Origin of the sequence: Variovorax defluvii (assembly GCF_039541515.1) — a bacterium.
GTDB classification, from domain to species: Bacteria; Pseudomonadota; Gammaproteobacteria; order Burkholderiales; family Burkholderiaceae_C; genus Variovorax; species Variovorax defluvii.
Map to the genome: position 1 here is coordinate 9,004 of NZ_BAABGJ010000057.1, position 50,041 is coordinate 59,044.

Consider the following 50,041-nt stretch of genomic DNA (forward strand, 5'->3'; position numbering starts at 1 on the left):
GCAGATGGACCAGGTGACGCAGCAGAACGCCGCGCTGGTGGAACAAGCGTCCGCAGCAGCCCAGTCCATGCAGGAGCAGGCCGGCAGCCTGGTGCAGGCCGTCGGCGTGTTCCGCCTGCAGGCGGCATGAACGGGCCGGACGGAGGACACAGTCCATGCGAGTGAATCATCCCGTGACCGACAGGGAGTACGTGCTGGCGGAAGATGCTGCCCTGGTGTCGCGTACCGACCTGAAGGGACGCATCAGCTATGCCAACGCGGCATTCGTGCAAGCCAGCGGCTTCGACGTGGAAGAGCTGATGGGCAAGGCGCACAACATCGTGCGCCACCCCGACATGCCGCCCGAGGCCTTCGCCGACCTGTGGGAGACGCTGGGCCGCGGCCTGCCGTGGACCGGCGTGGTCAAGAACCGGCGCAAGAATGGCGATTTCTACTGGGTGCAGGCGAACGTGACGCCGGTGTACCGCCATGGCCGCGTCGAAGGCTTCATGTCCGTGCGCACCAGGCCCGCGCGCGAGGCGGTGGCGCAGGCCGAGCGGGTCTATCGCCTCCTGCGGGAAGGGCGGGCCGGGCACCTGATGTTCCTCCAGGGCGAACTGGTCGGGCGAGGCTGGTCCCATCCGGCGGCGGCGCTGCGCCGCCTCCCGATCCGCCGCCGCATGCAGGCGGTCTGTCTGGCGGCGAGCGCCGTCTCGCTCGCGCTGGGCGCCGCCGCCGGCTGGGGGCTCGCGGGGCCCGGCCTGGTGGCCGGGGGGGGCGTCGCCCTGGCGCTGGCCTGGGCCGGTCTGGGCCTGTTCCTCGACCGCACCGTCTTCCTGTCGCTGGACCGGGCGACCCGCGTGGCGCGCGCCATCGCCAGCGGCCGCGTCGCCAGCTTCGAGGTGAAGCCGGGCGACGAGACGCGTGAACTGCTGCGTGCGCTCAACCAGATGAGCGCCAACCTGTCGGCGATCGTGGCGGACGTCGATGTCAACGTGGCGGGCGTGATCGATGCCTCGAGCGAGATCGCGCAGGGCAACCAGGACCTGTCCTCGCGCACCGAGCACCAGGCCAGCTCGCTGGAGGAGACGGCGGCCTCGATGGAGCAACTGACGTCCACCGTCAAGCAGAACGCCGACAACGCCCAGCAGGCCAACGAGTTCGCGCGCTCGGCCTCCGAGGTGGCGCGCAGGGGCGGCGAGGTGGTGGGCGAGGTGGTGCGGACCATGGGCTCCATCGATGCGTCCTCGCGGCGCATCGTCGACATCATCGGCGTGATCGACGGCATCGCCTTCCAGACCAACATCCTCGCCCTGAACGCGGCGGTCGAAGCGGCGCGCGCCGGCGAACAGGGTCGCGGCTTCGCGGTCGTGGCGGGCGAGGTACGCAGCCTGGCGCAGCGCTCGGCGGCCGCCGCCAAGGAGATCAAGGGCCTGATCGACGACTCCGTCGGCAAGGTGGGCGCCGGCACGGCGCTGGTGGGCGAGGCCGGCAAGACCATGCAGGAGATCGTCGCCAGCATCCACCGCGTGACCGACATCATGGGCGAGATCACCACCGCCAGCCGCGAACAGACGGCCGGCATCGAGCAGATCAACCAGGCCATCACGCAGATGGACCAGGTGACGCAGCAGAACGCCACCCTCGTCGAGCAGGCCTCCTCCGTCGCGGCCCTGCTCCAGGCGCAGGCCGGGCAACTGGGCGATTCCATCAGCGTGTTCCGGCGTGAATCCGCAGCATCGGCAGCAGCCCCTTCACGGGGCATCCATCCACTCGAAACGGCGACATCATGAAGACTTTCTCGAATCTGCGCATCGGAACACGGCTTGCCCTGGGCTTCGGCCTGGTGCTGCTGCTCACACTTGTCTCTGCCGCCTTCGCGCTGGTGAGCGCGAACCGGAACGCCGAGGCCACGCGCCTCATGATGCAGAGCCCGCTGGCCAAGGAGCGGCTCATCTCCGACTGGTACGTGCTGACCTACTCGGCCATTGCGCGCACCGCGATGATCGCGCGCACCAGCGACGCGACGCTGCCGGTCATCTTCGCCGACGTCATCTCCGACAGCGTGAAGAAGGGCAGCGAGACCATGGCCAAGGTCGAGGCCCTGCTGGTCACCGACGAGGAGAAGGCCACCTTCAAGTCCATCGTCGATCTGCGCGCCAAGTACCAGCTGGCCAAGGACGCGGTCGCGAAAGCCAAGGCCTCCGGCAGCGCACAGGAGACCGACGCCGTGTTCAAGGACGTGTTCCAGCCGGCGGCCAAGGCCTACGAGAGCCAGGTCCTGTCGCTGCTGGCGACCGAGCGCGGCGACATCGACCGCATGAGCCGCGAGATCGACGCGGCGAACGCGAGCGCCTTCAAGCTGCGCATCGGGCTGACCGTGCTGACGCTGCTGGCCGGCGCGCTGTGTTCCGTGCTGATCACCCGCAGCATCACCCGGCCGCTGGCGCGGGCGGTGCAGGTGGCGGAGACGGTGGCGGCTGGCGACCTCAGCACCCGCATCGAGGTCGAGTCGCGCGACGAGACCGGCCAGCTCATGCAGGCGCTGCAGCGCATGAACGAGAGCCTGGCACGCGTGGTGGCCCAGGTGCGCAGTGGCACCGACACGATGGCCACGGCCTCGGGCCAGATCGCCTCGGGCAACCAGGACCTGTCCTCGCGCACCGAGGAGCAGGCCAGCTCGCTGGAACAGACCGCGGCCTCGATGGAAGAACTCACCAGCACCGTCAAGCAGAACGCGGACAACGCACGCCAGGCCAATCAGCTCGCGCTTTCCGCCTCGGAAGTGGCGGTCAAGGGCGGCGGCGTGGTGTCCCAGGTGGTGGACACCATGGGCTCGATCCATGCGTCGTCCAAGAAGATCGTGGACATCATCAGCGTGATCGACGGCATCGCCTTCCAGACCAACATCCTGGCGCTGAACGCGGCGGTGGAAGCGGCGCGGGCCGGCGAGCAGGGCCGCGGCTTCGCGGTGGTGGCCGCCGAAGTGCGCAACCTGGCGCAGCGCTCGGCCGCCGCCGCCAAGGAGATCAAGGGCCTGATCGACGACTCGGTGGGCAAGGTGGACGCCGGCTCCGAGCTGGTGGCCGAGGCCGGCCGCACCATGAACGAGGTGGTGGACAGCGTCAAGCGCGTGACCGACATCATGGGCGAGATCACCGCCGCCAGCCAGGAACAGACCCAGGGCATCGAGCAGGTGAACCAGGCCATCACGCAGATGGACCAGGTGACGCAGCAGAACGCGGCCCTGGTGGAGGAGGCCGCGGCCGCTGCCGCCTCGATGCAGGAGCAGGCCGCCAGCCTGGTGCAGGCCGTGGGCGTGTTCAAGCTGGGCCGCGGCGAGGCGCCGACCGTGCCGGCGAAGGTGAAGGAGGCCAGCCGCGTCGAGCCGTCCCCGCAGCGCAAGCCGGCGGCGTCGAAGGCGCCGGCCCGCGCGGCCGCCTCGCTCGCCTCGTCCGCCGCTGCGCCCAAGCCGGTCACCGCCGCGGCGACCGCATCGCCCTCGGGCGACTGGACGGAGTTCTGACCACGCGCGACGAGATGCCAGGAGCCGCGCCATCAACTTCGGGTGCGGCCTGCCGATAAACCTCGGGTCCGGCCCTGTCCCATGGGCCTCATGATGGAAGAAGAAAAATGCAGCGGTTTCAGAAACTTCGCGTCAGCACCAGGCTGATCCTCGCCTTCCTGGTGGTCGCCGCGCTGGGCGTCGTGATCAGCGTGCTCGGCGTCTTTCACATGGGGCGCATCAGCGCCGGCACGAGCAGGCTCTACCACCACGAGATGCGCACGCTGGAAGCGGCGCAGGCGGCCAACATCCACCTGTTGTATGCCAGCCGGGCCCAGATGGGCCTGCTGTCGGCGTCGACCAAGGGCGAGCGCAATGCCGGCATTGCCGAGCTTCGGAAGGCCGGCGGCGAACTCGGCGAGCGCATCGCCGAGATCAAGCCGGTGCTGCACGAAACCGCGGAGGGCACCAGGCTGTACCAGCAGTACGAGGAACGGGTAGGGCCGCTGCGCAAGCACATGGGCGAATTCGTCGAACTCATCTCGGCCCAGTCGCTGGACAGCTCGCAGTTCGACGGCCGCGTGGCCGAAAACAGCGCGCAGTTGCTGAAGGAGTCGCGCGCCGTGGAGGAGGTGCTGGCGAAGATGGTGGCGCACGCCGACGGTATGGCCAAGGCCGGCATGGACAGCGCCGAAGGCACCTTCAGGACCTCCCGCCTGCTGATGCTGGCCGTGGCCGTGGTGGGCCTGCTGGCCAGCGTGGGCCTGGGCGTGCTGGTGGCCCGGCTGCTGTCGCGCCAGCTCGGCGGCGAGCCGGCCTATGCGGCCGACGTGGTCGGGCGCATCGCCGGGGGCGACCTCACGGTGGGCGTGGAAGCGCGCGCGGCGGGCGAGGGCAGCGTGCTGCATTCGATCAAGCACATGCAGGACCAACTGACCGAGGTGGTGGTGCGCATCAAGCATTCCAGCGATGCCATCGCCACGGCCTCCGGGCAGATCGCCTCGGGCAACCAGGACCTGTCCTCGCGCACCGAGGAGCAGGCCAGCTCGCTGCAGCAGACCGCGGCCTCGATGGAGGAGCTCACCAGCACCGTCAAGCAGAACGCCGACAACGCGCGCCAGGCGAACCAGCTGGCGCAGTCGGCCTCCGAAGTAGCGGTCAAGGGCGGCGACGTGGTGAGCCAGGTGGTGGACACCATGGCGTCGATCCACGCGTCCTCGAAGAAGATCGTCGACATCATCGGCGTGATCGACGGCATCGCCTTCCAGACCAACATCCTGGCGTTGAACGCGGCGGTGGAAGCGGCGCGTGCCGGCGAGCAGGGCCGCGGCTTCGCGGTGGTGGCCGCCGAGGTGCGCAACCTGGCGCAGCGCTCCGCCGGCGCGGCCAAGGAGATCAAGGGCCTGATCGACGACTCGGTCGGCAAGGTGGACGCCGGCACCGCGCTGGTCGGCGAGGCCGGCCGCACCATGGAAGAAATCGTGGGCAGCGTCAGGCGGGTGACGGACATCATCGGCGAGATCACCGCCGCCAGCCACGAGCAGACCCAGGGCATCGAGCAGATCAACCAGGCCATCACACAGATGGACCAGGTGACGCAGCAGAACGCGGCGCTGGTGGAGCAGGCCTCGGCCGCGGCGCAGTCCATGCAGGAGCAGGCCGGCGGCCTGGTGCAGACGGTCAGCGTGTTCCGCCTGGCCTAAAGAAGCCGGGAAGGCGGCCGATATATCAGCAAGGGCAGGGCAGGCCGCCGCGCCGCCCCGCCAGTCGAGAACAACCAACCTTCAACGATCGTCCATGTCGATGTTCTATACCGGCCTGACCGGCCTGAGCGTGGCCCGCAGCGCGCTCATGACGACGGCCCACAACACGGCCAACGTGTACACCGCCGGCTACAGCCGCCAGACGTCGGTGATCGCCACCAACGGCGCGATCGGCCTGGGCTCGGGCTTCGTCGGCACCGGCTCCCGCGTCACCACCGTCGCGCGCAGCTACGACGCCTACCTCACCTCCCAGCTCAACGGCGCCGAGGCCACCGGCGCGGCGCTGGCGAGCTACGAATCGCAGATCAGCCGAATCGACGCCCTGCTCGCCGACAAGACCGCCGGCCTGTCGCCGCTGATGCAGAGCTTCTTCGCCGGCGTGCAGGGCGTGGCCAACACCCCGGCCGACCCGGCGGCGCGCCAGCAGCTCGTCAGCGCGGCCCAGGCGCTGGCCAACAAGTTCCGCGCCACCGATGCCTACCTCAGCGATCTCAACACCTCGGTCAACGAGCAGATCCAGGGCAGCGTCGGCGAGATCAACACCTACGCCACGCAGATCGCCAGGCTCAATCACCAGATCGGCCAGATGAGCGCCCTGGCCGGCGGCCAGCCGCCCAACGACCTGCTGGACCAGCGCGACCAGCTCGTGAACGCGCTGGGCCAGCTGGTGGACGTGAAGGTGCTGGAGCAGGACGGCGGCAAGTACAACGTCTTCATCGGCAACGGCCAGTCGCTGGTGCTGGGCGACCAGGCGATGTCGCTGAAGGCCGGCCCCTCGGCCTCGGACCCGACGCGCATCGCGCTCTCGATGGTGGGCATCAACGGCACCGCCACCGAGCTGGCCGACAGCGTGTTCACCGGCGGCTCCGTCGGCGGGCTGATGAGCTTCCGCAACGAGACGCTCACCACCTCGCAGAACGCCATCGGCCGCCTGGCCATTTCCCTGACCAGCGCCTTCAACGACCAGCACAGGCTGGGCGTGGACCTCAAGGGTGCGCTGGGCGGCGACTTCTTCAACCAGGCCCAGGCCGGCGTGTACTCCAACACGCACAATGCCGGCGACATGGTGCTGGGCGCCAGCATCACCGACCCCTCCGCGCTGGGCATCAGCGACTACTCGGTCGAGGTGAAGGACGTCGCGGGCGTGCTGACCTACAGCGTGACCCGCCTCACCGACAAGCAGGTGGTGGGCAACTACACCGGCTTCCCGATCAGCTTCGACGGCGTGCAGCTCAGCGCCGCCAGCGGCACCGCGCAGGCCGGCGACCGCTTCCTGGTGCAGCCCACCCGCACCGGTGCGCGCGACGTGGACGTGCTGGTGCTCGACCCGTCCAAGGTCGCCGCGGCCTCGCCGCTGGTGGCCGGCAACACCGTCGGCAACCAGGGCAGCGGCGCGCTGGGCGCGCCCACCGTCGATGCCGCCTACCTGGCCGCACCCCTGGCGGCGCCGGTCACGCTGAGCTTCGACGGCGCCACCGGCACGCTGTCGGGTTTTCCGGCCGCCTCCGCCGTGACGGTGACGCTGGCCGACGGCAGCTCGGCCACCTATGCGGCCGGCGCGCCCGTGCCGTACACGGCGGGTGCGTCGATGAGCTTCGGCGGCGTCACCGTCAAGCTGACCGGTGCCCCGGCCAACGGCGACACCTTCACGATCGGCAACAACACCGGCGGCGTCTCCGACGGCAGCAACGCGCTGTTGCTGGGCGCGCTGCAGAAGAAGAACACCATGGACGGCGGCACCACCACCTTCGGTGCCTCCTTCGCGCAGCTGGTGAGTTCGGTGGGCAACCGCACCATGGAAATTCGCACCGCCGAGAAAACGCAGTCCGCCATGACCGAGCAGATCCGCGCCAGCCGCGATGCGATCTCCGGCGTCAACCAGGACGAGGAAACCGCCAACCTGCTGATGTTCCAGCAGATGTACCAGGCCAATGCCCGAGTGATCCAGACCGCCTCGACCATGTTCGACGCCATTCTGGGCATCCGTAGTTAAGGAATCGACGCCATGCGCATCAGCACCCAGGCCTTCTACGGCCAGAGCCTGTACGGCATCGGATCGCAGCAGCAGCAGCTGTTCCGCATCCAGCAGCAACTGTCCGCCGGCACCAAGTTCCTGACCCCCGCCGACGATCCGGTGGGCGCCGCGCGTGCGCTGCGCGTGGGCGATTCGCTGGCCCAGTCCGCGCAGTACACCACCAGCCGCGGGCGCGCCACGCTCGCCCTGTCGCAGGAAGAGGAGGCGCTGAAGTCCGCCACCAACATCCTGCAGAACATGAAAACCATGGTGGTCCAGGCCGGCAACGGCACGCTGTCGGACGCCGACCGCGCCTCGCTCGCCACCGCCATCCAGAGCAGCCTGGAGCAGCTCGTGAACGTGGCCAATGCGGACGACGGCAACGGCCAGTTCCTCTTCGCCGGCTACAAGAGCGCCAACCCGCCCTTCGTCATGTCCGGCGGCGGCGTGCAGTACATGGGCGACCAGGGCCAGCGCCTGATGCAGATCGACGTGGCCCGCCAGATGTCGGTGGCCGACGACGGCCGCAGCGTGTTCCAGTCGGTCCAGGGCGGCGCCGGCTACGTCAGCAGCGCGAGTGCGGCCAATACCGGCTCCGGCGTGTTCGGGGCGGTCGGCGTGACCGATGCGACCGCGCCGCTCTACGGCAAGGACTTCACCATCAGCTTCGCCGGCGGCAACTACACCGTCAGCACGAACGACACGCCGCCCGTGGTCGCGGCCACCGGCCCCTACGTGGAAGGCACGCCCATCAGCTTCGGCGGCGTGCAGCTGAGCATGAGCGGCACACCGGCCGACGGCGACAGCTTCCAGGTCGCCACCGCGAAGAACGCCGGCACGGACATCTTCGCCTCCATCGGCGAACTGGTGAGCGCGCTGCGCCAGCCGGTCGCCGGCGGCGGCGATGCTGCACAGGCCCGCCTGAAGAACGCACTGGCCACCGCCAACGTGAAGATCACCAACGCACACGACAACGTGCTGACCATCCGTTCGTCGGTCGGCTCGCGCATGAACGAGATCGACGCGCTGGACGAGGCGGGTGCCTCGCGCGACCTGATCGACAAGGCCTACCTTTCCGACATCCAGGACCTGGACCCGGCAGCGGCGATTTCGCAGTTCATGCAGCTCAAGACCTCGCTGGAGGCCACGATGGGGACCTTCGCTCAGCTCAACGGCATCGCCTTGATGAACTACGTGCGCTGATCCCCGGGGGGAGGGCGTCCGGCCGGATTCTGGCCGTACAAGGAGACACATGCGCAGGCCGGCGATCCAGGGCGGCGCCTTGCGCTCGCCGATCGTTCTGACGCGTGTGGCCAAGGAGCGCGCATTGCCGGCGGGTTTTGTCGTTGACGCTGCGGCCCCAGACGACTGGTTCCGAGCCAAGGTGCAGGAAGCCTTGGATGATCCGCGCCCCGCCGTCCCGCATGAGAGAGTTGAAGCCCATCATGACCTTGCCTGCCTGCGCGCTATCGAGCCGCCACGATCATGTGCGCCTGGATCTTGCCGGCCACCGGGCCATCCCCGTGGCGGGCGGCAATCGCCTCGGTCGCGCGGTCCGTCGCGAGCTGGAGCAGGCTGGCGTCGCGCGCCTCGATCTCGTTGCGCAGCGGTGTTCCCTGGCAATAGGCGGTGGCGACCTCGCGTGCAGAGGGTGCGCGACTGAGCTTGTCGCGCGTCTCTATCGTGATGGCGGTAAAGCCCGCGCGATCCAGATCCCCGCGGATCAGCGCCGTGTCGTGGTAGCCGTGCGGCGTGCGGGCGAGGAATCGTGGCGGGTCGTTCGGGAACAGGGCGGCGAGGGCGTTCGTGACCTCGTCGGCGAAGGCGTTCTCCTCGACGCGGTCCCAGACATTGAAGACGAAGCGCCCGCCCGGCCTCAGCACGCGGCGCGCCTCGGCGTAGCCGGCGACCCGGTCGGGAAAGAACATCGCGCCGAACTGGCAGCAGACGACGTCGAAGGAGGCATCCTCGAACGGCAGCTGGAGCGCATCCGCCTGCCGCCATTCGATGCGGCTGTCGGGCCCTTGCCGTGATGCGGCGTAGTCGAGCATGGGCTGGTTGAGGTCGGTCACCACGTAGCGTGCGTCGGCGCCGAGCCGGGGCGCCAGTGCCCGCGTGACCGCACCGGTGCCGGCCGCCGTTTCGAGCACCGACGCCGGCGAGAAACCGGCGACGAGCGCCGCCAGGTCGTCTGCGTACCCCTCGAAGATCAAGGGGACCATCAGCGTGTCGTAGAACCGGGGGATCGAGCCCGCGAACACCTTGTCGATCTCGGCCATGGGACCTCCTGGGGCAGCGCCCTGAACGGTCCTCATGGTGGCGGCGCGCGCTCGGCTCGTCAACGCCGTGCGGCATCAGCCCGGAATGTCCGGCTCGACCAACTGGGCGAGTGCGACCAGCGATTCCTGCCAGCCCAGGTAGCACATCTCGGCAGGAATCACTTCGGGAATCCCTTCCTGCACGATCGCCATGTCGGTGCCGCAGGACACGGCGGTCAGCGTCACCGTGGTCTTCATGGTGCCCGGCAGGTTCTGGTCGTCAAAGGCCGCGTCGTATGCAATGCGCCGGCCGGGGACCAGTTCCAGGTACTTCCCGCCAAAGGAGTGGCTGTGGCCGGTACCGAAGTTGGTGAAGGACATGCGCCAGGCGCCGCCGACCACCGGCTCCATGTGATGGACCTTGCCGATGAAGCCGAAAGGCGGCAGCCAGCGCTCGAAGGCGCCGGGTTCGACGAAGGCGCGGTAGAGGCGGTCCGGCGGGGTGCGGAGCACGCGGTGCAGGCGGACGGTGTGGTTGGTAGCCATGTGATGAACTCCTGAATGGGATGTGCAGAGGATGCCCCTCCAAGGACACGTCGAACGAGCCTGCGCAAGATCGACGTCCGCGTGGCCGGGGAAAACCCTGAGCCTGGGCGCGCCTCGGTCGTGTCGGACCCATCATTCGCCGACCAGATGCAGCACCACCTGCCGCCGATGCGCCCGGACGCGGTGTTCCCAAAGATAGATCCCCTGCCATGTCCCCAGCACCATGCGCCCGCCGGTCACGGGAATCGACAGTTGCACCGCCGTGATCGCTGAGCGTACATGGGCCGGCATGTCGTCGGGTCCTTCGTCGCGATGGCGGAACAGCGGATCGCCGTCCGGCACCAGGCGCGCGAGGAAGCGGTCGAGATCCGCTTGCACTTCAGGGTCGGCGTTCTCCTGGATCAGCAGGCTGGCGGAGGTGTGGCGGATGAAGAGCGTGAGCAGGGCCGTCTGCATGCGCTGCGCCGCGACCCATTCGGCCACGGGGCGCGTGATCTCGACCAGGCCACGGCCCGGCGTGGGGATGTCGAGGGTGGTGGTGGACTGGTGGAGCATGGGGGAAGGGTAAGCCTCAAGTCTGGATGGACAAGCGTTGCGGGAGCCGCCCACAATCGCGCCCATGAAAAAACGACACTTCCTCGGCACGGCGGCGCTTGCCGGACTTCTTCCCTCGGTGCATGCGCAGGCGGCGAACGCGGCCTCCAAGGGCCCGGGTCTTCTCACCATCAGCGGCGCGATCGGCAAGTCCAACCGCGGTCCCGTCGATGCCGCGCTCGATCAATTGATGGTGAAGCACGGCGTCAAGTTCGACAAGGCTTTCGTCGTGGACGCCGAGGCGCTGGGCCGGCTGCCGGCCGTCCGCATCAAGCCGACGCTGGAGTACGACGCCAGGCAGCACGCGCTCGCGGGGCCGCTGTTGACCAGCGTGCTGGAGCTGGCGGGCGTGCCCACCTCCGGCGAGGTGATGCTCGCCATGCGCGCGGTCGACGGCTATGTCGTGCCGATCAAGATCGCCGATGCGCGCAACTACAAGATGATCGTGGCCACCGAAATCGACGGCCGTCCGCTCGCACTGGGTGGGCTGGGGCCGCAATGGGCGGTCTACGAGGCGGACACGCTGGCGGCGTTCAAGGACAAGCCGTTGAAGGAGCGGTTTGCGCTGTGTCCGTGGGGGCTTTACAGCATCGAGGTGACGCGGGGGTGAGGGGGCTACGAAGAGGCTGTCATGCCCGACTGCCGGCGCCATCGTTCTCCTGCGGTGCCTGTTCTGAAGCGTGCAGGTAGAGACATCCTCGTTTCACTGCAAGACTCTTCAGACGTTTGGCGATGACCTTCTGCTTTTTGGGATCGTGCGCGGTGTAGTCCGCAAGAGCATGTGCCGGGTTGTCGGGAAGCACAGGGTGTAGGTAGTCTCGTGGCCCGCATGCAAACTGGGGAGATGGACAGTTCATCACCTTCGCTTGTGCTTTTGCGACGCATGGTCTGCGAAGCCTTCCCTGTGGTTCTCACCGCAGATGCCGATATCAAGGCCGTTTGCCCGCTCGTACACGCAGGGTGGGTTGAAGCAGCCATGCAGATCGTGTCGCTTCTTGGGACGGGCGTGCTTGTCACGCGGATCACGCCGCTCGGCTGGGTGCTGATCAGGTCAACGAGTTCGCCTGTTCGCTCAGATCTCACCACGCCCTCCCATCCCCCTCCAACGCCCGCCGCGCCAGCAGAAAAGTCGCCGCATTCCAGCTCTGCCCCGCCATCCCCCGCGGTGCCAGGGTCCGCCCGTGGAACCACTCGGTGAAGCGCCAGTCGTCCAGCGCGTTCACGCGCGCCAGGCGTGCGAGTTCCGACCAGGCCGGCTCGTGCAGGCCCAGGCGCGCGAGCATCATCACCCAGAAGCCGCCCACGAAAGGCCAGATGCCGCCGTTGTGGTACTGGTGCACCAGGTTCTGCTGGTGGCGCCCCATGTAGAGCCGCCACAGCGGGTGCTGCGGCGACAGCGGTTGCAGCACCACGCGCACCGGGTAAGGCACGCTGGCATTCGCCGCGCTGAGCGTCTCGACAATGCGATAGGCCATGGCCTTGTCCGTGAGGCCGCACTGGATGGCCAGCACGTTGCCGAACACGTCGCCTTCGTGGCCGACCACGGAGAGGTTGACGAAGCTCAGGTACAGCCCCGGATCGCGCCGGCCGCGGCGCGCGTAGTGCCGCAGCAGCCGCGCCCGGTGGTACTTGGGCATCTCGGGCTGGAAGGGGTTGAAGAGGTGGTTGAAGTGCTCGTGCGTCGCCTCGGCATGGTCCAGCCCGAAGCGGCGCTTCACCTCGTACCAGAGCGCGTTGGTGTAGAGCACGTAGCCCGAGCGCGGCATGATGTCGGCCCAGTCGCTGGCCTCGTTCTGCTGCAAGAGACGGAAGTGCTGGTGCTCCTGCGCCAGCAGCCAGCCGATCGCGCGCTCCACCTGCATGTTCCAGTGCGAGGGGCCGACGCGGCCATGGCGGCGCACGTGGTCCACGCCGATCAGCCACCACAGGGTGGCGTCGATGCAGCCCAGGTACCAGAAATCGGCATCCAGGCCATCCGGGTCGACGTACTTGGGGATCTGCCCGTTGGCCGCCTGCTGCGCCGCGAGCGAGTCGAGGCTGGCCACCGCGCCGTCTTCCAGCGCGGGGATGCCGCTGCCGCACATGGCCATCACGCAGATCGCTGCATCGCGGCCGAAGATGCGCGTGTAGCGCCGCGCCACCGCGGCGTCGGTGCGACTCGCGGCCAGGATGCCGTGGGGCGTGAGGTTGCGCTGCAGCAGGTCGAGGGAGGCCCGGGTGCAGGCTTCGATGATGTCGAGGCTGGGGGTGTCGAGGGTCGTCGTCATGGCGTGTCCGCCTGCGGCCGCATGGCCGAGCGTTGTCCGGGGGGCGGACCCGTAGTGTGCATGGAGATCGAAGGCCGGCCGTAGGACGATGCCCGGACTGCCGCGCGCGTCGCTCGATGCGCAAATGGGTTCAGCCGTACCGCTGCATGGCTTCGGCCACCACGGCCTCCCTGGACAGGAGCTTGGTGCCGCCCACCCACAGTTCCACCGGGTGGCCCTTGCGGTCCCGCACGAGGCGCACCGGTTGCCCCGGGCTGTTGTAGCCGGAGGTCCGCGCGATGATGCCGCGGTCCGTGCCCGTGAGTTCGATCTCGGTGGGTGCGCCATCGAAGGGCAGGGCCATGGCAGGCGCGACCTGGCACACCACCTTGCCCATCGCCACCAGGTCGCTGGCACCCCAGAGGCTCCACCAGCGGCCGTTCCAGGCGGCCTGCTGGCGTCCCGGCGCGCCGTGCTGCCTGAAGGCGGCCAGGATGCCCAGGATGCCGTCCACCCACATCCAGGACCACCCGTCCAGCGCATTGCACAGCACGCTGACGGTGAAGCCCGATTCGGGAAAGCGCGCGGTGCGCGACACGAATCCCTGCAGGCCGCCCGTGTGGCCGAACCACTCCTTGGCGCCGGCGCCGCCGCTCATGGTGCCGTAGCCGTAGTACGACTCCTGGCTGCTGTGCTTGTCGCGCCAGCGGCGGTGCATCATCTCGCGTCGGCTGGCGGCGGACAGGATGCTCTTCTTCGCCTCGGGCGCGAGCTGGGCGAAGAAGCGGGCCACGTCCGATGCGGTGGCGACGAAGCCGCCCGCCGGCGCGATCGCGTCGCAGACGTTGTCGCCCGGCACGACCAGGCGCCGGCCGAAGGGGAACTCGGTGCTGTGGCCCTTGGCGAGCGGGGCCGATTTCGGCAGGTAGGGCATGTCGGGCACGGTCTCGCGCAGGCCGGCCGGGGCGATGACGTGGCGGCAGATCCAGGTGGCGTAGTCGGTGCCGGTGATCTCCTCGATCATCAGCCCCAGCAGGCCGTAGCCATGGTTGGAATACTTGAGCTGCAGGCCGGGCTCGAGCGGCTGCTTCTTCGCAAGATCGGCACGCAACTCGGCGCGCGAGAAGAAGGGGCGCCGATCGAGAAACTGGCCGCTGTCCTCGCCGTCGCGGATGACGCCCGCGCCATGGGACAGCAGCTCGCCGACGCGGGCATTCGCCAGCGTCTTGTGCAGGCCGCTGACGTGGCGTCCGATGGGATCGTCCAGGCCCAGCTTGCCCTGCTCGCGCAGCAGCATCACGCCGCTGGCGGTGAAGGTCTTGGAATGCGAGGCGATGCGGAAGCGATGCCGCGGCGTGAGCGCCTCGCCGCTGCGCAGGTCGGCACTGCCCAGCGCGAACTCCGCCACGATGGACTGGCCCTGCGCGATCGCGACGGCGCAGCCGACCTGCTGGTGCCGCTCGAGCTGGAAGCCGAGCCAGGCGGGGATGTAGTCGAGCGCGGCCTGGAGCCAGGGAACCGGGGCGTTCTTCTTCATGGTGCGTAACCGGGAGCGGTAACGAAAAAGCGAAAGGGAGTGTAGTGGCAGGACCTGCGAAAGCTCGGCCCATGGCCCTGGCCGCCGCCATCGCGCAGAATGCAGCGGGGGCCATCCGATCCACTGGCCGAGCCGGGACCAGGGGACACGCGCGTGGGGCCCCGTTCCGGCCGTGCGTTGGAGGAGCGTCGATATGCGACTGTCGAGACGATGGATTCCCCTGCTGCCGGTCCTGCTGGGCCTTGCCCTGCCGGCAGCCCACGCGCAGGACATGGTGCTGCGCGACCTGGAATCGAAGAGCCCCAGGAAGCTGTCGAAGGACGAGGCCATCGCCTTGCTGACCGGCGCCAGGATGAGCCGGACCAGCGGACGCGGGAACGTGCACCACTGGAGCAACGACGCGGGCGGCAGTTTCGTGGTGTCCTCGGACAACCGAGGTGCGGGCGCGGTCGGCGCCTCGGGGCGGCCAACCACGGCGCCGGGCAAGTGGCACATCTCGGACGACGGGCGCTATTGCATCTTCATCGAATGGCGCGGGGTGCCGACCGAGGAGTGGTGCCGCTTCATCCTGCAGACCACCGACGGCTACTACGCGGTGCGCTCGGACTCGGTGGGGACCGAGCGGGTATACAAGCTCGAGATCAGCAAGTAGGACTTGCCGAGCGCGCGCTCGCCTCTGCGCATCGGATGGCACTGGCCGGTCAGGCGATCGTCATCAGGCTTGCGTTGCCGCCCGCCGCCGCGGTGTTCGTGCTGACGGCGCGTTCGAGGAACAGAGCCTCCAGCGGGCTGTCCTCGTGCGCCAGCCCGAACGGACGCAGCCCGACGATGGGGCCCTCGCGCTGCGCCAGGCGGACCGACGCGGCGAGTAGGTTTTCCCGGCTGCCCTGGTGCAGCGCGACGTCGAACGCAGCGCCGGCGGCCGTCCAGTCGCTGGCCAGGGCGATCCGCTCCCGTACGTCGGGTGGCAGGCTCGCGTGCAGGGCCTGCGTCGCCGGCTCGGACGGCCAGATGGCGCGGCATCCGGCGGCCAGGGCGCCGGCCGTCTGGTACAGCAGCGAATCCTCGTCGCGTGCCAGGCACAGGGCGGCTTCGCGCGGGTGGAGGGTGTACATGTTCCGCTCGCCGGTGGGGCCCGCCAGCAGCCGCGCGCCGCGGGGCGCCGCGCGCTGCGCCAGCGCCTGACATCGCAGCGCGAGGGCGCGATCGCGATGGCCGGCGATCCAGTCGACCAGCGACCCGAATGCGGGCGGCGTGCCGGGCTCGGCACCTTCCGCGGTCGAGCCCGGGAGGCCGGTGGTGGCCGCGCGCGCCAGCACGTCTTGCGGACGCGCGGAAAGCAGGCGGTACATGTAAAGGGGACCGCCCGCCTTGGGACCGGTGCCGGACAGGCCTTCGCCGCCGAAAGGCTGCACGCCGACGACGGCGCCCACCATGTTGCGGTTGACGTAGATGTTACCCACCCGGGCGTGGGCGACGACCTGATCGATCGTCTCGTCGATGCGGGAGTGCAGGCCGAGCGTGAGGCCGTAGCCGGTGGCGTTGATCTGCGCGACCAGCGCGTCGAGTTCGCGCCGCGCGTAGCGCGCCACGTGCAGAACCGGGCCGAACACTTCCCGCGTGAGCTCCGAGATGCTGGCCAGTTCGATGATCGTCGGCAACACGTAGCTGCCCCGGACGAGCTGCTCCGGTGCGTGGCGGCCGAGGCGGGTGACGCGCCGGCCGCGCGCGCGCATGGCCTCCACGTGCGCTTCGATGGTGTCGCGTGCGCCGCTGTCGATGACCGGCCCGATGTCGGTGTGCAGCGATGCGGGATCGCCCACCGTCGACTCGGCGACCGCGCCGCGCAGCATGTGCAGTACGCGGTCGGCGATGTCGTCCTGGAGGCACAGGACCCGCAGCGCGGAGCAGCGCTGGCCCGCGCTGTCGAAGGCGGAGGCGATCACGTCGCCCACCACCTGCTCGGGCAGTGCCGAGGAGTCGACGATCATGGCGTTCTGCCCGCCGGTCTCCGCGATCAGGGGCACGGGCGCCCCGGTCGGGCCGAGGCGGCCGGCCAGGGTGTGCTGCAGCGAGCGCGCCACTTCCGTCGAGCCGGTGAACATGACGCCCTGCACCCGCGCGTCGGCGACCATCCGCGCGCCGACGGTGGAGCCGCGGCCCGGGACGAGCTGCAGCGCCGCGGCGGGTACGCCGGCCTCGTGCAGCAGGCGCACCGCCTCCGCGGCGATCAGCGAGGTCTGCTCCGCCGGCTTGGCGAGCACCGGGTTGCCCGCGGCGAGCGCTGCGGCGATCTGGCCCAGGAAAATCGCCAGCGGAAAATTCCACGGGCTGATGCAGACCACCGGGCCCAGCGGCCGGTGGTCGGCGGTGTCGAAGTCGGCGCGGGCCTGGCCCGCATAGAAGCGAAGGAAATCGATCGCCTCGCGCACCTCGGCCACGCCGTTCGCGCAGATCTTGCCGGCTTCGCGGGTCAAGAGGCTGAGGAGCTGCGGCATGCGCGCCTGCAGGGAGTCTGCCGCGCGTTCGAGCAAGGCGGCGCGTTCGGCGGCGGGATGGGCCGCCCAGGCCGGGGCGAAGGCGGTCGCACTGCGCAGGGCGGCTTCGATCTCGTCCTCGCCCGCCGCCCGGACCTGTCCGGCCACGTCGCGGTGATTGGCCGGGTTGAGCACCGGCTTCCACGCCGGCTCCCGCGTCTCGGGGGCTTCTGCCAGCAGCGGCTCGGCGTGCCAGGGGATGCGGGCGCTCTGCGCGAACTGTGCCTCCAGGCTTCGCAGCGTCTGCTCGTTCGACAGGTCCACGCCCCGCGAATTGAGGCGTGCCCGGCCGAACAACGCCGCCGGATGCGCGATGGCCGGATGCGGCCGGCCTGTCTCGCCTTCCTTTTCCGCGGTGCGCAGGGTGGCGGCCACGGGGTCCTCGACCAGCGATTCGATGGCGATCGCGGGGTCCGCGATGCGGTTGACGAAGGAGGTGTTGGCGCCGTTCTCCAGCAGCCGCCGCACCAGGTAGGCCAGCAGCGTCTCGTGCGTGCCCACCGGCGCGTAGATGCGGCAGGGCCGGCCGAGCCTGCCGTCCTCCGGCCGGCCGACCACCTGCTCGTAAAGCGGCTCGCCCATGCCGTGCAGGCACTGGAACTCGTAGTGCCCGGGCCGGTACGCGGCAGGGTCGGCGAACGTGTAGATCGCCGCCATGGAATGGGCGTTGTGCGTCGCGAACTGCGGGTAGACCTGGTCCGGCGCCGAAAGCAGCTTCCGGGCGCAGGCGAGGTAGGAGATGTCGGTATGAACCTTGCGCGTGTAGACCGGGAAGCCGTCCTGCCCGTCGACCTGGGCGCGCTTGATCTCGCTGTCCCAGTAGGCGCCCTTGACCAGCCGCACCATCAGGCGGTGGCCGCTGCGTTGCGCCAGGTCGATGAGATGGTCGATGACGAAGGGACAGCGCTTCTGGTACGCCTGGACCACGAAGCCGATGCCGTTCCAGCCGGCCATGGCCGGCTCGAAGCACAGCTTCTCGAGCAGGTCCAGGGAGAGTTCGAGCCGATCGGCCTCCTCGGCATCGATGTTCAGGCCGATGTCGTAGCGGTGGGCCAGCAGCGCCAGTTGGCGCAGCACCGGGTACAGCTCGTCCATCACTCTCTCGTATTGGGCGCGGGCATAGCGCGGATGCAGCGCGGACAGCTTGATCGAGATGCCGGGACCTTCGTACACCCCGCGTCCGCCGGATGCCTGGCCGATGGCATGGATTGCCTTCTCATAGGACCGACGGTAGCGGTCCGCGTCCTCGGCCGTCATCGCCGCCTCGCCCAGCATGTCGTAGGAGTAGCGGAAGCCCTGCGCCTCGAAGGCGCGCGCATGCGCCAGCGCGGCGGCAATGGTCTCGCCCGTGACGAATTGCTCGCCCATCATGCGCATGGCCATGTCCACGCCCTTGCGGATCATCGGCTCGCCGCCTTTGGCGATCAGCCGCGTCAGCAGCGCCGACAGGGTCGACTCACTGTGGGTCGAGACGATCTTGCCGGTCAGCAGCAGCCCCCAGGTGGCGGCGTTGACGAAGAGCGAGGGGCTATGGCCGGCGTGCGCCTCCCAGTGGCCGCGGGCGATCTTGTCGCGGATGAGCGCGTCGCGGGTGGCGCTGTCGGGGATGCGCAGCAGCGCTTCGGCCAGGCACATCAGGGCGACGCCCTCCTGCGAAGAAAGGGCGTACTCCTGCAACAGCCCCTGTACCAGGCCCGCCCGGCCGACGGCGCCATTTCGCTCGCGCAGGCGCGCCGTGAGGCGAATTGCCAGCGCGTTCACGCGCGCGGCCAGCTCGGGCGGCGTGCTGGCCTGGGCCAGGAGCGTGGACACCGCTTCCTGCTCCGACAGGCGGTAGGCCTGCGTGATGCGCTCGCGTCCGGCAGAACGCTGGGGTAGGGAGCCGGCAAAGCCGCGGAAGGGCGAGGGAGGGTCGGGGGGCAGTACGCGCGTTTCCATGGAGGACCTGGCCTTCTGTTCGATCACGCATGATGCCGCCGTCCACGCCGGCCGTGTTCGATGAATTCGACGGTGCCGGCCAGCGGCGCCCGGGCCTCCAAATTCTGCGAAATGTCGCTGCCGGGATTTCGCCGCGGTTCGCTGCTCTATATTGATCGTAGCGCCTTGTGCACAGCAAGGTCGTTGCTGTTTTTGCGAACGTCCAGCCCGACCAACAGAACTGCCTTGTGGCTTGGTGCACCGCCCCCCAGGGTGCGCAATCCACCGTTTGACGATCTATCGGACAAGGGAGAGTCCTCATGAAGAACAATGAACTTGCCGTGTTGCTCGTCGCCGTCGGTACGCTAGGCACGCCGATGGGCGGGCTCGCAGATGTTGTCCAGGCAGATCCTGACACCGGCCAGGCCCTGCTCGACGCGGAGGTGCCTGGCTCGGCCGGCCTGTCGGGTGTGGAAGCGCTCTTGTCGCAGTGCCGTGCTGGGCGCCTGGTCATCCTGTCAGGAACGTGCGACACGAAGACGATCCAGGCGGCTCTTCAGAAAAGCGCCCCCGCCTTGATGGAGGACCCGTCGGGCCAGCAGATCCTGCTGAGTGCGCTGCGCTCCATCCTGAATGAAGGACTCTGCGCACCGGAGGCGCGCCTCATCTCCGGTAGCGCATCGCAAGAGAGCGACATTTCCGCACGCAGCACGTCGGCTTTCTCGGCCAAGGCCGCCGCGAGGGGCTTGACCAATCGCCAGATCGATGTCCTTCGCGAACTTCTCCAGGGCAACTCCAACAAGCAGATCTGCCGCAATCTCAAGCTGGCCATGGGAACGGTCAAAGCCCATGTGACGGCCGTGCTCGCCGCTCTGGAGGTGAGTTCGCGTGCGGAAGCGATCGCTGCGGCCCATCGACTGGGCCTGGACCAACTGGTCGAGGAGCGCGCTTGCGCCGCACTGCCGGGCGCCTGCCCGGAAAGTGCTTCGCAGTAGCCTGGTCCACTGAATCATTGAAACGGCGCCCGCGGGACGCGCGCGACGGGCTGCGATGCAAGGCGCGAAGCGCAGCGATGCCCCGGGGGCATCGCAAGCAAGCATTCGCAACGCTGCAGCGCGGTTCGCATCGTGCGGACAGCGGATGCGATTCCAGTGGTCCAGTGGACTTCGCTTCAGAACTTCTGGCAACAGCCCTTGAGCACGTCGCCGCGCTCCTTCACCATGGAACTGACCATGCTGATCATCAGGCTGTTCTGATTCACGAGGTTGGTGTAGTAAAGCAATTGCGCCGCATCGACATCCTTGCCGGATTTGATCGCGCTCATCGCGGTTTGCAGGTCAAGCTCCGACTTCGTGACAGGAACGTCGAACAGGTCCTGCAAATATCCGAGAGATACACCCATGACTACTCCTTAGGTTCGAACGAATTAACCGTCTGTGCCTGAAGCCACTGGCAAGTGTTAACGCTCCGACACATTCCTATGTACCGCCCTACGCGCCCTGGCCCCCGGAGCCGTACTCGCGCGCAGCGCCGGCAGGTGGCATCAGGTCGAGCACGGTGACTGCCACCCCCACTGCGGCCATGCCGGCCTCCAGCCGCCGGTAGGTATCGCGATCGTGCAGTTGCCGGCGTGCCAGCGTGCAGGCGTCGTGCATGTCGCCCAATCTGACCCGCAGCTCTGCACGGTATCGACCGCTCGTGTCGGCGCGCAGGTGCTGCTCCACCTCGAAATCGTTGTGCTGTTCCTGAGATGTCATCATCAGCCTTTCAAGGTCCATATCGAACGCGGGTTCCGTCGGCCAGCGCGATCTCGCCGTCGCGCACCGAAACGACCGTTTGCCCGCCGAGCGCGCCACCCGGCGTGATGCGTTGACCGCCGGTGGTCACGATGTAGGGGAAGGCGCCGCCCACGACGGCCGCCACTTGCGCCGCAGCCGGATCGGGCGCTGCTTCGACGTGGGCACTGATCTTCAGGGTGCTTCCGTGGAGCCGCGTGAAATCCAGGAAGAGCGCCTCCCAGCGACGCGTTTCCTGCGAGCTGAGGCTGGCGCGCAGTTCGAGCGCCGGCTCGGTTGCGACGACGCTGAACTTTTCGCCGAGCCCAGCGTCACGCAGGCGCTCCATGAAGAGTTCGCGAACCTGCTGCGGTCGCAAGATGTTCAGCTCGATCGGTTCGAGAGCAGCGAGTTCACGCCGGGCATGTTCGGAGAACGACGCCGCCTCCGCTGCGCTCGATGCGGAACCGACAATCCGCAACACCTTTCCATCCCCCGGCTCCGAGCGAAGTTCGAGCCGGCCGGGCGACCGATGCTTCTGGACGAAGCGCTCGAGCGCCGCGAGCCGTTCGGCGTCCAGCATCACCTTGTATTCGATGGGCAGATGGAGTGCCGACAGCTGCTCGCGCAATTGCTGGAACTGCTCTTCTGTTTGAAGCCTTCCTCCCACCACCCATGACCCGCTGTCGCCGCGCTTCAGTTCCAGGGATGATGCGGGAAAGCTCTTGATGGCCTCGGCCAGCGCCGAAGCGCGGTCCGCGTCCGCTTTGGCGGCCGCCTGGGCCGCTGCCTCTGCGTTTGCTTCCGCTTCTGCTTCCGCGTCTGAAGCGACGAGCTTGACGCGCTGCTCCTGCTCGCCGGGCGCAGCTGCGCCAGGGCTGGCGGTCGCCTCGGAACTCTGCCGCACGGCGGCGAATGCGGCGGCCAACGCCAGCAGGATCACCGCGCCCGGGATGGCATACCGACGCGCTGCCCCGCGCTGTGCCCCGGTCGATGGGTCGTCGACGTTAGGTGATGGCCTGGAATAAACCGCCGCGAGCGCGGTGCTCTCGCGAGACGTCTCTTCCCCTTCCGCTTCCTCTATCTCCGGGACCACGCCTTGCGCTGTGTTCCGGACCTGCAGGGCCTCCTCGTCCGGCCATTCGTCGCCGGCCGGAGCGGCCGTGAGCTTGACAAGGCCGAACTGAAGCACGGTCCCCAGGGGCAGCGGCCCCGGCTCGATCGCCTGCCCGGTTAAGCTCAGGACCTGGCCCTGCAGAGGCTCGACCATGATCGCCGTGGCATCGACGCTGATCTGCGCATGCTCCTGCGCGACTTGCGCGCCGACCAGGACGACTGTGCAGGCGTCGGAAGTGCCGATCGTGTAGCTTCTTCCATGCTGCAGCGGCAGGCGCGCACCGGCCTGGGGGCCGTGCAAGACGCGCAACTCGATCGTGTCGTCCGCAGGCATCGTGTTCTCGAGGCTCACCTGGACACCTCTCGGATTCGGCCCGCGCTGCTCTTCATGTCGAGATCCGTGCCAGCGGCTGGATGTTGATGTCCGGCGTCAGCTCCTGGTACGACAGCACGGCCAGGTCGCCGACCTCCTGCTCGATCAGCTTGCGAACATAGCGGCGGATGTCCATGGATGTGAGCAGCACCGGCTTCTGCGTTGCCGTCGAGGTGTCGCCGACGACCGATCTGACCGCGGCAACGATCTTCTTGCTCGCCGCAGGCTCCAGCGCCAGATAGGAACCGCCCGATGTCTGCCGGATGGCGGTTCGCACCTGGTCCTCGATGGCCGGCGACAGCAGATAGGCCGGCAGCATGTTCTGTCCCGCAGAGAACTTGTGGCTGATGAATCGCTTGAGCGCCATGCGGACATACTCCGCCAGAAGAACAGGGTCCTTTTCTTTCTGTCCCCAGTCGACCAGGGCCTCCATGACACCGCGAACGTTGCGGATCGAAATCTCCTCGGAGACGAGCCGCTGGAGGATGTCGGCAATCTTGTGGATCGGCATGACGCGCGTCACCTCCTTGGACAGCTCGGGAAACTTGGCTTCCATTTCCGTGAGAATCGCCCGCGTTTCCTGGATGCCCACGAACTCCGCCGCATGCTTGCGCAGCACATAGGCGATGTGGTAGCTCAGCATCTGCATGGGCTCGAGGTAGGAGATGCCGGCTTTCGCCATGGTCGGCTTCAGGCTGTCGGGGCACCAGATCGACTCCAGGTTCGGAAGGAACTTGGCATCCTTCTCGAAGGGGATTTGCAGGGCGGTGAGGTTTTCCGGCGACTCGCGCACCAGAAGATGTGCGGCGCGCAGGCGCCCCTGTGAAACCGGCACCTCGCCCACCAGGATGGCATAGGCCTCGCCCGACAGTTGTTCGTTGAAGCGCAGTTGCAGCCCGGGGAACACGACGCCGAGATCGTAGTAAAGAGCGCGGCGAACTCTCACCAGTTCCTCGTTCAGTACCGCCGCCGAGAACATCTGCTCCAGCTGCGCACTCACGTCGACCATCAGGGGCACGGTCGGCTGAAAGCCTTCGGGTCCCACGTCCTTCCTGCCACCACCCGCTTTGTCCCCCTTGCCGGACAGGTCGACTGCGGGAAGGGTCAAGGGCTTGCCGGAGGCATCCACCGTCTGCGTCTCGCCCCTGAACAGCGTGTAACCCACGATGCCCAGCACGATGGCCAGCGCCAGAAACGTGAAGGTCGGCATTCCCGGGATCAGCCCGAATCCGACCATGACCGCGGTGCCGATCAGCAAGGCCTTGGGTTGCGAGAGGATCTGCGCCCCCACGTCGCGGCCGACGTTCGACGGCCCGTCGCCGGTGCTGACCCGCGTGACGATCATGCCCGCCGCAATGGAGATGAAGAGCGCCGGGATCTGTGCGATCAGGCCATCCCCGATGGTCAGGATGGAGTAGATGCGCATGGCGTCGCTGGCCGTCATCCCCCGCTGCAGCGTGCCGATCAGGAGGCCGCCGAGCAGGTTGACGCAGACGATGATGAGCCCTGCGATCGCATCACCCTTGACGAACTTCATCGCCCCGTCCATCGAACCGTAGAGCTGGCTCTCCTTCTCGACCAGCCCGCGCCGGCGGCGTGCTTCGTCCATGTCGATGGCGTTCGCACGCATGTCGCCGTCGATGGACATCTGCTTGCCCGGCATGGCGTCGAGCGAGAAACGGGCGCCCACTTCCGCGACCCGCTCCGCCCCCTTGGTGATGACCACGAACTGGACGATGGTGAGAATGAGGAAGACCACCAGGCCGACCACCAGGTTGCCGCCCACCACGAAGTTGCCGAAGGTGTAGATGATGTGGCCGGCATCGCCGTTCAGGAGGATCAGGCGGGTCGTCGCGATTCCGATGCCCAGGCGAAACAGCGTCGTGACCAGCAGCACCGAGGGGAAGGACGAGAAGGCCAGCGGGCTGGGCAGATACATGGCCACCATCAGCAGAATGGCCGAAATGCACATGTTCACCGCGATCAGCGCATCGACCAGCCACAGCGGCAGCGGCAGGATCATCATGAAGATGATGCAGACGATCAACGCCGCCAGGATGAGGTCGTTGCGATCGACCAGCATCTGGACGACTCGCTGCGCGCCGTGGGAAAGCTTCATCACCGGGCGTCCCTCGACATGCGCTGTTCATCTGCTCGCCGGGCGATGAAAGTCTCGAAGGCCTGCTCGGCTTCGCCATGCCGGCCCTGTGCGGCAAGTGCCTGGCCCTGGAGCAGGTCCAGGACCGGCGATGGTTCGCCTTCATCGCGCATCCGGTCGATGACGCGCTCCGACTCGCGCGGCTGCCCGGCACGCGTCGCGGCATACGCCAGCGCCAGCGAAGCGCGGCGATCGCCTGGCTCGAGCGCGCACAGGGCCCGCAGCAACGCGAGCGCGCTGTCCTGCCGTCCGTGCCGCAGATAAAGCTGGCTCAGCAAGCGCAAGACGTCGAGAGACTCGTCCTGGTGTCCGGCCATCGTCACCCTGCCACCAGCGAAAGCCGATAGTGCTGAAGAAGCGCAAACAGCTCGCTCTGGTCATCCAGCACGTCCACGGCCCGATGGAGAAGCCTTGCGTTGCGCCCGTCGGCGGCCGCCGCGGCCAGCAGGCGCTCTCGCGCGTCGCGCACGCCTTGCCAGAACCGGTGCGGCAAGAGCAGCCCGGCTTCGGCAACCTCGGCGCCGATCTCGCCCCACAAATAGTCGTCGAGGGTCGGGAGCGCATACAGCTGGTCGAGGAGCGACCTCTGCGGCACCGACGCAGGCGCGACTTCCCCGAACGGCAGCGATGGGGCGGGCGTGCCCCGCACGATGAGGTCGATGCCGCTGTCGAACTTGAGCGCGCTGCCGCCGACCCGCCGAAGACTCATGCCGCACTCCCGGCGTGCGCGACGCGCTCATGGAACTTGAACAGCGTGTCCACGGCCTCGTCCAATGTGCTCGACAGGAAGGAAGACCTTGCAATGCGCAAGGTCGCGACGAGCTGGTCGCCGTCCAGCGCGACCTGCGGTGGGTCGCCCAGGCCGGAGCGGAAGTCGGCGAGCTGCAGCGCCGCACGCATGCTCATGCTCTGCGGCTGAGGCAGCGGGGCCTGAACGATCACCAGGACCTCGTCGCCCCCACTTTGCGCCAGATCGATCAGCGTGAGCTGGCGTTCGCCTTCCACCATGAAGCTGAGGCAACCCTGCTCGTCCAACCGCAGTCCGGGCATCCCGGCCGCCTGGCCGAACGAATCAATGACGTCGTCGACCCAGTCCATCATCCCTCCTGGTGCTGGCCCTCGGCCTCGATGCGGGCCTCTTCCTGCTCGATGGCGTTGTCCAGCGCGGCCTGCGCGGCGTCCAGCGTTGCCATCCGGACCTGGCGATCGTCGAAAGCCTTCTCCGGCAAGTCTGCCAGCACCCGCTTGAGGCTCGTCAGGAACACGATGGTCGGGACGCCCTCCGGCAGCCCGCAGCTCGTCGCCAGCCGCTCAAAGTGGCGCGGCATCGGCGTGCCCCCGCCCAGGATGTCCAGCACACCGTTGACCAGCCGGGTCATGTCGATGACTTGCGGGCCTCTCATGATCACGCGGTGATGGCCCTCATGCTGGGGGCCACTTCATCGTTCACGCGGAAGAGACCGTCGACCAACGAACGACCCTCGTAGGCTCGCTGCAGTTGAAAGTTCACGGCCGCCAAATGCTCTTTTGTGAAGGACTTGATGACAGTCCACATTTCGACGCCCAGCGCCCCGATGAGGTTGTGCAGCGTTGCCTCGAACGCCCCCGGGGTGGCCAAGCCGGACGGGCAATTGCGCACGATGGAGCGCGTCAGCTCGATCCAGTTGCTCGGGGCCTTGTTGGCCACCTCGACGCAGGTCGCAACGAATTCCGGTTGATTGGGCTGGCCCTTCGCCACGTCGGCCAGCCACAGCGTGGCGACCTCGTGCGCGTCGGCTGCGGCGTTGCTGCTTTCCAACTGACGGATCTGGTTCTCGACCGATTCCCGCAGTGCCTGGCGTTCCTGCCCCTTGAGGAGTCTCGGAATCCCTTGCATGTCTGCGAGCCAACCCATGATGGTGGATGTGTCGGATCGCTTGATCTTCTGGCACAGGGTCTGGATATCGAGAGGCTTGCTGTCCGGGGGCGCGTCTTTCAACACATCCTTCAGCAGCTCGGCGAGTTCCTCAGGCGTCTCCGTGTCCCGCAGGTGCTTGGCAAGCTGCTCTGGGTCACGGAACTTTTCGTCTACCAGGACGGTGGCTGCGATGCGCCTGCCGGCGCTGTCCTGGTCTTCGTCCTCGTCTTCGTCGCCGAGCAGGGCACGCAGCATGCGCAGGGCCGCATAGCTCCGGCCCACGGCGGCTCCTCGCCCGCGCTGAAGGGAAGCGGCCTGCCTTCCAAGGCTGCTGAGCCGGGTGCCGGTCGACTGAGCGCGTCGCGCGGCATCGGCCGCAGGCATCTGCAGAAGCGCCGGCTCCGGCCGTCCACGCAGCACTCCGACCAGCCTCGATGGATCTGCCTTGCGCTGCTCGGCCTTTTCTCGGAGCCGCTCGGGCAGCGCCGCCTGCTTCGCGTCGGCGTTTTTGATTCGGCCCGTCTTGCCCGCACCGGTGTTGCCCGGTGCCGCGGTGGCGAGCATGCCAAATATCGAACGCGGCGTATTTGCTTTGCTAACGACATTCATGTGTAGATGAGCCCCTCCAGGGGACTGGATGCCAGTGGTAAGTAACGAGGTGCCTGGGCCAGTTCCACACGCCGAGTGGGGCTTGACTGCGAGCCCTTGTGCCATACGTCACGCGCGTGGCGTCACCGTCCATGCGGTGGTGGCCTAGTCCATCGGACTGATAGAAATTTCAACTACCTGCAAGCAGACTGCGCCGCATGCTTCACATTGCTTCACCAAGCGAATGGCCGCGAGGAGGCCCCTGGCGCAGCGCAACGCATTCGCACCCGCCGCCCGACCACTGCTTCTTCCTGCAGCGCCTCGACCCTCACGCCTGACAACCCTTCCGCCGCCCGCAAGCCGGTGTCCCGGGCTTGCCTCGCCCCTCGCACGTCACTGACGGCGCGACCCGCCATCGCCCCTTGCCTGGATTGGCCTTCATGACGCACGTCGCACCTCTCCAAGAATGCCCGATCCCGATCCGGTTGGAAGACGTTGGAAAGCCGGAGCCGCCGTTGGCCCCGGCGGCGGCCGTCGCCGCGATGGACAAGGAGGCGCTGTTCCGCCGGCTCATCAAGGACTATGGCGCTGCACTGCGCTATTTCGTCTTGCGGCGCGTCGGCAACCCGACCGATGCCGAAGAGGTCGCGCAGCAGGCCTTGGTGGAGGCGGCGACGAACCTCGCCGCCTACCGTGGCGAGGCCGAGATCTCCACCTGGACATTCGGCATCGCCTCCAATCTGATCCGCAACCACATCAACCGCTCGCCGGAGCGCCGCTACGTATTCGAGCCCGCCGACGTCCTCGATCTGCTCGAGGATCCGACCAGCGATCCCTTCGACGTGCTGTCGCGCCGACAGGTCATGAACATCGTCGTCGCCAAGCTGGGCGAGCTGCCCAAGGGCATGGCCGAGGCGCTGCTGCTCGTCTCCGTCGACGGGCTCTCGTACGAAGACACTGCGTCGCAGCTCGGTGTCCCCGTCGGCACGGTGCGAAGCCGCGTGTCGCGCGCGCGCGCGACGCTGCGGGCGCTGTTGCGCGATGCCGGCTTCGACGAGCAGGCCTGAAGGCACACCCCATGGACGCGATCCGAGGTCTTCTGCGCATCAAGAGCGTCCGGGAGGAAGGGCGCGAGCGGGAGCTGCGAAAGGCCAAGCACGAGCTGGACCTGGCCATGCAGGCGCTGCGCGACGCCAGGCAGACCCACGAATCCCGTGTGCAGGAGCATCGCGAACGCGAGGAAGCACTCTACCGCGACCTGATGTCGCGCCCGGTCGTCGTGCGCGAGCTGGACGACCTCCACGCGGAGATCGTCGCGATGAAGGAGGTCGAGCAGAAGGACAGGCAGGCGGTCGAACAGGCAGAAGAAGCGCGCAAGCAGCAACGCGAAGTCGTGGATGCGTCCACCGCTGCCTGGCGCGCCGCCATGCAGGCATGCGACAAGTTCCGAGACTTGCACCAGCAGGCGATCGCGCGAGGGCTGGAAGAAGAGGAGCATCGGGCCGGCCTCGAGCTGGAAGAACACCCCGCCCGCGTGCCCGGACGCGAGTTCTCCGGAGGTGCCGAGACATGAGCGGCAGACCACGTCTGGTCGATCTTGGCCCGCTCTACCTGCCGGTCGGCGAGGAGGTCCAGCGGCCGATGGAGCGGGCCGACCTCGCCGACGACGCAGACCGCTTCGCGGCCTTGCTCGAGGCGGGCCGACCCGGGTCGGCCGGGGACAGGGCGGCGCAGGCATCTGCACAGAAGGACGACGACCCCTCGGTCTCGGATCTCGCGTCCCACGTTCAGAACGTGTGGGACCGCGAAGCGTCAGGCACCGACGGCGAAGTGCGCGTGGTCCCGAGCAAGGATCTGTCCCCCCACACGACGCTCCGGCTCCATGGGAGCTGCGGGACGTTGCATGTCGAGATCCATTGCGACGCGTCCGCGAATCCAGCCTGGTTCATTCCTCGACTGCCGTCGCTCGGGAGAGACCTGGCCTCGCGTCTCCAGCGGCCTGTCTGCGTGGCGCTCTTCGGGCCGGGCGGGGCTCGCATCGGTCACTTCGAGTCCTCGGAGGCTTCCGCGTGACCCTTTCACCTGCGGTCAGTGCTGCTCGGCCTCTCAAGATCGCCACGGTGGCGCGCGACATCCTGAGCGCGCGCAACGTGCTGTGCCGAAGCCGCAGCCCCGTGCGAGCGGTCTGGAATGGCCGGGAGTGGTCCTTCCGCCTTCTTCCTGTCAGCGCGACGAGCGCCGACGCAGCGTGTTACGTGGAATGCGATTGGGGCGGCGCCCGAGTCTTCCTCGCGTTGTCCGCCTTCGCTGCACAGGAACTCTCGGCCGGCCTGCTGGGCCTGGACGCGGGCATGCGCCTCCCGTCCGAGCTGGTGCTCGCATGCGTCGAGGGCGCGCTGGGCGACCTTTCGGCCTCGATCGAGAACGGCACGCGAAAGCATGTGCAGTTGCGGGATGTGACGAGCCATGCGCCGCAGGGAGGAAGCCATGAGCGCTACGCGTGGCAAGCCTGGACCGAGGACGCCCGGCTCGAGGGCGAGCTGCTTCTCGATGCATCGGCTACGCGCTACCTCGCCGCCGCCTTCAGGGAACACCCGCTGGAACCCGTGGATGACGCGTGGCAAAGCCTGGCGGTGCGCGCAAGCCTGTTGGTGGGTTGGGTCGACCTCTCGCATGAGGCCATGGCCCAGCTCGCGTGCCGGGACGTGATCGTGCTCGACGAAAGCCTGATCACCCGCGACAACCATGTCGTTCTGCAACTCGGCCCGGGCGTCGGGCTGCGCTGCCGACTCGAAGGCCAGGAGCTCAAAGTCATCCAAGGAGTGCACGAAATCATGTCCGACCTCGACTCCGGCGACGACGCCGACGCCGCCGCCGGCATTCTGGACGGCATCCCGGTGCGCCTCACCTTCGATCTCGGGGACCGCGAAATCGCGCTCGCCGAGTTGAAGACGCTGCGTCCCGGCTACATCTTCAACCTGGGTCGCGACCCCCGCGCGGGGGTGAACATCCGGGTCAACGGCAAGCTGATGGGCGAGGGGGAGCTGGTCGACATCGAAGGGCGCATCGGTGTCTGCATATTGCGCCTCGGCGCGGAAGTGCAGGCGCCATGATCAATCTCGATCCCATCGTCCTGGCCTTCACGCTGGGCCTGCTGGCGCTCGTTCCGCTCATCGTCATCACGACGACCTCCTTCCTGAAGCTGTCCATCGTGCTGTCGCTCGTGCGCAGTGCCATCGGCGTGCAGCAGACACCGCCGAACATCGCCTTGTACTCGCTGGCGCTGATGCTGACGGTCTTCATCATGGCCCCGGTGGGCTACGAGATGGCCGACGCCTTCGAGGCCCAGCCAAGCCCTACCGCGGACATCTCCTCGTTGTTCGCGGCGGCCAAGCGCGGTGCGGAGCCGATGCGCAAATTCCTGCTCGGCAACAGCAAGCCGGAGCAGCGCGCCTTCTTCCTGAGCCAGGCCAAGCGGATGTGGCCCGCCAAGGTGGCAGGCCTGGCGCGGGAAGACGACCTCGTCATCCTGGTGCCGGCCTTCGTGGTGAGCGAGCTGACAGCCGCTTTCGAGATCGGGTTCCTGCTCTTCCTGCCCTTCATCGTCATCGACCTGGTGATCTCCAACATCCTCATGGCCATGGGAATGATGATGGTCTCGCCCGTGACGATCTCGCTGCCGCTCAAACTCTTTCTCTTCGTCATGGTGGACGGCTGGTCGCGCATGCTCCAGGGCCTGGTCATGACCTACCGCCTCTGAGGATCAGGCCGCATGGAAATCGTCGACATCGTCTCCCACGCGGTGCGTGCGCTATTGCTGGTTCTCTGGCTCTCGCTTCCGCCCATCGTGGTGGCATCGGTCGTCGGCACCCTGTTCAGCCTGCTGCAGGCGCTCACGCAGATCCAGGAGCAAACGCTTTCGTTCGCCATCAAGCTGGTCGCGGTCGGCCTGACGCTGTTCCTCACCGCGCGATGGATCGGCGGGGAAATCTTCAACTACACCGTGGCCCTCTTCGACGCCATTCCACTGGTGGCGCGCTAGCGATGGATTTCTTCGAGGCGCCCATGCAGTTTCTCTCGACCTTCGGCTTCGCCGTACCGCGGATGTTCGGCGTGTTCTCGATTCTGCCGCTGCTCAGCCGCGAAGCACTGCCAGGGATACTGCGGGTCGGGGTCGTGGGCTGCTTCGCGCTGCTGCTCGTGCCTGGCCTGGCCGAAGGGGCGGCCCAGGTCCGGTCGGCCCACGAAACAGCACTCATCGTGCTGCGCGAGGCGCTGCTGGGCGCGCTCATCGGCTTCGTGCTGGCGGTTCCCTTCTGGGCGGTCGAGGCGATGGGAGACATCATCGACACGCAGCGCGGCACCAATCTCAGCCAGACCCTCAATCCGCTGACCGGGCATGAAACCTCTCCGCTCGGACAGCTCTTCAACCAGGCCATCGTGACATTTGCCTTCGTCACGGGCGGCTTTCTGCTCGTGCTGTCCGTCATCTACGACAGTTTTGCTCTGTGGCCGGTGTTCCAGCCATGGCCCAGGCCGGAGGCCGCCGCCGTGCCGATGCTGCTGCAGCAGATCGATCGCCTGATGCATCTGACCCTGCTCTTGTCCGCGCCCGTGGTGTTTTCGATGCTGCTGTGCGAAGGCGGCCTCGCGCTGGTCAGTCGCTTCGTGCCCCAGCTTCAGGTGTTCTTTCTTGCCATGCCGATCAAGAGCGCGGTGGCCATGGTGGTGCTGGCGATCTACGCGCCGGTTCTCTTCGACGTCGCGCACACCACGCTGCGCGACAGCTTCGCCCAGGTGCTGCGCACCGCCGGCGAGGCATTTCCCATCGCGAGGCCCCGATGAGCGAAAAGACCGAGCAGCCGACCTCCCACCGCATTCGGCAGGCGAGGGAAGACGGGCAGATCGCGAAGAGCAAGGACTTCACCGAAGTCGTCATGATGGGCGCGCTGGTGGGCTACACGCTCGCCGCCGGGGGAGACATCTTCAGGGAGCTGGCCGCCATGATCGTGCAGGCCGGCGAGCTGGCAGGGCATGACTTCTCTTCCGCCCTGGCCGTTGCGACCACGTCCATGCTGCGAGCCGGCACGGCGGTCCTGCTGCCCTACATCCTGATCGTGGTGGTCGTCGGCTTTCTGGTCGAAGGTGCCCAGACGGGAATGCTCGTTTCTTTCAAGGCGCTGATGCCGAAGGCCGACAAGCTCGACCCCATCGCCAACCTCAAGCAGATGTTCAGCATGAAGAGCCTGGTGGAGTTCCTGAAGACGAACCTGAAGGTGCTCATCCTGTCCTTCATCGTCTACTTCGTCGTGCGCGACTCCCTCCAGATCATGGTCAAGCTGCCGCTCACCAGCATCGGTGAGTCGGGGCGGCTCCTCGGAGAAATGATGTGGGTTCTCTTCAAGTGCACCTTCATCGCCTTCCTGGCCATTGCCGTCCTCGACCTGGTGTGGCAGCGCTACAGCTACATCAAGAGCTTGATGATGTCGATCGACGAGATCAAGCAGGAGCACAAGCAGATGGAAGGTGACCCGCATGTGAAGGGCCACCGCAAGGAACTCGCCAAAGAAATCGCCATGGGCGAGGCGGTCGGGCATACCAAGGATGCGAGCGTGCTGGTGACCAATCCGACGCATCTGGCCGTCGCGCTGTACTACCAGGCCGGCGAGACGCCGTTGCCGGTCGTGGTGGCCAAGGGAGAAGGCGTGGTGGCCGAAGCGATGAAGCGCGCGGCGGAGGAGGCCGGCGTCCCCGTCATGCAGAACGTTCCTCTCGCGCGTGGGCTGATGCGTCACGCTGCGGTGTACCAGTACATCCCGTCCGAGTTCATCGAGCCGGTGGCACAGGTCCTTCTGGCCGTGCGCAGGCTGAAGGAAGAACTCGCCTGGGAAGCGCAGGAGCTGCGTCATGATTTCTAGCCGTTCGCACGCCGGCTTCGCCGGCTACCTGCTGCGCGCCCGCATCGATCCCGGGCCACCCCGCAGCGATGGCACGGTGGCGCTGCTGTTCGACGGCAATGTGCGGGTGCTGATGCACCCCGGCCTGCGCGGCGAGATCGTCGCAGAGGCCCAGCTGGACCTGCTCTCGGGCCACGCTGCCAACGACGACGAAAGGATGCTGTCCGCCTTGCAGAACGCCGCGGCGCGGCCGCTGCAGGAAGCGGCCCGGCTGGTGCTCACGCCACACCAGGACCGGCTCGTGCTTCAGATGAGCGTGCCCGCCGATGCATCCGCCGACCAGTTCGAGCTGAGCCTGGCGTACTTTCTGGACGCGGTGAACGATTGGCGCGGGCGCTTTGGAACGCTCTGAGTCGAGGCATGGGCAGCTTTCGGCACTCGTTCTTCGGCAAGCCTGCGCTGCGCTGCCTGGTGGCCGCCGCGCTGCTGTGCGGCGCGGCGGCGGCGCGCAGCGCCACCACGGCCACGGCAGGCCTGGCGTCGATCCCATGGCCGGACAGTCCCTTCACCTTGATGAACACCGGCCAGAAGCCCGAGAAGATGCTGGCCAACTTCGCGCAGACCTTCGGCCTGCGCCTGCAGCTGGATGATCCGTTGCCGCAGGAAGCCGGGCCGATGCTCGGGCGCGCGAGCGCGCCTAACCCCACCGAATTTCTCAACCAGCTGGCCGCCGCGTACGGCCTCATGTGGTACCACCACGATGGCACGCTCTACGTCGCCCGCACCGACTCGCGCCAGACGCGCGTCCTGCCGGGCAAGGGATTGAGCACCCAGACGCTGCGCCGCGTCATGGCCGAGATGGGCTTCCTGGAATCCAAGTTCGGCTGGAGCGAGATCGAGGAGAACGGCTCCGTCATGATCTCCGGCCCCAAGTCGTACGTGGAACGCATCGAGGCCGCCGTCAAAGCCCTTCCGGAAGCGCGTCCCGAGCAGCAGATCCAGATCTATCGGCTGCGCTACGCCGCGGTTGACGACCGCGTCATCAGCTATCGAGACAAGCAGATCGCCACGCCCGGTGTCGCGACCGTGCTGCGGAACCTGATCGCCGGCGGCGCGGCCGGCGGCGTGTCGCCCGAGATCGCCGACCTGGTCGCGCCGTTGCGGACGGAAGCCAAGCCCGCCGGCGAGGCTGCGGCCGAAACGCCCGCGGCGCCCGAGGGGCGGCGGCTTCCAGCCAGCGCCGCGCGCGGCGCCACGCGCACGGGCGCCGTCATCCAGGCGGACCCCCGGCTGAACGCCATCATCGTGAAAGACAGGCCGCAAAACGCCCCCATCTACAAGGCCCTGATCGAATTCCTGGACGTCCCCAGCAGCCTGATCGAGATCGAAGCCATGATCGTCGACGTCAACAAGTCCAGCATGTCGGAGCTGGGCGTCGACTGGAGCGTCGGCCTGGGCAAGCTCAGCGCGGGCTTCGCGGGGGGGCAGCTCTCCTTGTCGGGCGGCCTCCCTGGCGCTGTGCCTGCCGTCGTCTCCGGCGCTGCCCTGGCCAGCAGCATCGGCACGGCAGGCACCACGGTCGCCAATCTGATCCAGGCGCGCATCAGCGCGCTGGAAGGAAAGGGCAGCGCCAGGATCGTGTCCAGGCCTTCCATCCTGACGCAGGACAACATGAGCGCGCTCATCGACCTGGCGGATACCTTCTACATCCAGACCACGGGAGAACGCGTCGCGCAGGTCACGCCCGTGACCGTCGGCGTCACGTTGCGGGTCACGCCACGGGTGGTCGGGGACGCGGACAAGCGCGCGGTGCAACTGGTCGTGGACATCGAAGACGGCGGCATCCTGGACACCCGCATCGGCAACCTGCCCACCGTGCGGCGCAGCAACATCAGCACGCAGGCCATGGTCGGCGAGGCGCAAAGCCTCGTCATCGGCGGCTTGAACACCGAGTCCCAAACCCAGCAGCGCGACGCCGTGCCGGTGCTGGGCGATGTGCCCGTCGTGGGTGCGCTGTTCGGCAGGTCGACGGGCAGCAAGGAAAAGCGTGAGCGGCTCTTCCTTATCACGCCCCGCGTGGTCGGCAGCGGAGATGCACGCCCGGCCGCGCCACGCAACGAGCCCGAGACGGCAAGCCCGAGTTCAACTCAAGAATCCCAATGAGCACCCTGAAAACAGTCGTAGACAACGCGCGCTCGTCCGCACACTTCGCGCGCATCCTGATGTCGGTCACCGAGGAAACGCCTGCCGAAGCGCTGACGGCCTGGCTCGATGGGGCGCTGGGATCCTTCGGCCATTTCAGAGACGTCTGGCCCTACGTGATCCTCGCGCTGCGAAGGAACCACCGCGTGGACCGCCGCCGGATCGCGCAGCGCCTGTCGAGGATGTGGTGCGATTCGTCCGTTCACTGGGACCCGGAGACGCTGCGGGGCCTGGCACGCGTCGCATACCTATGCTTCGACCTTTGCCTGGCCAGGCGGGCATTGCAGGCATTGTCCGGGTTGCAGGCGCCCAGTGTCACCGACCTGTTGTTGGAAGCCAACTGCCATGCCGCCTGCGGCGACCTGCGACAGGCGCTGAACATCTGCGGCGCGGTCCTGGATCGGTCACCTCACAACACGCAGGCGATCGCTCTGCACAGGAGTTGGACGCAACGGGTGGCGCGCGCCAGCGATCCTTGGCAAGCACCGATCATCGGTTCGGACGGACTGCGCCTGGAGCCCATGCACGTGGAGCATGCGGCGGCGCTGGCCTGGCAGTACCGCGACCCGGCCATCGCCGCCAGGACCCTGCTGCCGCCGCTGGAAGAATGGGACGCCGCCGAGGCATGGATTGAACACCGGCGTTCCTACTCCAACGTCGTGCCTTACGTCCTGCTCCACCGGGAGCATGGGCTGCTCGGCTCGACGGAGATCACGGTCAGTGGCACCGAGGCATTTTTATGCATCTGGATCGGCGCGGACTGGCAGGGCCGCGGTTATGGCCGTCGCATGACGGCCATGGCCTGCGAGCATGCGTTCCGTTGCGGCATCGAAGTGATGCTCACGGCCGCCTTCGACGACAACGTCGCCTCGTTGCGCACACTCCGAGGCTATGGATTCGGTGACGTGGCCATCCGGGCGGCGCACCCCGATCACGATCGGATCTTCCTGTCCCTTCCCACTCGCCCCATGGGTCCGGATGAAATCGTGCGCCGTCTGATCGGCTTCTCCGACCGTGCCGACACAGGCTTCGTGTTCCCCGTACCCGGGCAGACAGGCAAGGCGCCTGACCTGCCAATGCAAACCGCTTCAAACGAGGAAGACCGATGAGCGACAGGATCGACAACACAGCACCGCCGGCCCGCGTGAAGACACAGATGCCTTCGATGGCGCCGAAACAATCAAGCGACCTCGATCTGCTGGCCGACCGCTTCGAGGCGCTGCTGCAAGAGGCGGCATCCCCCCCGTTCGACCCGCATCCGCTCGCGGCTTCGCCGCTGGTTCAAGACCCTGGCGAGGCGCCGTCGCCGCTGGGGCGACCGAGCCTGGGCGCATCCCAGGTGCCGAAGGGTGCGGCGCAGGAGGCACCGAGGGACGTGCCACTGGAAGCGCAACACGAATCGCCGCATGATGCGCCGACGGTCGCGCCGCAGGGAGCGGGCGCGCCGGAGGCCCCGGACGAAGGACCGCAGGAGCCGCCGCAGGAAGCACCGGGCGACGCGCCTCCGGAGCTCGTCGCCGAGGAATCCTGCCAGATCGCGGGCTCGCCTTCGATCGACCCGCGCATCCCAACTGCGCTGCGCAGGCTCCAGCTCAAGCAGCAGCAACTGCAGCGTCAAAGGGAGGTGAAGCTGCAGGAGGACGCCGCAAGAAGTGCGGGCCTGGCAGGCGCGGTATCGGCCCAGTCAGATCGATCGACAGCCTCGGGCGCGACTGCGCCGGGCGACCTCCGAGCCGTCGGTCGCGTCGAGGAGATCGCTCGCGCACCCGAAGCGCCTCAAGAGCTTTCGGCCGCACCGCCCGAGCTTCTGGACCTTCCGACCCTTCAGGCCAATGACGCCCGTGCCGAGGAAGTTGCCGTTGAACAGAACGCGCGCGATCCGTCCAGCGAAACGTCGCCCATCCGGCACGAACACGTGCGCCAGCAATCTCAGCGGCAAGAAATCGCTGCAGGCGAGGCGGCCGCGGCCCAAGTGGTTCAGGCCCAGCTGGTGCAGCAGCTGAACACCCCGGAATCCCTGCCGCTTCAATTGCTCGAGTCCATTTGAGACACGCCGTTTGATCTGACTTCATTGGCGCGACTATTTGCGAGGCCACACGACCTCTCGGACGGAACCTCGTCCAGATGCCGAGTTACCTATCGACTGACAGCAGGACACCGTCTATTCAGCGAGATCGAAAGAAGCCATGGGAACAGCAAAAAGCGTCACCGTCACCCTGCCTGGAACCAAGGTCGAATGGGAATTCTCGAACGCCGAGCCCGCCACCGAGGGCGATTTCACGGGCGTCAACACTTACCAGATGGGTATGGCCAACGTCGCCAAAGTCATGGTCGGAGCCAAGCAGGATCTCAACGACTACGCAGCGGAAGTCGAGTGGAATGCCCGACCCGACGGCCGACCTCGAAACCATGGTGCAGGACTTGCAGGCCCGGGTCCAGGCCATGATGCAGCGGCTCTCCGACCCGCAGATCAACGGCATCTATGTCACCGCCTGCAATCTTCTGCGGCTGGGGCACGCCGACCGGGCCGCGCCCATGCTTTCCACGCTCACGGTCTTCCGGCCCGAGCGTGTGCAGTTCTGGCATGCGCTCGGCCTGTGCCACCGGCGGCTCGATGAATTCGCCCCGGCCGCCGCGGCGTTCGGCCGCGCCTTCGCGCTGGCCCCCGCTTTCCTCGACTGCGGGCTGATGCAGGTCGAAGCCTTGCTGCTGCAGGGACTGCGGGCCGAAGCCACCCGCCTGCTGGACGAGGTCGGCAGCATGGCGCGGGCGCAGAACGACGCGGCGGCGATGCTGCGGGCCGACGGCCTGCGCGAACTGATCGAAGGCCCCTCCACATGCCCGATGCCCATCACGAATTCCCACTGAGCCGGTCGGACTTGCAACTGCTCGCCCAGATCGGCTTCTTCGCCGCGCAGTCGGGTCAACGGGGCGCGGCAGCCGCGCTCTTCTCGGCGCTGCGCGTGGTCCGGCCCGAGGCGGTGCTGCCCTGGATCGGCCTGGCGCTGGCCGACATGGGGGCGGGCCGCGCCGGGGAGGCCGCGCGCTTTTTGCGGGACGAGGCGCTGCGTGCGCACCCCGCCGACCCCGAGCTCTGCACCTTCCTGGGCCTGGCGCTCATCGAAGCCGGCCACCTGGCCGAAGCCCGCAAAGTGCTCCAGGAACTGGTGGACAGGGAATGTGCCGCGGGCAACGAAGCCCAGCCGCACGTGCGCATGGCATCGCGCCTGCTGCAATCGCCGCCTCCAGGGGCCGGGCCCGCAGCGGCTCGCAGCACCGCGCTGGTCGAGATCCCTCGCGATCCGTCCGCAAGCGAAAGCACGGCGAGCCCCGCATGAACGGCGAGATCATCTCCATCCTGTCGCAGGGTGCACTGCCCGGGGCGCGGCTCGACGAGCCCGTGCTCGGGCCGGCCGCGGCCTCGGATGTCTCGCGCTTCGCCAACGCGATGGCGTCGCCGGCAGGGGCCTCCCATGGGTGGGCCGATGTGGGCGAGGTCGCGCGCGCCGGGTGGAGCGACGCGTTCATGCATTCGATGCAGGAGTTCGGGCGCGGCTATGCGGAACAGTCGAACCGGATCAAGCAGATCCTGAGCGACCCCACCCAGGTGGGCGCCACGGAGCTTCTGAGCATCCAACTGGGGCTGGTCGATACCTCGCTGCGCGTGGAGCTGGTCAGCCGGGCGGTGCAGAAGGCGACGCAGCACATCGACCAGCTGACGAAACTGCAGTAGGAAGAGCATGCACACGATTCTGCGCGCGCTGATTTGCGCCCTGGCGGCATGCGTCCTGGCCGGCTGCGAGGGCTCGGTGCAGCTCTTCGCCAACCTGAACGAACGCGATGCCAACGAAGTGCTCGCGTCCCTGAAGGAGGCGGGGATCGACGCACGCAAGCTCCCGGGCAAGGAAGGCATCAACCTCGAGGTGTCGCAGCCCGTCGCGGCGCGGGCCATCGAGCACCTGAACGCCGAGGGCCTCCCGCGCGAGCGCCGCAGCAACATGGGCGACGTGTTCCGGAAGGAAGGCCTGATCTCCTCGCCGCTGGAGGAACGCGCGCGCTATCTCTGGGCGCTCTCGCAGGAGCTGTCGGAGACGATCTCGCAGATCGACGGCATCGTTCGCGCGCGCGTGCATGTGGTCCTGCCCGAGCGCAGTGCCGGCAGCGATCCGGCCATGCCCTCGTCGGCCGCGGTGTTCGTGAAGCATCGGCGCAGCGTGCACCTGGAAGAGTCGATCCCGCAGATCCGCCGTCTGGTGGCCAGCAGCATCCCTGGCCTGCAGATCGAGAAAGTGACCGTCGTGCTCGTGCCCACGGGCCCGCGTGCCTCCGGCGTCGACGCCGGCACGCAGCGAGCGAACGCATCGCCCACGGCGAACGGCGGCAACGGCACGATGTGGGCGTGGTGGGTGTCGCCGCTGGCCGGCGGCCTGCTCGCCTCTTGCATCCTCGCCGGGGTGGCTTTCGCGACCTGGCGCAAGCGCAGGAAGGCGCCCGCCATCCCTGATGCGCAGGCACCCGTTCCTGCGGCCGAGGGCGACGCGACGTGAGCTCCGATCCGCTTCGCAACCCCGCACTTCCTGCCAAGGCGCTTGCCGAGGTGCGCTGGCTGGTTCACGAGTTCGACCAGTGGCCGGCCGAGTACCTGGACACGTCGCGCCGGGGTGAGTTCATTCCCCCGCCCGTGCCGGCCACGCTCTGGGACCATCCCCGCGCGCGGCGCCATTTGTCCCGACACATCGTGCGCGTCCTCGACCTGCAACCATGCGGCACGCGGCGCTCAAGCGCCGAATGGCCTGTCGCCCTGCTGAAAGGACGGTCGCTGCATCGCCTCGCGTTGCATGTGGCCGCCGTCGCTTGCGCGGGGCAGGTGCGGCGCTGCCTGCTGCGCGAAGACGTGCTGGCCTGGCGCGAATGGCTCACGCCTGCGCCTTTCGAGTTCGCGCAGCGCACGGCCAGCCTGCTGCCCCTGAAGCCGGACGCAAGCCCGGACATCGACCGTGCGGTATCCGCCGAATCGACCGGGCTGCGCTGGCTCGCGCGCGCCGCACAAGCCTGGCCCGAGCCCGTGGCCGCCCGATTTCTGCTGAAGTTGCCGCGCCCGGATGCCGAGAGCCCGTGCGATGCGGAGCCCGCCGCTGCGATGCGCCTCGTGTCGTCCGTCCTGTCTATCGTGGAGCCTCGTTGGTGTTCATTGCTCTCGACCCATCTTCATTGAGCCGGCTCGACCTGTCCCGCAAGGTCATCAAGGCCGAGGACTTCTGCGCCTTCAAGGACGCCAGGCAGGCGGTCGCCGAGGCGCGGGAGCGGGCGGATGCCATCGTTTCCTCGGCCGAGGCGGCGCATCGTGCCGAGTGCGAGCGCGGCTATCGCGAAGGCCTCGAATCGGCTCGCCTGGCGCAGAGCGGCAGCATGGTCGAGATCGTGTCTCAGACCGCGCAGTACTATGGCCGCGTCGAGACCGAGATGGTCGAGCTGGTGATGAACGCCGTGCAGAAGGTGGTGAGCGACTTCGTCGACGAGCACGACCGCGTCTCGACCGTCGTGCGCAATTGCCTGGACCTGGTGCGCAGCCAGAAGCAGCTCAGCTTGTCGGTGCATCCGTCGCAGGTGGAGCACGTGCGCGGGCAGCTCGACGAACTGCGCCGCCAGTTCCCGGCCGTGGCCCAGATCGACGTGCATCCGGATGCGAAGGTCGCCGTCGACGCGTGCATCGTGGAATCCGAGATCGGCGTCGTCGAGGCCAGTCTCTCCGGCCAGCTGAAGGTCTTGCGTGAAACACTGGTCGGCGTGTTCGCACCCAAGCCCGAGCTCGAAGGCGATCCCGCGCTCGCCGCGCCGCCGCTCGCAGCGCCCGCATCCGACCCAGCGGAGCATCCTTGAGCGCAACGCCTCCCGGCTTCAAGCTTCCTCCCGCGCGCACTTCCGGTGAACTGGGCTATATCGCCCGCAACCTGCGCGGCGCGGTGGCCCAGGCCGCCACGATCAAGATTCGCGGGCGCGTGGTGCAGGTCGTGGGCACGATCGTCAAGGCGGTCGTGCCTACGGTGCGCATGGGCGAAGTCTGCCTGCTGCGCAATCCGGGGGAGATCCTGTCCATCCAGGCGGAGGTGGTGGGCTTTTCCAAGGGCACGGCGCTGCTCGTGCCTTCCACCGGAACGCAAGGCATCTCGGGCGATACCGAGGTCTTCCCGACCGGTCGCGAGCAGATGGTCCCGGTGGGCCACGCGCTGCTCGGGCGCGTGCTGAACGGGCTGGGCCACCCCATCGACCTGGCGCAGAAAGGCCCCCTGGTGGTGGCCAGGCATTACCCGGTGTACGGCCCCGCGCCAGACCCCCTGAAGCGGCGCGTGATCAGCGAAGCCCTTCCGCTGGGCGTGCGCGCCCTCGATGGCCTGCTCACCTGCGGAGAGGGGCAGCGCATGGGCATCTTCGCGGCGGCGGGCGGAGGCAAGTCGACCCTGATGGGCATGCTGGTCAAGGGAGCCGAAGTGGACGTGACCGTGGTGGCGCTGATCGGCGAGCGCGGGCGCGAAGTGCGGGAATTCCTCGAGCGCGAGCTGGGGCCCGAGGGCATGGCGCGCGCGGTCATCGTGTGTGCGACGTCCGACAAGTCCTCCATGGAGCGCGCGCGCGCCGCCTTCGTGGCCACCGCCATCGCCGAGTATTTCCGCGACCAGGGCAAGAAGGTCCTGCTGCTGATGGACTCGGTCACGCGCTTTGCGCGCGCGCAGCGCGAGATCGGCCTCGCGGCCGGCGAGCCGCCCACGCGCCGCGGCTTTCCGCCCAGCGTGTTCGCCACGCTGCCCCAGCTGATGGAGCGCGCAGGCACCAACGAAAAGGGATCGATCACGGCGCTCTACACCGTCCTGGTGGAAGGCGACGACATGACCGAGCCGGTCGCCGACGAAACACGCTCCATCCTGGACGGCCACATCATCCTCTCGCGCAAGCTCGGCGCGGCGAATCACTACCCGGCCATCGACATCCTGGCCTCCGCGTCGCGGGTGATGAACGCCCTGATCACGCCCGAGCACAAGGCCGCTGCCGGCAAGGTGCGCGAGCTGATGGCCAAGTACCAGGAGATCGAGCTGCTGCTCAAGGTGGGCGAATACAAGAAGGGCGCCGACCGCGTGGCGGACCTCGCGATCGACCGCCACGATGCCATCAGGGACTTTCTGCGGCAGTCCACGGAAGAGCACGCCGACTTCGGCGAGACGCTCCGGCGCCTGAGGAGCCTGGCCGGGTCCTGAAGGGTGGGCGGGCGGCGGGTTAGGCGGGCGCATCCTTGATAACCCCTTCACCCTGGCATATAAGCGCTCCATGGTTTCCTTTCGTCGCAAGACGAGCAAGGAGGGCGCCATGAAGAGACGCATCTACTGGCTGATGCCCGACGCGGCCAGCGCCCGGCGGGTGATGCATGACCTGGTGCAGGCACGGGTCGATGCCGCGCACATCCATTTCGTGGGGCCCGAGGGCGAGGACATGCGCGGTCTCCATGCCGCCAACGTCTGGCAGACCTCGGACCTGGTGCCTGCCGCCAAGAACGGACTGGTGATCGGCGGCGGCGTCGGCGCGGTCAGCGGCCTGGTGGCGGCGCTGGCCTTCCCCTTGACCGCCGACGGGCCGCAGTGGGAGATGGCGGCGGCGTTGGCGGTGCTGGGCGGCCTGGTGGGCGCCTGGTCCTCCAGCATGATCGGCATCTCCATTCCCAGCCCGCGGCTGGCGCGATTCGAAAGCGCGATCGCCGCCGGCCGGATGCTGCTGATGGTCGACCTGCCGCCCGCACGCGTGGCGGAGATCGAAGCCCTGCTCGAACGAGCCCACCCGGAAGCCCGCTTCGCCGGCGACGAGCGGATGATTCCGGCGTTCCCCTGAAGGTCCGGGTCCGCCCCGTCCGCTTGCGCGGCGATTCGACGAAGGAGGCCGCAGATGATCATGGCAGCCGTGCTGGCGCTCATCGTCGTCGCGTCGGTGGTATTTCATGCCGTCAATCCCTGGTGGTTCACGCCGCTCGCGTCCAACTGGAAGTCGATGGACGACACCATCACCATCACCCTGGTGATCACGGGCATCTTCTTCGTCGGGGTCAACCTCTTCCTGGCCTACACGGTGGTGCGCTATCGCCATCGCGAGGGCGACCGGGCGGCGCATGAGCCGCTCGGCCGCTCCGAAGGCGAAAACCGAAGCCGAAGGCGGAGGTACCTGAGTGAGCCGGAGAACAAGCGCCTGGAGCGCTGGCTCATCGGCATCAGTGCCGTCGGCATCATGGCCTTGCTGGCGCCGGGCCTGGTCGTCTACGCCAGCTACGTGAAGGCGCCGCCCGATGCGCTGACCGTCGAGGTGCTGGGGCAGCAGTGGCAGTGGCGCTTCCGCATGCCCGGCGGGGACCACAAGCTGGGCCTGACCGAGACGCGCTTCGTCACGCCGACCAACCCCTTCGGGCTGGATCCTTCCGATCCGGCGGGCCAGGACGACATCCTCGTCTCCGACCAGGAAATCCACGTGCCGCTGGGCCGGCCGGTGCACATGATCCTGCGCTCGCACGACGTGCTGCACGACTTCTTCGCGCCGAACTTCCGCGCCCGCATGAACATGGTGCCGGGCCAGATCAGCACCTTCTGGTTCACGCCCACCGTGGCCGGTCGCTTCGAGGCGATGTGCTCGCAGCTGTGCGGCGTGGGCCATCCGAACATGCGCGCCTTCGTGGTGGTGGAAGACGCGGCCGCCTACCAGGCCTGGCTGAAGGATCTGCAGACCTTCGCCATGACCCAGCGTCCGCCTTCCACCGAAGGCGGCCCGGCGGCGCAGGGGCGCGCGCTGGCCGATGCCAAGGGCTGCGTGGCCTGCCACAGCATCGACGGCAGCCCGCGCGTGGGGCCGAGCTGGAAGGGCCTGTACGGCAAGAACGAGACCCTGCGCGACGGTGGCACCGCGCTGGTGGACGACGCCTACCTGCGTGCCTTCATCCGCGATCCGCAGGCGGCGCGCGGCGTGAAGGGCTTCGCGCCGGTGATGCCGAAGATCCCCCTGTCCGACGACGAACTGTCGGCGCTGGTGGCCTTCATCCGGACCCTGGGCGCCGCGCCGCCGGCCGGCGCATCCGAGCAGAAGGCGCAGCGCTGAGCGCGACCCGCCCGCACCGAAGGAAGACCATGTCCAGCATCGTCGTCCCCGCCGCCCACCACGAGGAGCATGAGGAGCCGAAAAGCTTCTGGACCCGCTACGTCTGGAGCCAGGACCACAAGGTGATCGCGGTGCAGTACGCCTGCACCGCCATCGCGGTCGGCGTGGTCGGCGTGGTGCTGTCCCACCTGATGCGGCTGCAGCTGGGCTTTCCCGGCGCCTTCGCGTTCATCACGCCCGAGCGCTATTACCAGTTCGTCACCATGCACGGGATGATCATGGTGATCTACCTGCTGACGGCGCTTTTTCTCGGGGGCTTCGGCAACTACCTGATCCCGCTGATGGTGGGGGCGCGGGACATGGTGTTCCCCTACATGAACATGCTCAGCTTCTGGGTCTACCTGCTGTCGGTGCTGGTGCTGATGGCGAGCTTCTTCGTTCCGGGCGGCCCCACCGGCGCGGGATGGACGCTGTACCCGCCGCAGTCCATTCTGCCCGGCACGCCGGGCAGCGACACCGGCATCGTGCTGATGCTGGTGTCGCTGCTGATCTTCATCGTGGCGACCACCATGGGCGGGCTGAACTACGTCACCACCGTGCTGCAGGCGCGCTGCCGGGGCATGACGCTGCTGCGCATGCCGCTGTCGGTGTGGGGCATCTTCGTCGCCACCATCCTCGCGCTGCTGGGCTTTCCGGCGCTCTTCGTGAGCGGCGTGATGCTGCTGCTGGACCGCGCGGCGGGCACCAGCTTCTTCATGCCGGCGCTGCTGTCGATGGGGCAGGCCACGCAGTACAAGGGCGGCAGCCCCTTGCTGTTCCAGCACCTGTTCTGGTTCTTCGGCCATCCGGAGGTCTACATCGTGGCGCTGCCGGCCTTCGGCCTGGTGTCGGACCTGATCAGCGTGCATGCGCGCAAAAGCATCTTCGGCTACCGCATGATGGTCTGGGCCATCGTGGCGATCGGCGGGCTCAGCCTCGTGGTGTGGGCGCACCACATGTTCGTGGCGGGCATGAATCCGTACTTCGCCTTCTTCTTCGCCACCACCACGCTGATCATCGCCGTGCCCACCGCGATCAAGGTCTACAACTGGCTGCTGACGCTGTGGCGGGGCGACATCCACCTTTCGGTGCCGATGCTGTTCTCGCTGGCTTTCATCTTCACCTTCGTCATCGGCGGGCTGACCGGCTTGTGGCTGGGCAACGTGAGCGTGGACATTCCGTTGTCGGGCACCTATTTCGTGGTGGCGCACTTTCACATGGTGATGGGCGTGGCGCCGCTGCTGGTGGTGTTCGGCGGCATCTACCACTGGTACCCGAAGGTCACCGGCCGGATGCTGGACGACCGGCTCGGGCAGTTGCACTTCTGGATCACCTTCCTGGGCACCTACGCGATCTACTTCCCCATGCACTACCTGGGGCTGCTGGGCATGCCGCGGCGCTATTTCAATTTCGAGCACTACCAGTTCATTCCGCATTCGGCCTTCAGCCTGAATGCCTTCATCACCGTGGTGGCGCTGGGGGTCGGCGTGGCGCAGCTGCTGTTCCTCTTCAACCTGGCCTGGAGCCTGCGCCATGGCAAGCCGGCAGGCGACAACCCCTGGCGCGCCGCCTCGCTCGAGTGGCAGACGCCGCAGACGCCGCCGGTGCACGGCAACTGGGGGGCGCAGCTGCCGGAGGTCCACCGCTGGGCCTACGCCTATTCGGTGCCGGGTGTGCGCGAAGACTTCATCCCGCAGAACGCGCCGCCCGAACTGGGCGGGCAGGAAGCCGAGGCGGGCGGCGAGGAGGTCAGGGCATGAGCGGCAACACCCTGGCCGGGCGCTACGCCGCCTACCGCCGCGGGCCCGAGCCGCGCTCCGCAGCGCTGACCGCCGGCCTCGGGCTGTGGGTCTTCATGGGCGTGGCGACCACGCTGTTCTCGCTGTTCCTGGTCGCGTACGTGATGCGCATGAGCGGCAGCGACGCGGTGAGGATCGCGCTGCCGTGGCAGCTTTGGCTCAGCTCCGCGCTGCTGGCCGCGGGCAGCCTGGCCCTGCATCGCAGCGCTGTATCGGCGCGCGGCCTGCGGCTGGGCGACACGCGGCGCTGGCTGCTGGCCGGCGGGATCGGTGCGCTGGGCTTTCTCGCGGTGCAGTGGTGGGCCTGGGCCGCCTTGCTCGCCGCGCAAGTGATGCCGGCCGGCAACCCCGGCGGCAGCTTCTTCTACCTGCTGACGGCCGTGCACGGCCTGCACGTGGCGGGCGGCATCGCCGCCTGGGCCTGGACCGCGCGCGCCGCCTGGCAGCCCACGGCCGACCTCGCCAGCCTGGCCTGGCGCATCGCGCTGTGCGCGCGCTACTGGCACTTCCTGCTGGCGGTCTGGGCCGTGCTCTTCGCGGCGCTGGCCTGGCTCACGCCGGAGGTGGCGCGCTTCATCTGCGGAGTGACACCATGAACACCGCCGCCTTGCCCCCCATCGCCACGCCGGTGCTGGCGCCGGCCCCCGCCGAGGGCTGGCGCGGCCTGGTGGCCGACTGGTCCTCCGACCGCGAGGCCTTCCACGTCTCGTGGGGCAAGGCGATGATGTGGATCTTCCTGCTGAGCGACACCTTCGTCTTCAGCTGCTTCCTGATCGGCTACATGACGGTGCGCGTCTCCACCACCGTCCCCTGGCCCAACCCGAGCGAGGTGTTCGCGCTCAGCGTCGGCGGCGCGGAGGTGCCCTTGCTGCTGATCGCGATCATGACCTTCGTGCTCATCAGCAGCAGCGGCACGATGGCGATGGCGGTGAACTGCGCCTACCGACGGGACCGGGCCAACGCCGCCGCGCTGATCCTGGTGACCGCCATGTGCGGCGAGATCTTCGTCGGCATGCAGGCCTTCGAGTGGTCCAAGCTGATCCTGGAGGAGGGCGTGCGCCCCTGGGGCAACCCGATGGGCGCGGCGCAGTTCGGCTCGGCCTTCTTCATGATCACCGGCTTCCACGGGCTGCACGTGTCCTGCGGCGTGGTGTACCTGCTGGTGGTCGCCTTCAAGCTGCTGCGCGGCGACTACGAGGCCAGCGGCAACTACCAGATCGTCGAGATCGCGGGCCTGTACTGGCACTTCGTGGACCTGGTGTGGGTCTTCATCTTCGCGCTGTTCTATCTCTGGTGAGGAGAGCGTCACATGCAACCCGGCAGCGGCCAGCAACATCCGATCGGCCTCTATCTCAAGATCTGGGGGCTGCTGTTCGTGCTCAGCACGATGTCGTACCTGGTGGACTACCTGCACCTGCAGGGCCTGCTGCGCTGGGGGTTGATCATCACCTTCATGCTGCTCAAGGCAGGGCTCATCGTCGCCGTCTTCATGCACATGGCCTGGGAGCGTCTGTCGCTGGTCTACGCGATCCTGGTGCCGCCCCTGGCGCTGCTGGTGTTCCTGGGGCTGATGGCGGCGGAGGCGGGGCACACCTTGCTGTCGCGGCTGCTGTTCTTCGGCTGAAGGCGCGAAGACGGCAACTCCCTCTTTGGCGGGATGCGTCGCGAGATCGATGCCCCTAGAGTGACAGCGTGCGCAATGCGCATGCCAACAACCAAGGAGGCGGCCATGGCAACGAAACAGTTGCGAGGCGCCGCTGCGGCGGCGCTGGTCCTGATCGCGGCGTCCCCCACTTCGGCGCAGACGCCGCGCCCCCACCTGGCATCTGTCGGGGTGGAGGAACTGAAGCGTATCTATCTCCAGTGCGACCGCGTCGCCAGCCGGACGCTGCTCGACATGGCCACCGCGGCGCATTGCTCGATGGTGAGCGAGGAGCTCCAGCATCGGGTCTTCGGCGGCGACTTCGACGGGCTGGTCGCGTGGTGGCGAACGCAGAAGGCGAAGCCGGCCGAGGCGCCCCCCGAAGCGCTCATGGGGGACAACGAGTACCAAACACCGTAGCCCCGCGCCAGGGGACGAGGGGCCTCGCCGTGCCCGCGCGGCAGCGTGGACAATGGCTGCCCGAAAGATCTCGTCCTCCATGACCCAGGTCCTCGCCCCGGTGCTCAAGTTCGTCCTGGCCTGCGTGATCGGACTCGCGGGAGCTGCCATGTTCCAGGACCGCCTGCTCTACTTTCCCGCGCCCGCCACCGTCGTCGAGATGGCGACCGGCGGCCTGCAGCCCTGGCCGTCGGCACAGGATTTCCGTGCGCTGCTGGCGCAGCCCGCCGGCACGGCAGCCGCACGCGGCACGGTGCTGGTCTTCCACGGCAACGCGGGGCATGCCGGGCACCGCCGCTACTACGCCGACATCCTCGCGCAGCAGGGCTTTCGCGTGCTGCTGGCCGAGTACCCCGGCTACGGCCCGCGCGGCGGCGAGACGGGCGAGCGCAGCCTGGTCGAGGATGCGGCCGACAGCATCGCCCGGGCCTACCGCGCCTTCGGAGCGCCGGTGGTGGTGATCGGCGAATCGCTGGGCGCCGGCGTCGCCGCCGCGGCGGCGGCCCGGCAGCGCGAGGCCGTGGCCGGGCTGATGCTGATCACGCCCTGGGACAGGCTGATCAGCGTGGCCTCGTACCACTACCCCTGGCTGCCGGTGCGCTGGCTGCTGCGGGATCGCTACGACAGCGTCGAGAACCTGGCCGGCTTCGGGCGCCCGGTGCTGGTCGTGGTGGCGGCGGGAGACAAGGTGGTGCCGGCACGCCTGGGCCTGGCGCTGCACGAGTCGCTGGCTGCGCCCAAGCGCCTGCTCACGCTGGAGGCCGCCGGGCACAACGACTGGCCGGGCCGGGTCGATCCGCGCTGGTGGCAGGAGGCCATGGACTTCGTGCTCGGTCAGTCCTGAAAGGCCAGCGTCCACTGCGTCAGCGCGCCGATCGCGCGCCACAGCAGCGGCACCGGCCACGCCAGCCACCACAGCACCCGGCCGGCGCGCGTGCTGCGCGGCGCCTCGTTCGCGACCCGTGCGCGCCTGCGCTCGCTCAAGCGCCGCGGCTTCGCTTGGCCGGATCGCGACGATGGGTTCTTCGGGTTTCGTAGCTGCGCGTTCTGAGCGGGGCCGGGGCGGAGCGGGGACAGCCGCCGGTGAGATTGCGCAACAAAAAGCGAGATTCCTTCGGCGGGGTTTGGACTTGTTTTGAACTACAGTCCGCGCCACGCAAAAAAAACACAGGGAATTCATGAGAACGAAGAGCTTGGCTGCATCGCCAGCGCACGCATCGAGATCGCACGCATCGATGCCATCCCATCGCCGTATTCCGGCGCGGATGTGGAGCCGCACAGTCCTTGCCGCTTGCCTTTGCACCGCAGTGCTGGCAGCCCATGCCGGCGCCGTGAGCTTCACGTATGACGCGCTGGGCCGATTGGCCAGCACCGTCTACACCAGCGGCGCTTCCACCACCACGATCACCTACAGCTACGACGTTGCGGGCAATCGAAGCTCGGTGGTGACCACCACGCCTTAGCCGACAGGCTGGTCTTTCTCGCTGCTGCACGCGCGGTGCGTGCAGCCAGTTCTCCAACAAAAACTTCCAGGGGGTTCCCATGCCCAAGCTCGCGCGCGCCTGCGCCGTTGTCGTGGCCGTTGCCACATCGCTTGCAGGCGGCATCGCTGCCGCGCAGATCCAGAGCGGCAATGCTCGCAAGACTGCAGCGCCTTCCATTGCCCTTGGTGTTCCGGCAGCCGCTGCCAATGCGAACTCCAATGCGACAACGAAGACCCACCTCAGCCAGCGCTCGTCTTCCAGCACGGCGACACGCTCGGGCAGTCCCGTGACTTTCACCAGCGGTCAGCCTGCGCTGCAGTACCAGCCGGCCGACCTGCCCAGCACCAAGGATCCCGTGCGGCGCGAGGCCGTCAAGGAGGGTGCCAAAGATGTTGGCATTACCACCCGAGGCACAAGCACCACCGGATCCGCCGCCGCCAGTACCGGCGAGTTCGCCCCCGCCCCCGGGGTCCTGCGCGCCAACATGGCCCCGGTCACCTTCGCCGAGGCCGAGCGCGTGCTGTCCTCGCGGACCCTCCCTGCCAACGTCAACCAGGGCACCACCGCGGCGCGCAGGAGCGACATCGGCAAGC

The 50,041-nt window shown here is 67.9% G+C and carries 53 protein-coding genes and 2 pseudogenes; 39 read left to right on the forward strand and 16 right to left on the reverse strand.

Going from position 1 to position 50,041, the window contains the following annotated elements:
* The first annotated feature begins 155 nt into the window (after positions 1-155).
* The 6 genes and pseudogenes from ABEA07_RS17225 to ABEA07_RS17250 form a co-directional block, all read left to right on the forward strand.
* Entirely contained in the window at positions 156-1,772 is a 1,617-nt protein-coding gene (locus tag ABEA07_RS17225; protein WP_345539371.1) for a methyl-accepting chemotaxis protein, read from the forward strand.
* Positions 1,769-3,505: a methyl-accepting chemotaxis protein gene (locus ABEA07_RS17230; RefSeq protein ID WP_345539373.1), complete on the forward strand. Its 1,737-nt coding sequence runs from the start codon at positions 1,769-1,771 to the stop codon at positions 3,503-3,505. The genes ABEA07_RS17225 and ABEA07_RS17230 overlap by 4 nt, the downstream gene beginning before the upstream one ends.
* A 107-nt stretch (positions 3,506-3,612) precedes the next feature.
* The gene (locus ABEA07_RS17235) at positions 3,613-5,187 is read left to right on the forward strand and encodes a methyl-accepting chemotaxis protein (RefSeq protein WP_345539374.1); all 1,575 of its coding nucleotides are present in this window, start codon (positions 3,613-3,615) and stop codon (positions 5,185-5,187) included.
* A gap of 94 nt (positions 5,188-5,281) precedes the next feature.
* Positions 5,282-7,240, forward strand: a complete 1,959-nt coding sequence (flgK, locus tag ABEA07_RS17240) for a flagellar hook-associated protein FlgK (RefSeq protein ID WP_345539375.1) — start codon at positions 5,282-5,284, stop codon at positions 7,238-7,240.
* Between the two features lie 12 nt (positions 7,241-7,252).
* Positions 7,253-8,464, forward strand: a complete 1,212-nt coding sequence (gene flgL / locus ABEA07_RS17245; protein WP_345539376.1) for a flagellar hook-associated protein FlgL — start codon at positions 7,253-7,255, stop codon at positions 8,462-8,464.
* 49 nt (positions 8,465-8,513) lie between these two features.
* Positions 8,514-8,684, forward strand: a pseudogene (locus tag ABEA07_RS17250) (antitoxin PaaA2 family protein); the annotation flags it as partial.
* A gap of 43 nt (positions 8,685-8,727) precedes the next feature.
* Here ABEA07_RS17250 and ABEA07_RS17255 read toward each other — a convergent pair.
* The 3 genes from ABEA07_RS17255 to ABEA07_RS17265 form a co-directional block, all read right to left on the reverse strand.
* Positions 8,728-9,540 (reverse strand): class I SAM-dependent methyltransferase, encoded by an 813-nt coding sequence (locus tag ABEA07_RS17255; RefSeq protein WP_345539378.1) that lies wholly within the window; start codon positions 9,538-9,540, stop codon positions 8,728-8,730.
* A 75-nt stretch (positions 9,541-9,615) separates the two neighbouring features.
* Complete coding sequence (locus tag ABEA07_RS17260; RefSeq protein ID WP_345539379.1) at positions 9,616-10,065, reverse strand: SRPBCC family protein; 450 nt, start codon at positions 10,063-10,065, stop codon at positions 9,616-9,618.
* A gap of 132 nt (positions 10,066-10,197) precedes the next feature.
* Positions 10,198-10,620, reverse strand: a complete 423-nt coding sequence (locus ABEA07_RS17265; protein ID WP_345539380.1) for a secondary thiamine-phosphate synthase enzyme YjbQ — start codon at positions 10,618-10,620, stop codon at positions 10,198-10,200.
* A 64-nt stretch (positions 10,621-10,684) separates the two neighbouring features.
* Between ABEA07_RS17265 and ABEA07_RS17270 the strand changes: the two genes are divergently transcribed.
* Positions 10,685-11,269, forward strand: coding sequence for a putative pterin-binding protein (locus ABEA07_RS17270; protein WP_345539382.1), 585 nt, complete (start codon positions 10,685-10,687; stop codon positions 11,267-11,269).
* A 469-nt stretch (positions 11,270-11,738) separates the two neighbouring features.
* Here ABEA07_RS17270 and ABEA07_RS17275 read toward each other — a convergent pair whose 3' ends face one another.
* The gene (locus ABEA07_RS17275) at positions 11,739-12,926 is read right to left on the reverse strand and encodes an amylo-alpha-1,6-glucosidase (RefSeq protein WP_345539383.1); all 1,188 of its coding nucleotides are present in this window, start codon (positions 12,924-12,926) and stop codon (positions 11,739-11,741) included.
* Positions 12,927-13,056: 130 nt separating this feature from the next.
* On the reverse strand, positions 13,057-14,442 hold the full coding sequence (locus ABEA07_RS17280) for a serine hydrolase domain-containing protein (RefSeq protein WP_345539384.1): 1,386 nt from the start codon (positions 14,440-14,442) through the stop codon (positions 13,057-13,059).
* A 193-nt stretch (positions 14,443-14,635) separates the two neighbouring features.
* On the opposite strand from ABEA07_RS17280, the gene ABEA07_RS17285 reads away from it, so the two are divergent.
* Positions 14,636-15,094, forward strand: a complete 459-nt coding sequence (locus tag ABEA07_RS17285) for a DUF995 domain-containing protein (RefSeq protein WP_345539385.1) — start codon at positions 14,636-14,638, stop codon at positions 15,092-15,094.
* A 49-nt stretch (positions 15,095-15,143) separates the two neighbouring features.
* Here ABEA07_RS17285 and putA read toward each other — a convergent pair whose 3' ends face one another.
* Positions 15,144-18,941: a trifunctional transcriptional regulator/proline dehydrogenase/L-glutamate gamma-semialdehyde dehydrogenase gene (gene putA / locus ABEA07_RS17290; protein ID WP_345539520.1), complete on the reverse strand. Its 3,798-nt coding sequence runs from the start codon at positions 18,939-18,941 to the stop codon at positions 15,144-15,146.
* A 275-nt stretch (positions 18,942-19,216) separates the two neighbouring features.
* On the opposite strand from putA, the gene ABEA07_RS17295 reads away from it, so the two are divergent.
* Entirely contained in the window at positions 19,217-19,891 is a 675-nt protein-coding gene (locus tag ABEA07_RS17295; protein ID WP_345539386.1) for a response regulator transcription factor, read from the forward strand.
* Positions 19,892-20,067: 176 nt separating this feature from the next.
* Here the strand turns inward: ABEA07_RS17295 and ABEA07_RS17300 are convergent, their stop codons facing one another.
* From ABEA07_RS17300 to ABEA07_RS17340, 9 genes are all read right to left on the reverse strand, one after another.
* Positions 20,068-20,298, reverse strand: a complete 231-nt coding sequence (locus ABEA07_RS17300) for an EscF/YscF/HrpA family type III secretion system needle major subunit (protein ID WP_345539388.1) — start codon at positions 20,296-20,298, stop codon at positions 20,068-20,070.
* Between the two features lie 88 nt (positions 20,299-20,386).
* Complete coding sequence (locus ABEA07_RS17305; protein WP_345539389.1) at positions 20,387-20,656, reverse strand: hypothetical protein; 270 nt, start codon at positions 20,654-20,656, stop codon at positions 20,387-20,389.
* Positions 20,657-20,663: 7 nt separating this feature from the next.
* Positions 20,664-22,139, reverse strand: a complete 1,476-nt coding sequence (gene sctD, locus ABEA07_RS17310) for a type III secretion system inner membrane ring subunit SctD (protein ID WP_345539390.1) — start codon at positions 22,137-22,139, stop codon at positions 20,664-20,666.
* A 34-nt stretch (positions 22,140-22,173) separates the two neighbouring features.
* The gene (sctV, locus tag ABEA07_RS17315) at positions 22,174-24,279 is read right to left on the reverse strand and encodes a type III secretion system export apparatus subunit SctV (RefSeq protein ID WP_345539391.1); all 2,106 of its coding nucleotides are present in this window, start codon (positions 24,277-24,279) and stop codon (positions 22,174-22,176) included.
* A complete protein-coding gene (sctY, locus tag ABEA07_RS17320; RefSeq protein ID WP_486392157.1) occupies positions 24,279-24,635 on the reverse strand; it encodes a type III secretion apparatus assembly chaperone SctY in 357 nt (118 codons plus the stop codon). The genes sctV and sctY overlap by 1 nt, the downstream gene beginning before the upstream one ends.
* A 2-nt stretch (positions 24,636-24,637) precedes the next feature.
* Positions 24,638-25,027, reverse strand: a complete 390-nt coding sequence (gene sctX / locus ABEA07_RS17325) for a type III secretion apparatus assembly protein SctX (RefSeq protein ID WP_345539393.1) — start codon at positions 25,025-25,027, stop codon at positions 24,638-24,640.
* Positions 25,024-25,419 (reverse strand): type III secretion system chaperone family protein, encoded by a 396-nt coding sequence (locus ABEA07_RS17330; RefSeq protein WP_345539395.1) that lies wholly within the window; start codon positions 25,417-25,419, stop codon positions 25,024-25,026. Before ABEA07_RS17330 ends, sctX begins: the two co-directional genes overlap by 4 nt.
* Positions 25,416-25,721, reverse strand: a complete 306-nt coding sequence (locus ABEA07_RS17335) for a TyeA family type III secretion system gatekeeper subunit (protein WP_345539396.1) — start codon at positions 25,719-25,721, stop codon at positions 25,416-25,418. The genes ABEA07_RS17330 and ABEA07_RS17335 overlap by 4 nt, the downstream gene beginning before the upstream one ends.
* Positions 25,722-25,723: 2 nt before the next feature.
* Positions 25,724-26,779 (reverse strand): hypothetical protein, encoded by a 1,056-nt coding sequence (locus ABEA07_RS17340; RefSeq protein WP_345539397.1) that lies wholly within the window; start codon positions 26,777-26,779, stop codon positions 25,724-25,726.
* Positions 26,780-27,243: 464 nt separating this feature from the next.
* On the opposite strand from ABEA07_RS17340, the gene ABEA07_RS17345 reads away from it, so the two are divergent.
* The 27 genes from ABEA07_RS17345 to ABEA07_RS17475 all read left to right on the forward strand — a co-directional run bounded on the left by ABEA07_RS17345 (position 27,244) and on the right by ABEA07_RS17475 (position 48,808).
* A complete protein-coding gene (locus ABEA07_RS17345; RefSeq protein WP_345539522.1) occupies positions 27,244-27,870 on the forward strand; it encodes an RNA polymerase sigma factor in 627 nt (208 codons plus the stop codon).
* An 11-nt stretch (positions 27,871-27,881) separates the two neighbouring features.
* Complete coding sequence (sctO, locus tag ABEA07_RS17350) at positions 27,882-28,376, forward strand: type III secretion system stalk subunit SctO (protein ID WP_345539398.1); 495 nt, start codon at positions 27,882-27,884, stop codon at positions 28,374-28,376.
* Positions 28,373-28,876, forward strand: a complete 504-nt coding sequence (locus ABEA07_RS17355) for a hypothetical protein (RefSeq protein ID WP_345539399.1) — start codon at positions 28,373-28,375, stop codon at positions 28,874-28,876. Before sctO ends, ABEA07_RS17355 begins: the two co-directional genes overlap by 4 nt.
* On the forward strand, positions 28,873-29,916 hold the full coding sequence (sctQ, locus tag ABEA07_RS17360; RefSeq protein ID WP_345539400.1) for a type III secretion system cytoplasmic ring protein SctQ: 1,044 nt from the start codon (positions 28,873-28,875) through the stop codon (positions 29,914-29,916). The genes ABEA07_RS17355 and sctQ overlap by 4 nt, the downstream gene beginning before the upstream one ends.
* Positions 29,913-30,563: a type III secretion system export apparatus subunit SctR gene (gene sctR, locus ABEA07_RS17365; RefSeq protein WP_345539402.1), complete on the forward strand. Its 651-nt coding sequence runs from the start codon at positions 29,913-29,915 to the stop codon at positions 30,561-30,563. Before sctQ ends, sctR begins: the two co-directional genes overlap by 4 nt.
* Positions 30,564-30,575: 12 nt before the next feature.
* Positions 30,576-30,845 carry a type III secretion system export apparatus subunit SctS gene (gene sctS / locus ABEA07_RS17370; protein ID WP_345539403.1) on the forward strand — a complete coding sequence of 90 codons (270 nt, stop codon included), beginning with the start codon at positions 30,576-30,578 and terminating at the stop codon, positions 30,843-30,845.
* Between the two features lie 2 nt (positions 30,846-30,847).
* On the forward strand, positions 30,848-31,648 hold the full coding sequence (sctT, locus tag ABEA07_RS17375) for a type III secretion system export apparatus subunit SctT (protein ID WP_345539404.1): 801 nt from the start codon (positions 30,848-30,850) through the stop codon (positions 31,646-31,648).
* A complete protein-coding gene (gene sctU / locus ABEA07_RS17380) occupies positions 31,645-32,721 on the forward strand; it encodes a type III secretion system export apparatus subunit SctU (RefSeq protein WP_345539405.1) in 1,077 nt (358 codons plus the stop codon). The genes sctT and sctU overlap by 4 nt, the downstream gene beginning before the upstream one ends.
* Positions 32,711-33,112, forward strand: coding sequence for a CesT family type III secretion system chaperone (locus tag ABEA07_RS17385; protein ID WP_345539406.1), 402 nt, complete (start codon positions 32,711-32,713; stop codon positions 33,110-33,112). The genes sctU and ABEA07_RS17385 overlap by 11 nt, the downstream gene beginning before the upstream one ends.
* 8 nt (positions 33,113-33,120) lie before the next feature.
* Positions 33,121-34,863, forward strand: coding sequence for a type III secretion system outer membrane ring subunit SctC (sctC, locus tag ABEA07_RS17390; RefSeq protein ID WP_345539407.1), 1,743 nt, complete (start codon positions 33,121-33,123; stop codon positions 34,861-34,863).
* The gene (locus ABEA07_RS17395) at positions 34,860-36,011 is read left to right on the forward strand and encodes a GNAT family N-acetyltransferase (RefSeq protein WP_345539408.1); all 1,152 of its coding nucleotides are present in this window, start codon (positions 34,860-34,862) and stop codon (positions 36,009-36,011) included. Before sctC ends, ABEA07_RS17395 begins: the two co-directional genes overlap by 4 nt.
* The gene (locus ABEA07_RS17400; RefSeq protein ID WP_345539409.1) at positions 36,008-36,949 is read left to right on the forward strand and encodes a hypothetical protein; all 942 of its coding nucleotides are present in this window, start codon (positions 36,008-36,010) and stop codon (positions 36,947-36,949) included. Before ABEA07_RS17395 ends, ABEA07_RS17400 begins: the two co-directional genes overlap by 4 nt.
* A 332-nt stretch (positions 36,950-37,281) precedes the next feature.
* Positions 37,282-37,770: a hypothetical protein gene (locus ABEA07_RS17405; RefSeq protein WP_345539410.1), complete on the forward strand. Its 489-nt coding sequence runs from the start codon at positions 37,282-37,284 to the stop codon at positions 37,768-37,770.
* An 11-nt stretch (positions 37,771-37,781) separates the two neighbouring features.
* Complete coding sequence (locus tag ABEA07_RS17410) at positions 37,782-38,240, forward strand: tetratricopeptide repeat protein (protein WP_345539412.1); 459 nt, start codon at positions 37,782-37,784, stop codon at positions 38,238-38,240.
* Positions 38,237-38,635: an EscI/YscI/HrpB family type III secretion system inner rod protein gene (locus ABEA07_RS17415; RefSeq protein WP_345539413.1), complete on the forward strand. Its 399-nt coding sequence runs from the start codon at positions 38,237-38,239 to the stop codon at positions 38,633-38,635. The genes ABEA07_RS17410 and ABEA07_RS17415 overlap by 4 nt, the downstream gene beginning before the upstream one ends.
* A gap of 7 nt (positions 38,636-38,642) precedes the next feature.
* The gene (gene sctJ, locus ABEA07_RS17420) at positions 38,643-39,449 is read left to right on the forward strand and encodes a type III secretion system inner membrane ring lipoprotein SctJ (RefSeq protein ID WP_345539415.1); all 807 of its coding nucleotides are present in this window, start codon (positions 38,643-38,645) and stop codon (positions 39,447-39,449) included.
* Entirely contained in the window at positions 39,446-40,117 is a 672-nt protein-coding gene (locus ABEA07_RS17425) for a SctK family type III secretion system sorting platform protein (RefSeq protein ID WP_345539416.1), read from the forward strand. Before sctJ ends, ABEA07_RS17425 begins: the two co-directional genes overlap by 4 nt.
* Entirely contained in the window at positions 40,087-40,782 is a 696-nt protein-coding gene (locus tag ABEA07_RS17430; RefSeq protein ID WP_345539418.1) for an HrpE/YscL family type III secretion apparatus protein, read from the forward strand. Before ABEA07_RS17425 ends, ABEA07_RS17430 begins: the two co-directional genes overlap by 31 nt.
* Positions 40,783-40,832: 50 nt before the next feature.
* A complete protein-coding gene (gene sctN, locus ABEA07_RS17435) occupies positions 40,833-42,152 on the forward strand; it encodes a type III secretion system ATPase SctN (RefSeq protein ID WP_425584151.1) in 1,320 nt (439 codons plus the stop codon).
* A gap of 109 nt (positions 42,153-42,261) precedes the next feature.
* Positions 42,262-42,777 (forward strand): DUF1269 domain-containing protein, encoded by a 516-nt coding sequence (locus ABEA07_RS17440; protein WP_345539419.1) that lies wholly within the window; start codon positions 42,262-42,264, stop codon positions 42,775-42,777.
* A 54-nt stretch (positions 42,778-42,831) separates the two neighbouring features.
* Positions 42,832-44,025: a c-type cytochrome gene (locus tag ABEA07_RS17445; RefSeq protein WP_345539420.1), complete on the forward strand. Its 1,194-nt coding sequence runs from the start codon at positions 42,832-42,834 to the stop codon at positions 44,023-44,025.
* 29 nt (positions 44,026-44,054) lie between these two features.
* Positions 44,055-45,824: a cytochrome c oxidase subunit I gene (locus tag ABEA07_RS17450; RefSeq protein WP_345539421.1), complete on the forward strand. Its 1,770-nt coding sequence runs from the start codon at positions 44,055-44,057 to the stop codon at positions 45,822-45,824.
* A complete protein-coding gene (locus tag ABEA07_RS17455) occupies positions 45,821-46,459 on the forward strand; it encodes a cytochrome c oxidase subunit 3 family protein (protein WP_345539422.1) in 639 nt (212 codons plus the stop codon). Before ABEA07_RS17450 ends, ABEA07_RS17455 begins: the two co-directional genes overlap by 4 nt.
* The gene (locus ABEA07_RS17460) at positions 46,456-47,160 is read left to right on the forward strand and encodes a heme-copper oxidase subunit III family protein (RefSeq protein ID WP_345539423.1); all 705 of its coding nucleotides are present in this window, start codon (positions 46,456-46,458) and stop codon (positions 47,158-47,160) included. Before ABEA07_RS17455 ends, ABEA07_RS17460 begins: the two co-directional genes overlap by 4 nt.
* A gap of 12 nt (positions 47,161-47,172) precedes the next feature.
* Positions 47,173-47,487, forward strand: a complete 315-nt coding sequence (locus tag ABEA07_RS17465; protein WP_345539425.1) for a cytochrome C oxidase subunit IV family protein — start codon at positions 47,173-47,175, stop codon at positions 47,485-47,487.
* Between the two features lie 105 nt (positions 47,488-47,592).
* Positions 47,593-47,925, forward strand: coding sequence for a hypothetical protein (locus ABEA07_RS17470; RefSeq protein ID WP_345539426.1), 333 nt, complete (start codon positions 47,593-47,595; stop codon positions 47,923-47,925).
* Between the two features lie 79 nt (positions 47,926-48,004).
* Positions 48,005-48,808, forward strand: a complete 804-nt coding sequence (locus tag ABEA07_RS17475) for an alpha/beta hydrolase (protein WP_345539427.1) — start codon at positions 48,005-48,007, stop codon at positions 48,806-48,808.
* Here ABEA07_RS17475 and ABEA07_RS17480 read toward each other — a convergent pair.
* On the reverse strand, positions 48,799-48,948 hold the full coding sequence (locus tag ABEA07_RS17480; RefSeq protein ID WP_345539428.1) for a hypothetical protein: 150 nt from the start codon (positions 48,946-48,948) through the stop codon (positions 48,799-48,801). The genes ABEA07_RS17475 and ABEA07_RS17480 overlap by 10 nt on opposite strands.
* Here ABEA07_RS17480 and ABEA07_RS28715 point away from each other — a divergent pair.
* The 3 genes and pseudogenes from ABEA07_RS28715 to ABEA07_RS17490 form a co-directional block, all read left to right on the forward strand.
* Positions 48,893-49,015: pseudogene (locus ABEA07_RS28715) on the forward strand (formylglycine-generating enzyme family protein); the annotation flags it as partial. The gene ABEA07_RS17480 and the pseudogene ABEA07_RS28715 overlap by 56 nt on opposite strands.
* Before the next feature lie 280 nt (positions 49,016-49,295).
* Positions 49,296-49,427, forward strand: a complete 132-nt coding sequence (locus tag ABEA07_RS17485) for a hypothetical protein (protein WP_345539429.1) — start codon at positions 49,296-49,298, stop codon at positions 49,425-49,427.
* A gap of 79 nt (positions 49,428-49,506) precedes the next feature.
* A partial coding sequence (locus ABEA07_RS17490; protein ID WP_345539431.1) for a hypothetical protein occupies positions 49,507-50,041 on the forward strand: 535 nt, incomplete at its 3' end.

Bases quoted from the DNA above. Each gene is read 5' to 3' on its own strand.
- ABEA07_RS17225 (WP_345539371.1), top strand. From the start codon at position 156: ATGCGAGTGAATCATCCCGTGACCGACAGGGAGTACGTGCTGGCGGAA.
- ABEA07_RS17230 (WP_345539373.1), top strand. From the start codon at position 1,769: ATGAAGACTTTCTCGAATCTGCGCATCGGAACACGGCTTGCCCTGGGC.
- ABEA07_RS17235 (WP_345539374.1), top strand. From the start codon at position 3,613: ATGCAGCGGTTTCAGAAACTTCGCGTCAGCACCAGGCTGATCCTCGCC.
- flgK (WP_345539375.1), top strand. From the start codon at position 5,282: ATGTCGATGTTCTATACCGGCCTGACCGGCCTGAGCGTGGCCCGCAGC.
- flgL (WP_345539376.1), top strand. From the start codon at position 7,253: ATGCGCATCAGCACCCAGGCCTTCTACGGCCAGAGCCTGTACGGCATC.
- ABEA07_RS17255 (WP_345539378.1), bottom strand. From the start codon at position 9,540: ATGGCCGAGATCGACAAGGTGTTCGCGGGCTCGATCCCCCGGTTCTAC.
- ABEA07_RS17260 (WP_345539379.1), bottom strand. From the start codon at position 10,065: ATGGCTACCAACCACACCGTCCGCCTGCACCGCGTGCTCCGCACCCCG.
- ABEA07_RS17265 (WP_345539380.1), bottom strand. From the start codon at position 10,620: ATGCTCCACCAGTCCACCACCACCCTCGACATCCCCACGCCGGGCCGT.
- ABEA07_RS17270 (WP_345539382.1), top strand. From the start codon at position 10,685: ATGAAAAAACGACACTTCCTCGGCACGGCGGCGCTTGCCGGACTTCTT.
- ABEA07_RS17275 (WP_345539383.1), bottom strand. From the start codon at position 12,926: ATGACGACGACCCTCGACACCCCCAGCCTCGACATCATCGAAGCCTGC.
- ABEA07_RS17280 (WP_345539384.1), bottom strand. From the start codon at position 14,442: ATGAAGAAGAACGCCCCGGTTCCCTGGCTCCAGGCCGCGCTCGACTAC.
- ABEA07_RS17285 (WP_345539385.1), top strand. From the start codon at position 14,636: ATGCGACTGTCGAGACGATGGATTCCCCTGCTGCCGGTCCTGCTGGGC.
- ABEA07_RS17295 (WP_345539386.1), top strand. From the start codon at position 19,217: ATGAAGAACAATGAACTTGCCGTGTTGCTCGTCGCCGTCGGTACGCTA.
- ABEA07_RS17300 (WP_345539388.1), bottom strand. From the start codon at position 20,298: ATGGGTGTATCTCTCGGATATTTGCAGGACCTGTTCGACGTTCCTGTC.
- ABEA07_RS17305 (WP_345539389.1), bottom strand. From the start codon at position 20,656: ATGATGACATCTCAGGAACAGCACAACGATTTCGAGGTGGAGCAGCAC.
- sctV (WP_345539391.1), bottom strand. From the start codon at position 24,279: ATGAAGCTTTCCCACGGCGCGCAGCGAGTCGTCCAGATGCTGGTCGAT.
- sctY (WP_486392157.1), bottom strand. From the start codon at position 24,635: ATGGCCGGACACCAGGACGAGTCTCTCGACGTCTTGCGCTTGCTGAGC.
- sctX (WP_345539393.1), bottom strand. From the start codon at position 25,027: ATGAGTCTTCGGCGGGTCGGCGGCAGCGCGCTCAAGTTCGACAGCGGC.
- ABEA07_RS17330 (WP_345539395.1), bottom strand. From the start codon at position 25,419: ATGATGGACTGGGTCGACGACGTCATTGATTCGTTCGGCCAGGCGGCC.
- ABEA07_RS17335 (WP_345539396.1), bottom strand. From the start codon at position 25,721: ATGAGAGGCCCGCAAGTCATCGACATGACCCGGCTGGTCAACGGTGTG.
- ABEA07_RS17340 (WP_345539397.1), bottom strand. From the start codon at position 26,779: ATGCTCGCCACCGCGGCACCGGGCAACACCGGTGCGGGCAAGACGGGC.
- ABEA07_RS17345 (WP_345539522.1), top strand. From the start codon at position 27,244: ATGACGCACGTCGCACCTCTCCAAGAATGCCCGATCCCGATCCGGTTG.
- sctO (WP_345539398.1), top strand. From the start codon at position 27,882: ATGGACGCGATCCGAGGTCTTCTGCGCATCAAGAGCGTCCGGGAGGAA.
- ABEA07_RS17355 (WP_345539399.1), top strand. From the start codon at position 28,373: ATGAGCGGCAGACCACGTCTGGTCGATCTTGGCCCGCTCTACCTGCCG.
- sctR (WP_345539402.1), top strand. From the start codon at position 29,913: ATGATCAATCTCGATCCCATCGTCCTGGCCTTCACGCTGGGCCTGCTG.
- sctS (WP_345539403.1), top strand. From the start codon at position 30,576: ATGGAAATCGTCGACATCGTCTCCCACGCGGTGCGTGCGCTATTGCTG.
- sctT (WP_345539404.1), top strand. From the start codon at position 30,848: ATGGATTTCTTCGAGGCGCCCATGCAGTTTCTCTCGACCTTCGGCTTC.
- sctU (WP_345539405.1), top strand. From the start codon at position 31,645: ATGAGCGAAAAGACCGAGCAGCCGACCTCCCACCGCATTCGGCAGGCG.
- ABEA07_RS17385 (WP_345539406.1), top strand. From the start codon at position 32,711: ATGATTTCTAGCCGTTCGCACGCCGGCTTCGCCGGCTACCTGCTGCGC.
- sctC (WP_345539407.1), top strand. From the start codon at position 33,121: ATGGGCAGCTTTCGGCACTCGTTCTTCGGCAAGCCTGCGCTGCGCTGC.
- ABEA07_RS17395 (WP_345539408.1), top strand. From the start codon at position 34,860: ATGAGCACCCTGAAAACAGTCGTAGACAACGCGCGCTCGTCCGCACAC.
- ABEA07_RS17400 (WP_345539409.1), top strand. From the start codon at position 36,008: ATGAGCGACAGGATCGACAACACAGCACCGCCGGCCCGCGTGAAGACA.
- ABEA07_RS17405 (WP_345539410.1), top strand. From the start codon at position 37,282: ATGCCCGACCCGACGGCCGACCTCGAAACCATGGTGCAGGACTTGCAG.
- ABEA07_RS17415 (WP_345539413.1), top strand. From the start codon at position 38,237: ATGAACGGCGAGATCATCTCCATCCTGTCGCAGGGTGCACTGCCCGGG.
- sctJ (WP_345539415.1), top strand. From the start codon at position 38,643: ATGCACACGATTCTGCGCGCGCTGATTTGCGCCCTGGCGGCATGCGTC.
- ABEA07_RS17440 (WP_345539419.1), top strand. From the start codon at position 42,262: ATGAAGAGACGCATCTACTGGCTGATGCCCGACGCGGCCAGCGCCCGG.
- ABEA07_RS17445 (WP_345539420.1), top strand. From the start codon at position 42,832: ATGATCATGGCAGCCGTGCTGGCGCTCATCGTCGTCGCGTCGGTGGTA.
- ABEA07_RS17450 (WP_345539421.1), top strand. From the start codon at position 44,055: ATGTCCAGCATCGTCGTCCCCGCCGCCCACCACGAGGAGCATGAGGAG.
- ABEA07_RS17455 (WP_345539422.1), top strand. From the start codon at position 45,821: ATGAGCGGCAACACCCTGGCCGGGCGCTACGCCGCCTACCGCCGCGGG.
- ABEA07_RS17460 (WP_345539423.1), top strand. From the start codon at position 46,456: ATGAACACCGCCGCCTTGCCCCCCATCGCCACGCCGGTGCTGGCGCCG.
- ABEA07_RS17465 (WP_345539425.1), top strand. From the start codon at position 47,173: ATGCAACCCGGCAGCGGCCAGCAACATCCGATCGGCCTCTATCTCAAG.
- ABEA07_RS17470 (WP_345539426.1), top strand. From the start codon at position 47,593: ATGGCAACGAAACAGTTGCGAGGCGCCGCTGCGGCGGCGCTGGTCCTG.
- ABEA07_RS17475 (WP_345539427.1), top strand. From the start codon at position 48,005: ATGACCCAGGTCCTCGCCCCGGTGCTCAAGTTCGTCCTGGCCTGCGTG.